This is a genomic window from Kitasatospora sp. NPDC051170, assembly GCF_044455705.1.
Classification (GTDB): domain Bacteria; phylum Actinomycetota; class Actinomycetes; order Streptomycetales; family Streptomycetaceae; genus Kitasatospora.
This window is the reverse complement of sequence record NZ_JBITFA010000008.1, coordinates 110,959-168,629: the sequence shown is the minus strand read 5'-3', so window position 1 is coordinate 168,629 and position 57,671 is coordinate 110,959. Positions and strand designations below refer to the sequence as shown.

The 57,671-nt window shown below is 73.8% G+C and carries 39 protein-coding genes (2 of these 39 only partly in view); 14 read left to right on the top strand and 25 right to left on the bottom strand.

Annotated elements, in window-relative coordinates; genetic code table 11:
- The 3 genes in view from ACIBCA_RS18715 to ACIBCA_RS18705 are tightly spaced (each overlapping or abutting the next) and all read left to right on the top strand, a layout consistent with a single transcriptional unit that may run on beyond the window.
- Positions 1-2,577, top strand: the 3' portion of a protein-coding gene (locus ACIBCA_RS18715; protein ID WP_396284001.1) for a hypothetical protein. 93 nt of this gene lie to the left of the window's left edge; 2,577 of the gene's 2,670 nt are visible here — the last part of the coding sequence; the start codon falls outside the window, past its left edge; its stop codon occupies positions 2,575-2,577.
- Positions 2,574-3,635: a hypothetical protein gene (locus tag ACIBCA_RS18710; RefSeq protein ID WP_396284000.1), complete on the top strand. Its 1,062-nt coding sequence runs from the start codon at positions 2,574-2,576 to the stop codon at positions 3,633-3,635. The genes ACIBCA_RS18715 and ACIBCA_RS18710 overlap by 4 nt, the downstream gene beginning before the upstream one ends.
- Positions 3,632-6,211 (top strand): hypothetical protein, encoded by a 2,580-nt coding sequence (locus ACIBCA_RS18705; RefSeq protein ID WP_396283999.1) that lies wholly within the window; start codon positions 3,632-3,634, stop codon positions 6,209-6,211. The genes ACIBCA_RS18710 and ACIBCA_RS18705 overlap by 4 nt, the downstream gene beginning before the upstream one ends.
- 7 nt (positions 6,212-6,218) lie before the next feature.
- Here the strand turns inward: ACIBCA_RS18705 and ACIBCA_RS18700 are convergent, their stop codons facing one another.
- The gene (locus ACIBCA_RS18700) at positions 6,219-7,115 is read right to left on the bottom strand and encodes a hypothetical protein (protein WP_396283998.1); all 897 of its coding nucleotides are present in this window, start codon (positions 7,113-7,115) and stop codon (positions 6,219-6,221) included.
- Positions 7,116-7,119: 4 nt separating this feature from the next.
- Positions 7,120-7,527 carry a hypothetical protein gene (locus ACIBCA_RS18695; protein WP_396283997.1) on the bottom strand — a complete coding sequence of 136 codons (408 nt, stop codon included), beginning with the start codon at positions 7,525-7,527 and terminating at the stop codon, positions 7,120-7,122.
- Positions 7,528-7,585: 58 nt separating this feature from the next.
- Here ACIBCA_RS18695 and ACIBCA_RS18690 point away from each other — a divergent pair, with 58 nt between their 5' ends.
- The 3 genes from ACIBCA_RS18690 (at position 7,586) to ACIBCA_RS18680 (ending at position 18,413) form a co-directional block, all read left to right on the top strand.
- Complete coding sequence (locus ACIBCA_RS18690) at positions 7,586-11,983, top strand: CHAT domain-containing protein (protein WP_396283996.1); 4,398 nt, start codon at positions 7,586-7,588, stop codon at positions 11,981-11,983.
- A gap of 205 nt (positions 11,984-12,188) precedes the next feature.
- Complete coding sequence (gene dnaE, locus ACIBCA_RS18685) at positions 12,189-15,698, top strand: DNA polymerase III subunit alpha (protein ID WP_396284146.1); 3,510 nt, start codon at positions 12,189-12,191, stop codon at positions 15,696-15,698.
- A gap of 195 nt (positions 15,699-15,893) precedes the next feature.
- Entirely contained in the window at positions 15,894-18,413 is a 2,520-nt protein-coding gene (locus ACIBCA_RS18680; protein WP_396283995.1) for a collagenase, read from the top strand.
- A gap of 72 nt (positions 18,414-18,485) precedes the next feature.
- Here the strand turns inward: ACIBCA_RS18680 and ACIBCA_RS18675 are convergent, their stop codons facing one another.
- The 6 genes from ACIBCA_RS18675 to ACIBCA_RS18650 all read right to left on the bottom strand — a co-directional run bounded on the left by ACIBCA_RS18675 (position 18,486) and on the right by ACIBCA_RS18650 (position 26,900).
- On the bottom strand, positions 18,486-19,091 hold the full coding sequence (locus ACIBCA_RS18675) for a hypothetical protein (protein WP_396283994.1): 606 nt from the start codon (positions 19,089-19,091) through the stop codon (positions 18,486-18,488).
- Positions 19,092-19,192: 101 nt separating this feature from the next.
- A complete protein-coding gene (locus ACIBCA_RS18670) occupies positions 19,193-21,382 on the bottom strand; it encodes an RICIN domain-containing protein (protein ID WP_396283993.1) in 2,190 nt (729 codons plus the stop codon).
- A 229-nt stretch (positions 21,383-21,611) separates the two neighbouring features.
- Positions 21,612-22,052, bottom strand: a complete 441-nt coding sequence (locus tag ACIBCA_RS18665) for a DUF5709 domain-containing protein (protein WP_396284145.1) — start codon at positions 22,050-22,052, stop codon at positions 21,612-21,614.
- A 115-nt stretch (positions 22,053-22,167) separates the two neighbouring features.
- Positions 22,168-23,574 (bottom strand): dihydrolipoyl dehydrogenase, encoded by a 1,407-nt coding sequence (lpdA, locus tag ACIBCA_RS18660; RefSeq protein ID WP_396283992.1) that lies wholly within the window; start codon positions 23,572-23,574, stop codon positions 22,168-22,170.
- A gap of 215 nt (positions 23,575-23,789) precedes the next feature.
- The gene (locus ACIBCA_RS18655) at positions 23,790-25,349 is read right to left on the bottom strand and encodes a M28 family metallopeptidase (RefSeq protein WP_396283991.1); all 1,560 of its coding nucleotides are present in this window, start codon (positions 25,347-25,349) and stop codon (positions 23,790-23,792) included.
- A gap of 27 nt (positions 25,350-25,376) precedes the next feature.
- Positions 25,377-26,900 carry an MATE family efflux transporter gene (locus tag ACIBCA_RS18650; protein ID WP_396283990.1) on the bottom strand — a complete coding sequence of 508 codons (1,524 nt, stop codon included), beginning with the start codon at positions 26,898-26,900 and terminating at the stop codon, positions 25,377-25,379.
- 83 nt (positions 26,901-26,983) lie between these two features.
- On the opposite strand from ACIBCA_RS18650, the gene ACIBCA_RS18645 reads away from it, so the two are divergent.
- Entirely contained in the window at positions 26,984-27,520 is a 537-nt protein-coding gene (locus ACIBCA_RS18645; protein WP_396283989.1) for a PadR family transcriptional regulator, read from the top strand.
- 213 nt (positions 27,521-27,733) lie between these two features.
- Positions 27,734-28,606 (top strand): class I SAM-dependent methyltransferase, encoded by an 873-nt coding sequence (locus ACIBCA_RS18640; RefSeq protein ID WP_396283988.1) that lies wholly within the window; start codon positions 27,734-27,736, stop codon positions 28,604-28,606.
- 7 nt (positions 28,607-28,613) lie between these two features.
- Here ACIBCA_RS18640 and ACIBCA_RS18635 read toward each other — a convergent pair whose 3' ends face one another.
- The 7 genes from ACIBCA_RS18635 to ACIBCA_RS18605 form a co-directional block, all read right to left on the bottom strand.
- Positions 28,614-29,141 carry a hypothetical protein gene (locus ACIBCA_RS18635; protein WP_396283987.1) on the bottom strand — a complete coding sequence of 176 codons (528 nt, stop codon included), beginning with the start codon at positions 29,139-29,141 and terminating at the stop codon, positions 28,614-28,616.
- Positions 29,138-29,983 (bottom strand): DUF692 family multinuclear iron-containing protein, encoded by an 846-nt coding sequence (locus ACIBCA_RS18630; RefSeq protein ID WP_396283986.1) that lies wholly within the window; start codon positions 29,981-29,983, stop codon positions 29,138-29,140. Before ACIBCA_RS18630 ends, ACIBCA_RS18635 begins: the two co-directional genes overlap by 4 nt.
- Before the next feature lie 24 nt (positions 29,984-30,007).
- Entirely contained in the window at positions 30,008-30,262 is a 255-nt protein-coding gene (locus ACIBCA_RS18625) for a hypothetical protein (RefSeq protein ID WP_396283985.1), read from the bottom strand.
- 94 nt (positions 30,263-30,356) lie between these two features.
- Positions 30,357-31,199 (bottom strand): hypothetical protein, encoded by an 843-nt coding sequence (locus tag ACIBCA_RS18620; RefSeq protein WP_396283984.1) that lies wholly within the window; start codon positions 31,197-31,199, stop codon positions 30,357-30,359.
- Positions 31,196-32,962, bottom strand: a complete 1,767-nt coding sequence (locus tag ACIBCA_RS18615; RefSeq protein WP_396283983.1) for a GMC family oxidoreductase — start codon at positions 32,960-32,962, stop codon at positions 31,196-31,198. Before ACIBCA_RS18615 ends, ACIBCA_RS18620 begins: the two co-directional genes overlap by 4 nt.
- On the bottom strand, positions 32,959-33,336 hold the full coding sequence (locus ACIBCA_RS18610; protein WP_396283982.1) for a hypothetical protein: 378 nt from the start codon (positions 33,334-33,336) through the stop codon (positions 32,959-32,961). Before ACIBCA_RS18610 ends, ACIBCA_RS18615 begins: the two co-directional genes overlap by 4 nt.
- A 194-nt stretch (positions 33,337-33,530) precedes the next feature.
- The gene (locus ACIBCA_RS18605) at positions 33,531-34,592 is read right to left on the bottom strand and encodes a TIGR03617 family F420-dependent LLM class oxidoreductase (RefSeq protein WP_396283981.1); all 1,062 of its coding nucleotides are present in this window, start codon (positions 34,590-34,592) and stop codon (positions 33,531-33,533) included.
- Between the two features lie 148 nt (positions 34,593-34,740).
- Here ACIBCA_RS18605 and ACIBCA_RS18600 point away from each other — a divergent pair, with 148 nt between their 5' ends.
- Entirely contained in the window at positions 34,741-36,258 is a 1,518-nt protein-coding gene (locus ACIBCA_RS18600; RefSeq protein ID WP_396283980.1) for a carboxylesterase/lipase family protein, read from the top strand.
- A 233-nt stretch (positions 36,259-36,491) separates the two neighbouring features.
- The gene (locus ACIBCA_RS18595; RefSeq protein ID WP_396283979.1) at positions 36,492-38,567 is read left to right on the top strand and encodes a HelD family protein; all 2,076 of its coding nucleotides are present in this window, start codon (positions 36,492-36,494) and stop codon (positions 38,565-38,567) included.
- On the opposite strand, the gene ACIBCA_RS18590 is transcribed toward ACIBCA_RS18595, so the two are convergent.
- From ACIBCA_RS18590 to ACIBCA_RS18580, 3 genes are all read right to left on the bottom strand, one after another.
- Positions 38,507-39,781, bottom strand: a complete 1,275-nt coding sequence (locus ACIBCA_RS18590) for a styrene monooxygenase/indole monooxygenase family protein (protein WP_396283978.1) — start codon at positions 39,779-39,781, stop codon at positions 38,507-38,509. The genes ACIBCA_RS18595 and ACIBCA_RS18590 overlap by 61 nt on opposite strands.
- 137 nt (positions 39,782-39,918) lie before the next feature.
- On the bottom strand, positions 39,919-40,671 hold the full coding sequence (locus tag ACIBCA_RS18585) for a thioesterase II family protein (RefSeq protein ID WP_396283977.1): 753 nt from the start codon (positions 40,669-40,671) through the stop codon (positions 39,919-39,921).
- 80 nt (positions 40,672-40,751) lie between these two features.
- On the bottom strand, positions 40,752-40,982 hold the full coding sequence (locus tag ACIBCA_RS18580) for a hypothetical protein (RefSeq protein ID WP_396283976.1): 231 nt from the start codon (positions 40,980-40,982) through the stop codon (positions 40,752-40,754).
- Between the two features lie 154 nt (positions 40,983-41,136).
- On the opposite strand from ACIBCA_RS18580, the gene ACIBCA_RS18575 reads away from it, so the two are divergent.
- Together ACIBCA_RS18575 and ACIBCA_RS18570 are read left to right on the top strand one after the other, a co-directional pair.
- The gene (locus tag ACIBCA_RS18575; RefSeq protein WP_396283975.1) at positions 41,137-42,708 is read left to right on the top strand and encodes an AMP-binding protein; all 1,572 of its coding nucleotides are present in this window, start codon (positions 41,137-41,139) and stop codon (positions 42,706-42,708) included.
- A 148-nt stretch (positions 42,709-42,856) separates the two neighbouring features.
- Positions 42,857-43,045, top strand: coding sequence for a hypothetical protein (locus tag ACIBCA_RS18570; RefSeq protein ID WP_396283974.1), 189 nt, complete (start codon positions 42,857-42,859; stop codon positions 43,043-43,045).
- A 13-nt stretch (positions 43,046-43,058) separates the two neighbouring features.
- On the opposite strand, the gene ACIBCA_RS18565 is transcribed toward ACIBCA_RS18570, so the two are convergent.
- The 3 genes from ACIBCA_RS18565 to ACIBCA_RS18555 all read right to left on the bottom strand — a co-directional run bounded on the left by ACIBCA_RS18565 (position 43,059) and on the right by ACIBCA_RS18555 (position 50,396).
- Positions 43,059-44,051, bottom strand: coding sequence for an ABC transporter ATP-binding protein (locus ACIBCA_RS18565; protein WP_396283973.1), 993 nt, complete (start codon positions 44,049-44,051; stop codon positions 43,059-43,061).
- A 154-nt stretch (positions 44,052-44,205) separates the two neighbouring features.
- Positions 44,206-47,025: a hypothetical protein gene (locus ACIBCA_RS18560; RefSeq protein ID WP_396283971.1), complete on the bottom strand. Its 2,820-nt coding sequence runs from the start codon at positions 47,023-47,025 to the stop codon at positions 44,206-44,208.
- A complete protein-coding gene (locus ACIBCA_RS18555; RefSeq protein ID WP_396283970.1) occupies positions 47,022-50,396 on the bottom strand; it encodes an FtsX-like permease family protein in 3,375 nt (1,124 codons plus the stop codon). Before ACIBCA_RS18555 ends, ACIBCA_RS18560 begins: the two co-directional genes overlap by 4 nt.
- 405 nt (positions 50,397-50,801) lie before the next feature.
- On the opposite strand from ACIBCA_RS18555, the gene ACIBCA_RS18550 reads away from it, so the two are divergent.
- Entirely contained in the window at positions 50,802-51,527 is a 726-nt protein-coding gene (locus tag ACIBCA_RS18550; protein ID WP_396283969.1) for an ABC transporter ATP-binding protein, read from the top strand.
- A gap of 199 nt (positions 51,528-51,726) precedes the next feature.
- On the opposite strand, the gene ACIBCA_RS18545 is transcribed toward ACIBCA_RS18550, so the two are convergent.
- The 4 genes from ACIBCA_RS18545 to ACIBCA_RS18530 all read right to left on the bottom strand — a co-directional run bounded on the left by ACIBCA_RS18545 (position 51,727) and on the right by ACIBCA_RS18530 (position 57,305).
- Entirely contained in the window at positions 51,727-53,343 is a 1,617-nt protein-coding gene (locus ACIBCA_RS18545) for an alpha/beta hydrolase (RefSeq protein ID WP_396283968.1), read from the bottom strand.
- 265 nt (positions 53,344-53,608) lie between these two features.
- Positions 53,609-54,175, bottom strand: coding sequence for a TetR/AcrR family transcriptional regulator (locus ACIBCA_RS18540; protein ID WP_396283967.1), 567 nt, complete (start codon positions 54,173-54,175; stop codon positions 53,609-53,611).
- 239 nt (positions 54,176-54,414) lie between these two features.
- On the bottom strand, positions 54,415-56,466 hold the full coding sequence (locus ACIBCA_RS18535; protein WP_396283966.1) for a tetratricopeptide repeat protein: 2,052 nt from the start codon (positions 56,464-56,466) through the stop codon (positions 54,415-54,417).
- A 257-nt stretch (positions 56,467-56,723) separates the two neighbouring features.
- Positions 56,724-57,305 (bottom strand): TetR/AcrR family transcriptional regulator, encoded by a 582-nt coding sequence (locus ACIBCA_RS18530; RefSeq protein WP_396284144.1) that lies wholly within the window; start codon positions 57,303-57,305, stop codon positions 56,724-56,726.
- 124 nt (positions 57,306-57,429) lie between these two features.
- Between ACIBCA_RS18530 and ACIBCA_RS18525 the strand changes: the two genes are divergently transcribed.
- Positions 57,430-57,671 carry the start of an FAD-dependent oxidoreductase gene (locus ACIBCA_RS18525; RefSeq protein WP_396283965.1) on the top strand. Its footprint extends 877 nt past the window's final position, so 242 of the gene's 1,119 nt are visible here — the first part of the coding sequence; its start codon is at positions 57,430-57,432; the stop codon falls past the right edge of the window.

Genomic DNA, 57,671 nt, shown 5'->3' with positions numbered 1-57,671 from the left:
CCGCTGACCCCCGCCGGGGTCGCGGCGGCGGTGGAGGCCGCCCGGAGCTGCTGGCGCCGGTACCGGGGCCGTCTCAAGTACCGCCCGGTGATCGAGCAGCTGGAGGTCGACCACCCGGCCCACCGGGAGCTGTTCGACGCGGCGCGCGGCGGCGACCTCGCCCCGCTGCGGGAGGAGCTCGCCGAGCAGGCCGGGCGCGCGGCCGCCGCGCGCCGGCAGCTGTCGGCCGCACTGGGCGAGGCCTCCGACGGCATCGGCATGATCACCCGTGCGACGCTGCGGCAGGCCGGCCTCGCCTACGGGGCCGACGCGGCGCTGCTGCGGGAGGTCCGGCTCGACCTCGGCCTCACGATCGCCGAACCCGACCCGCTGCCCGTCGAGCTGCCGCATCCGGCGTACGCCCGCTGCGGGCGCCACCTCGCCCTCCTGCGGCTGCGCCACCTGTCGGACTTCCTCGACGCGACGGGCCCCGGCGACCGTACCTCCCGGCCCGTCGAGCCCTTCACGGGCCCCGCGCCCACGGAGCAGGAGGTGGCGCAGGCCGCCGGCCGCTGGGGGCGGCTGCCGCACGGCGCCGCGCACACGGCGGCGCAGGCCGTCGCCGCGGCGGCGCGCACCGTGGTCGGCGAGGCGGGCCCGGAAGGGCTGCGCGGCATCCTGCGGTGGGAGCTGGCGCAGCCGCTGCGGGCCCTGCACGCCGCCCGGGCCGGGGCCGCGCGCCTGCTGGCGCACGCGACCGGGGAGCTGTCGGTGGCCCCGGAGGAAGCCCGGCGCCTGGTCTTCGCGGTGCTGCACGAGCAGCCCGCCGACCCGCTGACCGCGCGGCTGCGCGCCCTGGTCGCGGACGGGCTGCTCATGGAGGCCTCCGTCGTGGCCGAGCGGTTCCCGCCCGCCGCCCGGGAACCGGCGGCCGCCGCACTCGCCGCCCGGCTGGACGCGACCGTGCAGGAGGCACGGCGGCTGACCGCCGAGGCGGCGCGCCACGGTGCCTCCGACCCCGATCTGGCCTGGACCCTGCTGGACGAGGCCGAGGCCCTGGTGCGGGACCTGCCCCGGATCGCCGAGGTGCGCCGCTCCCTCCCCACGCGGCCGGTCCCGCTCGTGACGGCGGTGGCGGGCCGCGCCGGTGTGCTGGTCGACTGGGAGCCCTCCCCGTCCACGGCCGGGCCCCCGCACTACGTCCTGGTGCGCAGTCCGCACTGCGCTCCCCGCTCGACGGCGGACGGCGACCGGCCGGCGCTCCCCCGGCCCGGGCTCTCCCTGCTCGACACCGGGGCGCCGGTGAACCTGCCGCTCTACTACGGGGTCGCCGTCCTGCGCGGCTCCGAGCCCGCGGGGCCGCCGTCCCCGCTGACCGTGTGCGGGCCGGTCCGCTACCGGCCGGAGGTCGACGCGGCCGCGCTGACGGCGGCGGACGGAAGCGTGACCGGCGGCTGGCGCCCGCCCGCCGGGGCGGAGGCGGTGCGGGTCACCCGGCATTCGGACGCCGAACCGCGGGGCCGGCGCCTGCGCTCCCGGCGCGACGGCTTCGCCGATCACGGCCTGCCCAACGGCGTGGTGCACCGCTACCTCGTCCAGGCCGTCTACCTCGACGAGGACGGCACGGCCTCGGCCACCGAGGGCGTGTGGCTCTCCGCGACCCCGCTCGCCCGGCCCAGGCCGGTGACCGGCCTGGACATCGCGCCGGTGCCGGAGGACCCGGAGCTGTTCGAGGCCCGCGTCCGGCCCGGCATGGACGACGCGACGGGCGAGGTCCGGCTGTACGCCTTCGAGGAGGAACCGCGCTGGCCCGTCGGCGAGCGCGTCGCCACGGCCGAACTGTCCCGTGACGGCAGCACGCTGAGCGTCCAGCACTTCACCGACGGCGCGCTGCGCTTCCGGCTCCCCCGGCCGAGCGCGGTGGTCCTGGCGGCCACCGTCGCGGGCGATCGGGCGGTGGTCGGGGCCCGCGCGCTGGTGGCCTCCGCACCGCGCCTGCGCGGGGCACGGGCCTCCCGCGGCCCCGGCGAGGCCGTGGTCACCTTCGCCTGGCCACCGGACGGACCGAGCGAGGTCGAGCTGAGCTGGGACGGCCCGGACGGCGTGCGCAGGCGGCGGGTCGTGACCCGGCTCGGCTACGCGCAGCAGGGCGGCGCCCGGCTGCCGGTCCCGGACGGCCCGGCGCTCGACGTCGAGGTGCGGCTGCTCGGCCGCCCGGAGGGCCTGCGCACCGTCGCCGCGCCCGTCCGGCTGACCCTGCCCGCCTGGTTCGGCCTCGACTACACGCTCACCCGCCCGGGCCTGCCCGGGCGGCGCTCCGTGCGCGCCGTGGTCCGCTCGACCACCCCGGTCCGGGTCCCCGGTCTGCTGCTGGTCAGCTCCCCCGGGCCGACCTGGCCGCTGGCGGCCGGGGACGGCGTGACCCTCGCCGAACTCACCGACGTGGACCTCGCCCCGCACCGGCCGGCGGTCCTCACCGCGCCCCTGCCGCGCGGGCACACGGGCTGGGTGCGGTGCTTCGCGGTCGGGGACGGGATCGTGATGACCGACCCCGCGCCGCACCGGCTTCGCCGCGGGCGCGGGGGAGCCGGGCCGTGACCCCGGCCGCGCGGTGGCTCTGCCCGTCCTGCCTGGAGCGGATCGGCCGGGCCGACGTCGGCTACCGGTGCACCTCCGGCGACGCACGCTGCGCCGGGGACCGCCGGCTGAAGGCGGCCGATCCACTGGCACCCCCGGCCGTGTGCGGGACGTGCCGGCGGACGACCGCGCGCCAGTTCTGCCGGCGCTGCAAGAAGCGCCTGCCGAACGGCTACCTGCGCCACCCCGCCCGTACGGTGGCGCTCCTCGGCCCGCCCGGCGCCGGGCGGAGCACCCTGGTCACCGTGCTGCTGCACGAACTGCGGCACCGGCTCGGCGAGGAGCTGGGCCTGGCCCTGGTGGCGGGCGACGACCGGACCGGCGCCGAGGTCGCCCGCCACGAGCGCCGGCTGTACGAGGAGGGCCGGCTGCCCCCGCGCACGGCGCCGCCGGACGGGAGCCCCCCGCTGGTCCACCGGCTGACCCGCGCCGGCGGGCGCCGCGAGCGGGCCCTGACCCTGGTACTGCTCGACGAGTCCGGCCGGAACCCGGTGAACGGACCGACGGGCCTGGGGAACGCGGACGCCGTCATCCTGGTCCTGGACCCGCAGCACCTGGACCCGCAGCGCCTGCCGGGGGCAGGCACCCCGTCCGGCCTGGACCAGGCGCTCGGCCCGGTGCTCGACCGGCTGCTCGACGCCCTGACCCCGCAGGACGGCCGCGTCCGCGTGCCGGTCGCGACCGTCCTGGCCAAGCTGGACCTGCTCACCCCGACCCTCCTGCCCGACTCGGTGCTCCGGCGGCGCCGTGCGCCCGGCGCGCGGTTCGACCCGGTGGACCGGGCCACGGTGGACGCCGAACTGCGGGCCCTGCTGGAGCTCTGGCAGGCGGGTGCGCTCGTCCGGCACCTGGACGACCTGTGCACCGACCACCAGTTGTTCGCCCTCTCCGCGCTCGGCGCCGCGCCGCGCGGGGGCGCGATGCCACCGGAGGGCCCGCTGCCGCACCGGGTCGAGGACCCGCTGCTGTGGCTGCTGCACCGCTTCGGGTTCCTCGACGGCCTGCGGTCGGGGCGGTGAGCGTGCGCAAGCCGCCGCAGTGGATCCGTGGCGCCCTCCGGCACCCGCTGAGGACCGTCCGCAGGACGTTCTGGGCCCTCCTGCCCATCGCGGTACTGCTCGCCCCCGAGGGGCGCAGGATCCTGCTGGTCCTCCTGGTCGCCGCTGTCGTCCTCTGGTTGCAGTTCCGGATCGGCCGCCTGACGGTTCGCCATGCCGTCGCGGTCTGGAAGGCGTTCTTCGACAAGCCCGCCGAACCCCTGTCCGAACAGACGGGCGACGAGCCGGTCCGGCCCGGCTACCTCCGGCAGGCGGGACCGGAGGGGCTTCGGACCGTGTGGCGCGAGCTGTGGCGGCTCTGCGTGCGGGAGCTCACGTGGCCCGCTCCCGACGAGATCGAGGTGGAGGCGCGCAAGAGCCGGTTCCGCTACGTGGCCCTCACGGTCCGATCCGTCGCCCTGGTGGTACGCGTCGCGTCCGTCGTCCTGGGAGTCCCGACCGTCCTGGCGTCCGGAGTGCTCGTGCTCCCCGCACTGCTGGGCCAACTGCTGCTCTGGGCGCTGCTGGCGGCCGGCTCCTGGCTCCTCACCTCGCTCTGTGCGGCACTCGACCTGGCCGCCCGCCGACTGCGCGGCGCCGCCACCGTCTGCCCGCACCCGGCCTGCGGCCGGGCCGTCGCGCTGCCCGCCCGACGCTGCCCCACCTGCGGGGCCGCGCACCGCCGACTCGTGCCCGGCCGCTTCGGGGCCGTACGCCGCACCTGCGTCTGCGGCCACCGACTTCCCGCCGCCACCCTCTTCGGGGCATGGCGCCTCGATGCGCAGTGCCCGCACTGCGCCCGGCCCATGCTCCCGGGAGACGTGCCGATCCGCCTCGTGCTGGCGGCGGGGGCTCCCGACTCCGGGCGCGGCGCCGTCGTCCGCCAGGCGGTCACCCAACTCGCCGATCACCTCCGGCCGTTCGGCGGCGAGGTCGGCGCCGGCCCGAGGGGCACGACCACGGCCCGGCTGTCCGGCCTGCGGGGCGGCCGGCGGTCGCTGGCGCTGCTCGCCCCACCGGAGCGGCTGCTCCTGACGGCGGACGGCTTCGACGCGGTGGAAGGCCTGCACCACGCGCACGGCCTGCTGCTGACCCTCGACGCGCGCCAACTGCCCGGAGTGCGCCGCGCACTGACCGCCTCCGACCGGACGAGGCTCGGCCTGGCCACGGCAGACGGCCCGGACCAGGTCGAGGTGGTCGAACGCGTCCTGCGCGCCGCCGACGGCCTGCCCCCGGGCAGCCGCCCCCGCCGGATCGCGGTGGTGCTGACCGGGACCGCCGCCCTCGACCACACCTCCGTCGGCCCCGTCGTCGGCTCCGGAGAAGCGGCGCCGGAGGCCGCCGTACGGACGTGGCTGGCGACGGCCGGGGCCGGGAACCTGGTCCGCACGCTCGACCACACCTCCGTTCCGGTGCGGTTCCTGACGGAATCCTCCGCCGACGCGTCACCGGACCTGGCCGGGATGCTGCTCTGGACGGCGGGCATCCCGATCGCCGCCGCAGCCCGCCCGCGCCCGGTCCGCCCGGTGCGCCCGGTGCGCCCGGCCCGCAGCCTCCCGAAGGCGGGAAGCGCGATCGGCCCCCGCTACGGCCTGCTCCTCTCCCACTTCGCCGGCCTCGCGGCGTCCTTCGTGTTCCTGTTCATTCCTCTCGTCGCCTCACTGCCGCCGGTGATGCCCCGCACCGAATCGGCCCTTCCTTCGAGCCGCAGCGAACCGCCCCTTCCTTCGAGCCGCGCCGACTCCCACCAGGACCCGCTGACGAAGGCGTACGGGCACGTGTACCTCCCTCCCTCGAAGGCCTTTCCCTCCGCCGACCTCACCCGCGCCCGGTCAGGCGTCTCGTGGCCGGCGTTCTCGGCCGACTACTCGGCCCCGGGAAGTTCTCCGGACGGACCACGGGTCGGTACCGAGGGCCACTGGTCGACCGCCGGCAGCCCGAACGCGGGCAAGCCCGGATCGCCGGACTGGATCGAGCTCGACTTCGGCGTCCGGGTCGAGATCCGGCTGGTCGACGTGGTGGTCGAAGGGACGGACCCCGTGACGGTCCGGGTGCAGGTGCCCGGGGCGGGGGGCGGCTGGGCGGTCCCGGACAACGAACGGGACGACACCTCGGTCGCTCATCTGCACGAGATCTCCGTGCCGGTCACCGCGTCCGCGCTCAGGATCACCGTCGAGGGCGGCAAGGACGGGGTGGACATCGGCGGCCTGGCCGTCTGGTCCCCCGCCCCGCAACGGCTCCGGCTGCACCCCTCCGGAGCCGGACTGGAGGTGAGCACCACCTCGGACACCCCGGTGCCGATCGAGGTGTTCACCCCGGACCTCCCGGCGGGCTGGCGGGCGACGCCGGACGGCGCGCTGCCCCGCCAGACGTCGGCCGCCGCGCCGGCCCGCGCCGCCTGGCGGTTCACCGGCCCCGCGGGCGAACCGCCGCGCCCGGTCCTCTACGCCGTCGGCCTGCCCGACCACGGGATCGGCACCGTCGCCGAGTGCGTCGCGCTCGTCCGGCTGGCGCCGGAGGGACCAGTGGTACAGCCGGTGACCTGCGCGAAGGAATGACGGCCGTTCAGGACGCCTCGGCGCTCTCCGCAGCCGGCTCCCCAGCCGACACCCCAGCCGACTCCCCAGCCGACACCGCCGCCGACCCCCCGGCCTTCTCCCCCGCCTTCTCCCCGGCCGCCTCCGCGACCACCTCCACCGTGCTCGCGAGCACCACGACCGCGTGCCGCAGCCAGCGCCAGGCGGCCAGCCCGAGGACGGCGCCCACCAGCACGCCCGGCCACCACCAGCAGCCGAGCACCAGGAAGGCGAGGCTCCAGGCCATCGCCTCGGCGGCGGCGTCGTAGCCGTCCCGCGCGTCGAGCAGGGCGGTGCGCGAGGCCTCCGGCAGGTCGAGCAGCAGCCGGACCCACGAGTTCTCCACGTCGAGCCCCCGGACCTCGCGCACCCGGTCGGCGGCGGCCCGCAGGCGGTCCCCGCTCCAGGTGGGGGTGGTCGGTGCGGTGGCCGGGGCGGACACGGCACGTGCCTCCAGCCGGGCCGCCCGCATCACCTCCCCCCGGCCGCGCGCCCGCAGGGCGTCGTCGAGCAGCTCGTCCGGCGCCCGCCACCGGGCGACCCTGCGCCGCCGGACCCGCTCGCCCACCGGGGCGAGCCACCACGGGAAGCCGCCGGCGGCCACCGTGCCCAGCAGCTGCGCCACCACCGGGGCGGCGAAGGCCCCGGCGGCCGCCCCGATCGCGTAGAGCAGCCAGACGGCCGTGAGTCTGGCCGACGCGCCCTCGGCCTGGGCGGCGCCGAGGTGATCGGCCAGCCGCTGCACGGCCAGCCGCAGGTCGCCCCCGTGGGCCTGCCCCAGTCCTCCGGCCACGACCGCCAGGGCGACGAACAGCGCGGAGGGGAGGAGGCGTCGGAGGAACCACCGGTCGGGTATCCGGCTCTGGAGCGCCAGGAGCAGTTCCACGGCCTCAGCCCGCCACGTGGCGCATGGGCCGGGCCAGGAGCCGGCACTCCGGCGCGGTCTGGCCGGCCTGACCGTTCTGTCCGAGCTGCCCGCGCTCGGCCCGCTGGACGCGCTCGCAGGCGCCGTTGGGGCAGACCCAGCCGGTCACCGGGGGCGGGGCCTGGAGCCAGTCGTGCGCTCCCATGACGCCGGTGAGGCCGAGGCCGCCGGGAATCCCCGCCTCCTCGGCGAGCCGGTGCAGGTGCCGGACGGCCTCGTACCACTGGGCGCTCCCCGGCTCGCCGGCCCGTACGGTCTCGATCGCCGGGGCCCAGCCTGCGCCGACCTCGGCTTCGAGGTCGGCGAACTCGGCGCACGCGTACGCGACCGCCTCCTGGTACTCCTGCCGCTGCCGGCGTCCCGGTCCGCTCACTGCCGCCCCTCCCGCCAAGGCCTCAACCCTGAGTGATCATCAGAATATGCTGGGCGGCATGTCTGTCGAGGAGTTGGCCGACCGCCTGGCCGCCCGGCTCGCCGAGGCCGAACGTACCAGGGACGCAGGACCGTTGCTGGCGGAAGACGCCGAACTGGACGTGCTCCGCCTGCTGGTGGAGGCCGCGCCCGCCCCGAACACCGTGGTTCCGTACGGGCCGCTGCTGCTGGTCTGCTGGGCGTACTGGTACCGGGCGGCCGCCGGCACGCGCAATCCGGCCGCCGACCGGGACGTGGTGCTGGCCCTCGCCCTGCGCAACGTCCTGCGCCCGCGCCTGCCCGACCCGTCCGTGCTGCCCGCCCTGCCGCCGGGCGCCGAGGAGGCGGAGGTCGACGACCTGGCCCTGCTGTCGGGCTTCGCCTGCCTGATGAGCGCCGCCTGCACGGCACTGGCCACCCGCGCGGTGCGGGACGGCTCTGCGGCCGGGGCCGCGCACCGCTACGACCAGGGCGCCGCCTGGCTGCTCGACGCCCACGCGGTGACGCCGGAGGACCACGAGGGCTTCGGCGACCTGTCGACGGCACTGGTCGCACTGTTCCAGGGCCGCTTCGAGGAGCTCGCCGAACCCGCATCGCTCGCCACCGCGGCACAGTTCGCGGCCAGGGCCTGCGCCGTCGTCCCGGCCGGGCATCCCCGGCAGGGGGCGCTCCGGCCGCTGCTGCTCGACGTGGTCGCCCGGGCCGCCGTGCTGCTCGGCAGGCCGGGCCTCGACGAGCTGGAGGAACGGCTCGCGGGCTGGGACATCCTGCCGCTGCCCGAAACCCTCGGGCAGGTCGAGCGGTTGCGGGCGCTGACGGCCGAGGTCGGGGGCGACCCGGGGGTCCTGGACGCCGCCGCCGGCCTGCTGCTCCACGAGGCCGCCGTGGAGGAGCGCGACCTGCCCGTCCTGGCCTGCGCGGCCGAGCGCCTGCGCGCGGCGCTCGCGGCCCTTCCCCCGGAGGACCCCCGGCGCAGCCTGCTGCGGGCCGGGCTGCGCGACGCGATGACCCGGCTGGGCCGGGACCCGGGCCCACCCGATGTCTCGGACCAGCTCGACACGGCGGTGTCGGAACTCCTCCACCTGGTCACCGAAGGCGGGCAGCAGGCCGGGCCGGTGGCCGAAGTGGCAGACCGGATCCTCTCCCACGCCGGGCAGTTGGCCCGGGAGCGCGGCCTGCCCGACCTGCCCGCCGAGGTGCGGGCCGCGCTCGCCTTCCTGGACTGCACGATCGACGCGAAGGGCCCTGAGGACCTCCCCCGGCAGCGCCTCGCCCGCTACCGCCCGGCCTGGGAGGCCCTGCCGGCGGACCACCCGGCCCGCGTCCTGTACGGCACGATCCTCGCCACGCTCGCCGGCGACTGGGCCGAGACCATGGCCGCGGACTCGCCCCACCTGGCGGCCGAACTGGCGGAACTGGCCGCCGAGACGACCACCCGCGTGCTGGCCGAGGCGCCCGCCGGCTCCACCCCGGCGGACGCGCTGCGGGCCGGACACCCGCTGGAGGCCAGGGTCGCCGCCCTGACCGCGCTCGCGGGCCGCTCCTGGTCGGCGGAGACGGAGGACGCGCTGACCCGCCTCGGGAACGGTACGGTCCGCGCCCTGGCCGGCTACCTCGGTGACGCGGCGGCCACGATGCTCGATCTGCTGGGCGGGGACCTGACCGGCCTCCGGGCCCTTCAGGGCCTGGGCGACCCGGACCCGGGAGAGGAGTCGAGCGTGCCGGCGACCCTCCGGGACCTGCGCACCGTCCTCGAACGGTTCGGCGAGGACGACGGGTTGCGGCGGGCCGGCGGCGAGGTGCTCAGCGCCGTCCTGCGCACCGGCGATCTGCGGGCCCTGGACCCGGACACCCTCGCGGCCGCGACCGAACTGCTGCGGCGGACCCGTGAGCATCCGGACGGCCCCTCCGCGAAGGTCTCCGCGGTCCTGGCCGACCTGCTCACCCTCCAGACCCTGCGGACCAGCGACCGGGCCGCGGTCATCGAGGCCGCGGCCATCAGGGAGGCCGCACCCGCCACCGAGGACGACGACTCCCCGGCCGGACCGCATCTCGCCCTGCGCAACGCCACGGCCGCAGTCATGACGCGGCTCAGCTCCTACATGTACACCCATGACCCGGACCAGCTGGAGCGGGCCAGGAGCGCTGTGCCGGGGCTGCTGGAGCTCGCCGAGCGAGCCGCCGCCGCGGCCGGGGCGGACCCCCGCGAGTACCGGCTCCGGATCGAGAACCTGCACAACCTCCTGGACATCGTGGGCCCCGGCGGCGGGCCCAATCCGGCAGCCCCCGACGAGCTGCTGGAACGCTGCCGCCGCGCCTTCCGGGAGGCCGGGCAGGGCGAACACCGCGTCTTCGCCGGGACGATGCTCATCAGGGAGCTGCTCCAGCGGTGGCTCAAGCAGCAGCAGAACGCCCCGGACGTGGTGGACGAGGTGGAGGCGCTGCTCGACGAGCTGATGCCCGAACTGGACCCGAGCATGGCGACCACCATGCGCATCGTGACGGCGATGCTCCGCCGCCGCTCGGGCGAGACCGTCGACCTCAGCCGCTTCGCGCCACCGCAGCCGGCCACCGGGGCGGCGCCCGGGGCTGCGAACAAGGCTGCGGGCGGGGCTGCGAACGGGCTCATGGCCCGCTACGCGGACCTCCTCGTCTCGAAGGACCCGCTGGAGGCCCAGATCGCGATGCTGCGCACCCCGGACGCCCCCCTCCTCATGCGCGCGCACAGCGGGATCGCCGCCGCCGTCCGCGCGCTCCACACCGCGCCGTCCGGGGTCGACCTCGCGCTCTCCCTCGGCGCCGAGACCGTGGACCTGCTGGAGCGGATCACCGACCGCGGCAGCCCGCAGCAGGCCGCCGAACACGGCCTGCTCACCTTCGACGGCGATGTCCGGCATCTCGCCGCCCTGATCGCGACGCACCTGATGCACGAGCAGCCGGCCGCCGGCCGGACCCGCGCCGTCTCCGGGCCCCTGATCGAGGCGACGGTGGCCCTGCACGAACGCGGCCGCGGCCTGCTGCTGGCCCGCCGGCTCGAATCACGCGTGGACCTCGGCGACCTCACCCGCCTGCACCCGCCGCTCGCCGACCGCTTCCGGGCACTGACCGACCGCCTGGACGCCCCCGACCGCGCCGCCCCCGACCGCGCCGACTCCGACCGCACCGCCCCCGACCGCACGGCCCCCGACCGCGCCGACTCCGGCCGCGCCGTCTCCGACCGGGAACGCCTCGCCGGCTGGCAGGCCTCCACCGAGCTGGACCAGGTCATCGAGGAGATCCGGGCGCAGCCGGGCTTCGCGGACTTCCTCGGCCCCCTGCCACCCGCCCGCCTGCGCGAGCTGGCCGCCGAGGGCCCGATCGTCGTCCTCAACCACGTCCGGAGCTATCACGTCCTCGCCTTCCTCGTGACCCCGCAGGAGGTGTCGGCCCTCCGCCTCGATGTGAGGGCGGAAGAGGTGACCGACGCCGCCGGGCGGCTCGCCGAGGCCATCGGGGCGATCTACGCCCGCGGCGGCCGCCGCCCGCCACCCGCCGAGCTGAAGGCGGCCCGGAACACGGTCGACGAGGTGCTCTCCTGGACCTGGCACGCCCTGGTGGAGCCCGTCCTGACCCACCTGGGCGGCCCCTTCGCCGACCCGGGCCACCACGCCCCCGGCCACCTTCCCCGCCTCTGGTGGGTGCCCACCGGCCCGTTCAACGCCCTCCCCCTGCACGCGGCCCAGTGCCGCCGCCCCGACTGCGCCCGGGGGCGGTGCGGCAGCGCCCTCGACCGCGTCGTCTCCTCGTACGTGCCGGGCTTCCAGACCCTCGCCCACGCCCGCGCCGCCGGGCGCAGGCCCGACACCGCCGCGCAGCGCGCCCTGGTGGTGTCCGAGTCCGACGCCGTGCTGCCCGGAGCGGTGGCCGCCGCCCGGTTCGCGGAGGGCCGGCTGGCCTCGCCCAGGGTGCTGATCGGGAGCCGCGCCACCCGCGAGGCCGTCCTCGACGAGCTGCGCGGCTCGCAGTGGGTGCAGTTCGGCTGCCACGCGCACAGCTCGCCGGAGCAGCCCGCCGGCAGCTGGATCCAGCTGCCGAGCGGGGAGACCCTGTCGGTGGTGGACATCTGCCGGATCCGCCCGGACTCGGCCCGGCTCGCGGTGCTCACCGCCTGCGGCACGGCGCGGGCCTCGCAGCGGCTCGCGGACGAGGCGGTGCACATCTCCAGCGCGTTCCTGCTGGCCGGGTACCCGGAGGCCGTGGGCACCCTGTGGGAGATCGAGAGCACCCGGCTCGAATCCTTCCTGCGCGGCTTCTACGACCGGCTGCTCGCCGACGGCCTGCCGCCGGCCCGTGCGCTCCACCACACGGTGCGGCGCCTGCGGGACGAGGCCCCCGACCGCCCCTACGTCTGGGCGGCGTACATCCACGCGGGGGTGTGAGGCGAGTCCGCCCGGCGGATCCCCGGAGCGGGGTACGTCAGGCTCCCGTCAAACCGGCCCATACCGGGCCCCGCCCGGCGCGTCGCGCTCCCCCGTCCGCTAGCGTGGACGACTTCCCGCCCGAGTCCCGCCCGCCATCTCCGAGGAGCCAAGCGCCGTGTCGTCCGACAGCTTCGCGCATCTGCACGTCCACACCGAGTACTCGATGCTCGACGGGGCGGCGAAGAACGGCAAGCTGTTCGCCGAGGCGGAGAGACAGGGCATGCCCGCCATCGCGATGAGCGACCACGGGAACATGTTCGGCGCGTACGAGTTCTTCCACTCGGCGGCGAAGACCGGGGTGAAGCCGATCATCGGCATCGAGGCGTACGTGGCGCCGGGGTCGCGGTTCCACAAGAAGCAGGTGTTCTGGTCGCCGGGCGGTCAGCGTCCGGCGAGCAGTGACGGTGAGGGCGGCAAGGACGTCTCCGGTGGCGGCCGCTACACCCACATGACGATGTGGGCGCAGAACGCGACCGGTCTGCGGAACCTGTTCAAGCTCTCCTCGCTGGCGTCGATGGAGGGCTACTACATGAAGCCCCGCATGGACCGCGAGCTGATCGCCGCGAACGCGACCGGGATCATCGCCACCACGGGCTGCCCCTCGGGCGAGGTGCAGACCCGGCTGCGGCTGGGCCAGTACGACGAGGCGGTGAAGGCGGCCGGCGCGTACCAGGACATCTTCGGCAAGGAGAACTACTTCCTGGAGCTGATGGACCACGGCCTGTCCATCGAGCAGGACGTCCGCGAGGACCTGCTGCGCCTGGCGAAGCAGCTGAACATCCCCCTGCTGGCCACCAACGACTCGCACTACGTGACCGCCGACCAGGCGGACGCCCACGACAGCCTGCTCTGCGTGGGCGTGGGCAAGAACAAGGACGACCCGAACCGGTTCAAGTTCCAGGGCACCGGCTACTACGTGAAGACCGCCGAGGAGATGCGCGAGCTCTTCCGCGAGCTGCCGGAGGCGTGCGACAACACGCTGGCGATCGCCGAGCGCGTCGAGTCGTACGACGAGGTGTTCACCTACGTCGACCGGATGCCGCAGTTCGACGTGCCGGAGGGCGAGACCCAGGCGTCGTTCCTGCGCAAGAAGATCGAGATCGGCCTCAAGCACCGCTACGGCGACAGCCCCAGCCAGGAGGTGCTGGAGCGCGTCGAGCTGGAGATGGGCGTCATCACCCCGATGGGGTTCGACGCGTACTTCCTCGTGGTCGCCGACATCTGCCAGTACGGGCGCGACAACGGCATCCCCGTCGGCCCGGGCCGTGGTTCGGCGGCGGGCTCGATGGTGTCCTATCTCACCGGCATCACGCAGCTGGACCCGCTGGAGCACGACCTGCTCTTCGAGCGCTTCCTGAACCCCGAGCGCATCAACCCCCCGGACGTCGACATCGACTTCGACGACCGCCAGCGCGACCAGATGGTGCGCTACGTCACCGAGAAGTACGGCGCCGCGTACACGGCCCAGGTGAACACCTTCGGCACCATCAAGGCCAAGGCGGCCGTGAAGGACGCCAACCGCATCCTCGGCTACCCCTTCTCGATGGGCGACCGGATCACCAAGGCGATGCCCCCGGACGTCATGGGCAAGGGCGTGCCGCTGGCCGACCTGTTCAACGAGAAGCACCCCCGCTACAACGAGGGCACCGAGATCCGGGCGCTGTACGAGAACGAGCCGGACGTCAAGAAGATCATCGACACCGGGCTGGGCATCGAGGGCCTGATCCGCGGCACCGGTGTGCACGCCGCCGCGGTCATCCTCTCCTCCACCCCGCTGCTGGAACTGATCCCGCTGCACAAGCGGGACAAGGACGGCACGATCATCACCGGATTCGACTACCCGTCCTGCGAATCCATGGGCCTGATCAAGATGGACTTCCTGGGTCTGCGGAACCTGGGCATCATCGATCACTGCCTCAAGATCGTGAAGGCCAACCGGGGCGTCGACGTGGACATCGAGAAGGTCCCGATCGACGACCCGACCACCTACCAGCTGCTCGCCCGCGGCGACACCCTGGGCGTGTTCCAGCTCGACGGTGGCCCCATGCGCGCCCTGCTGCGGCTGATGAAGCCCACCGAGTTCGCCGACATCTCCGCCGTCTCGGCGCTGTACCGGCCCGGCCCGATGGGCATGAACTCCCACACCAACTACGCGCTGCGCAAGAACGCCCAGCAGGAGATCATCCCGATCCACCCGGAGCTGGAGGAGCCGCTCAAGGACGTCCTCGGCCCCACCTACGGCCTCATCGTCTACCAGGAGCAGGTGCAGCGAGCCGCCCAGGTGCTGGCCGGCTACAGCCTCGGACAGGCCGACCTCCTCCGCCGCGCGATGGGCAAGAAGAAGAAGGAGGTGCTGGAGAAGGAGTTCGTCCCCTTCCACGCCGGGTGCAAGGAGCGCGGCTACTCCGACGAGGCCATCCAGGCGGTGTGGGACGTCCTGGTCCCCTTCGCCGGCTACGCGTTCAACAAGTCGCACTCCGCCGCGTACGGCCTGGTCTCGTACCAGACGGCCTACCTGAAGGCGAACTACCCCGCCGAGTACATGGCCGCCCTGCTCACCTCCGTGGCCGACGACAAGGACAAGATGGCCGTCTACCTGGCCGAGTGCCGGGCGATGGGCATCAAGATCCTCTCGCCGGACGTCAACGAGTCCGTCGTCGACTTCACCGCCGTCGGCAGCGACGTCCGCTTCGGCCTCAAGGCCGTGCGCAACGTCGGCGTGCCGGTGATCGAGTCGATGATCAAGACCCGTGCGGAGAAGGGGAAGTTCTCCTCCTTCCCGGACTTCCTCGACAAGGTCGAGCTGGTGGTCTGCAACAAGCGCACCGTCGACTCCCTGGTGAAGGCCGGCGCCTTCGACTCCCTCAACCACACCCGGCTCTCCCTCAGCACCGTCCACGAGAGCGCCATCGACGCCGTGACGGGCGTCAAGAAGCAGCAGGCGATCGGCCAGGACGACCTGTTCGGCAGCCTCGACGGCGGCTCCGACACCCCGACCATCGGCCTGGACTTCGAGCTGACCGACCGCGAGTGGCCGCGCAAGCAACTCCTCAGCCTGGAACGGGAGATGCTCGGCCTGTACGTCTCCAGCCACCCGCTGGACGGCGCCGAGCACATCCTCTCCCGCAACCGGGACAGCTCCATCGCCGAACTCCTCGGCTCGGGCCGCACCGAGGGCGAGGTCCGCCTGGCGGGCCTGGTCACCAACGTGGACCGGCGCATCAACAAGGCCGGCAACGCCTGGGCGATCATCACCCTCACCGACCGCGACGCCTCGGTCGAGGTGCTGTTCTTCCCCGCCACCTACAACCTGATGTCCGCGCAGATGATCGAGGACAACGTCATCTCGGCGCGCGGCCGCCTCAACGAGCGCGACGGCTCGCTCAGCATCTTCGGCCAGGAGATCACCACCCTGGACATGTCCTCCGCCGAACTCGGCACCAAGCCGCCCGTCCAGATCACCGTCCCCGCCGCCCGCATCACCCCGGAGACGGTGGCCGAACTGAAGCTCGCCCTCCAGGCCCACCCCGGCGACGTCCCGGTCCGCCTGCTGACCACCAACTGGGACAAGGACACCCTCTACGAGCTCGGCTACCTGGTGAACCCCGACAACGGCCTCGCCTCCGACGTCAAAACCCTCCTCGGCAACCGCGCCTGGGCCGGAACGCTCTAACCGCTCTCGCAGTCACACCCGTCGACCCCCGCACCGCAAGCCCGGTACGGGGGTTGATGCTATGGCCGCATGGGGCGGAATGCTATGTCACACCTCATTGATAAGGGCGGTCGGTACATGACACCGTGCCAGACGAGCCCTCCGTTCCCCCCACGCCTCGGGGGCTCGTCCTCCACCCCCCACCTAGGAGTGACGATGCGTCACATATCCAGGCTGTCCCGGGTGATGGCCGTGCTCGCCGCAGCGAGCACCGCCGTCGTCGGGTTCACCGCGGCACCGAGCTTCGCCTCCCCCACGGCGACGGCCGGCCCGCTCGTGAGCCTGAGCGCGCAGCACAGCGCCAGCGCCCCCACCGGCACAGCCCCCACCGGCAGCGCCTTCGGCTCCGGCACCGCCGCGCAGACCCAGGCGGGGCGGCTCGCCCCCGCGCTGCTGCCGCCGCGCTCGCCGCAGTCCGCCGCCCCGCAGGCGCAGACGCCCCAGCTCGCGAAGGCCCTCACCGCGGCCTCCTGCACCCCGGGCGACTTCTCGAGTCGCAGCGGTTCGAGCCTGGTCTCGTTCGTCCAGGGCTCGACCACCGACTGCATCAGCTCGCTGTTCCACCTCACCGGCGGCGACGCCAACGGGGTGTTCAAGCAGAGCCAGATGACGGACGTGGCGAACGGGCTGCGCAGCGCCGCCGCCTCGTACCCGGGCGACAACTCGACCGGCGTCTTCCAGCTGGTCTACTTCCTGCAGGCCGGGTACTTCGTGCAGTACTACCACCCGGCCGACGTCGGCACGTACGACTCCTCGCTCACCTCCGCCGTGCAGGGCGGGCTCGACGCCTTCGTGGCGAGCCCGCACTTCCTGGACGTCACGGACGGCAACGGGCAGGTCGCCGGGCAGGCGATGATCCTCAGCGACAGCGCGAACCTCCAGGCCCGCTACCTGAACACCTACAAGAAGGTGCTCAACGCGTACTCGTCCTCCTGGGACGCGTCCTGGTACATGGTGAACTTCGCGAACAACGTGTACACCCCGATCTTCCGCGGCCACCAGAACGACGACTACGTCGCGGCCGTCACCGCCGACCCGAGCATCATCACCACGCTCGACTCCTTCGCCCTGAACCACAAGGGCATGCTCGGCGGCACCAACTCCTTCCTCGTCTCCAACGCCGGTCTGGAGACGTCCCGTTACATCGAGCACCCGGCGCTGGTGGCCACCGTCAAGCCGCTGATCAAGGGCCTGCTGGACGTCTCCTCGATCACCGGCCCGACCGCCTCGCTGTGGGTCGGCGTCGCCGGCATGGCCGAGTTCTACGACAAGGCGAACTGTTCGTACTACGGCGTCTGCGACCTGCCGGCGAGGCTCAAGGCCGCCGCGCTGCCGATCAACCACACCTGCGACTCCACCCACAGCATCCTCGCGCAGAGCCTGACCGCCGCCGACCTCGCCGCCGTCTGCGCCAGCCTGCAGAACCAGGACCCGTTCTTCCACAACCTGGTCGGCGACAACGGCCCGATCCCCGGGCAGTACGAGAACGCGCTGCAGATGGTGGTGTTCGCCTCCCCGCAGGACTACCGGACGTACGCGGGCGGCATCTACGACATCAGCACCAACAACGGCGGCATGACCCTGATCGGCGACCCGAGCGACCCCAACAACCTGCCGATCTCGATCACCTACCAGAACGGTGACGACGGCTTCACCGCGGGCGTCTGGAACCTCAACCACGAGTACACCCACGCGCTGGACGCCCGCTACGACATGAAGGGCAAGTTCGGCGAGCAGGTCTCGGTGCCGGACGTCTGGTGGATCGAGGGCGTCGCCGAGTACGTCTCGTACAGCTACCGGGGCATCACCGACACCGGCGCGGTCGCCGAGGCGCCCAAGCACACCTACGCGCTCAGCACGCTGTTCCAGAACACCTACGACAACAGCGACACCACCCGCACCTACCCGTGGGGCTACCTGGCCGTCCGGTTCATGGTCGAGAAGCACCCGGACGTCATCCGCACCATGCTCGGCCACTTCCGCACCGGCGACTACACCGGCGGCTACGCGGTCTACAACTCCATCGGCACCGCGTACGACAGCGAGTTCACCACCTGGCTGGACGCCTGCGCCGCCGGCGCCTGCACGGTCGGCAGCGCCCCCACCGCCGCCTTCACCGCCGCCCCCACCGGCCTGACCGCCCAGTTCACCGACCGCTCCACCGTGACCGGCGGCGGCCGGATCGCCTCCTGGGCCTGGAAGTTCGGCGACGGCGCCACCTCCACCGACCAGAGCCCCTCGCACGCCTACACCAGCGCCGGGAGCTACGAGGTCAGCCTCACCGTGACCGACGCCAACGGCAAGACCAACAGCATCACCCAGTCCGTCACCGTCGGCGCCCTCAACGGCTGCGCCGCCCTCGACACCCGCGCCCTGGACAAGAACTGCTCCCGCACCGGACAGTCCGCGACCGTCGGCAACCTGGACTACTACTACATCTACCTGCCCGCCGGCAGCACCACCCTCAAGATCAACAGCACCGGCGGTACCGGCACCGCCTACCTGCTCTACAACCCCGACTCCTGGGCCACCCCGAGCGCCCACACCAACGGCTCCCAGACCTCCGGGACCACCACCCAGAGCCTGACCGTCACCAACACCACGGCGGGCTACCGCTACATCAGCCTCTACGCGCAGACCGACTTCAGCGGCGTGACCATCACCACGCAGTACTGATCCCGCAAAGCACGAAGCGGCGGCGGTCCGGAGCACGACTCCGGACCGCCGCCGCGGTGTCGAGGGGCGACGTCAGCGACGCGACCGGCGCCTGAGGACGAAGCCGACGACGCCGAGCGCGACGACCAGGGCGGCGGCCGTGCCGACGACGGCCCAGGTGGAGGTGTCGTCCTTCTCGGCGGGCACCGCAGGGGCAGCGGGCGTCGCGGAGACGGCGGGCGACACCGAGGACGCCGAGGGCACCGAGGGCACCGGAGACGCAGGCGCAGGAGTAGCCGAGGACGCCGAGGACGCCGGGTCGGTGATCGCGGCCGCCTCGACGTCCAGTTCGCGCTCGCCGTGGCCGAGGGAGGGGAAGGCGCAGTCGACGGTCACCTTCCAGTGCCCGGCCGGCAGGAGCTCCCGGGTGGTGTACGTCCCGGGCCGGCCCTGGACGGCGACCAGGCGCCAGGGCCCGGCCGTACGGCCGTCCGCGGCCGTCGCGGAGAGCGTCCCGGCGAAGCCCTCGGTGACCGGGTCGTGGTCGTTCTCCCAGGTGGCGACGGCGCTCACGTGACCGTTGTCCGCCCCCGAGACCTCCAGGTGGACGGTGTCGCCGTGGGCGCCGGCGGGTGCGGCGGCGGGCAGGACGGCCGCCGTGGCGACGGCGAGGGCGGTGAGCAGCTGGCGGGTTCGCATGACCGGGGGGTTCCTCTGAGCGTCGGGAAGCCGGGCGCGGCCGCCGGGGAGAGGCGGCCGCGCCCGGCACTGTGGTGCGCGGATCCGAGTCGGACCGGGGGTTACGAGGCCTTCACCAGCGACCAGTTCTGGAACGCCCCGCCCTCCGACTGCTGGAGCTCCAGCAGCCAGCCGCCGTAGTACCAGCGGTCGCTGAGCCCGAGGACCAGGTCGCTGCCGTCGGCGGTGAGGGTGAACCCGCCGTTCGCGGCGGTGAGCCGGAACCTCTGCGCCGACGCGCCGGTGCAGGGCTGCTGCGCGACGTACTGCCCGGGCACCGCCGTGCCGCCGAGCTGCAGGCACTTGCCGGAGCGCACGGACTTGATCCGGAGGGCGCCGTCGCCGGCGTCCTCGAACTGCCACTTCTGGTTGGCGTAACCGGTGCGCTGGTAGGCGATGGCCACGCCGCCGTCGTTCAGGGTGCTGCCCCACAGGTCGGCGGCCTGGCCGGTGAGGCCGTTGACCAGGGTGTAGTGGGCGCCGGGCTGCGGGCGCCCGGCGTCGGCGAGGGTCCGGAACTCGGCGTTGCCGCCCGGCTTTCCGACCGTTCCGGAGGCGTCGCGGACGGCGACGGCGACGGTGTAGGCGGTGCCGGGGGTGAGCCGGACGAGGCTGACGGTGGTCGAGCGGACGGTGCCGAGCGTGCGGCCGTTCAGCAGGACGTCGTAGCCGGACGCCCCGGCGGTGGCGTTCCAGCTCAACCGCACGGAGTTCTGGGTGATCTGACTGACCGTCACCGAGGCGTCGGAGCCGCCCCGCGTGGGGGTCGCGGTCGGCGAAGGGGTCGGCGAAGCGGTCGGGGTCCCGGCCGGGGTCGGCGAGGGGGAGCCGGACTTGGTGGGCGTCGCGGTCGGGCTGGGCGTCGGAGTCGGGGTCGGGGTCGGGGTCGGAGTCGGCCCCGTCCCGCCGCCCTTGCCCGCGATGAGGAAGCGGTTGTCGGCGACGTTCCAGTGCGTGGCGAGGTAACTGCCGGGCTGGGGCGCGGTGTTGTAGTAGTCGTCGTGGTTGCAGTCGAGCCGGTCGTCATGGGCACGGTCCGTGCAGACGGTCCGCATCTGCGGGTAGTAGGGGGCGTCCGAGTAGCACATGACGTCCCACTCGTCCGTGCAGTGGCCCGCCTTGCTGGAGTTGGGCGCGCTGTTGTTCACCGCGCCCAGGTTGTGGCCGAGTTCGTGCGCGGCAGTGGAGCCGCCCCAGCAGCCGGAGTCGGTCCGGCCGTACGAGGGGCCGAAGTTGCTGAGGTTGTCCTGCCCCGGGCGCTCGTCGCCGGCGAAGGTGCCGATGCCGCAGTACACCTTGGCGTCGGTGAACATCATGTACTTGCGGTCCTTGCGGTTGAACCCCTGCGCGGCGAGGGCGCGGTTGCTCGCGTTGAAGTCCTGGATCTCGCTGTCGGAGATCTGGACGTTCAACACCGAGGCGCTGCAGTCGGGTTCGGTGACGAAGCGGACGTGGCGCTCGCCGCCGGTCTCCGCGGCGCTGGCGTTGTAGATGACGTCGACGTCGGCGGCCCACTTCTTGAACGAGCCGAGGTACTGGGCGAACCGGTCGTTGCCCGGGGTGTGCACGTACACGGCCTGGACCCGGTTGCCGCCGGAGCCGTCACCCTCGCAGACCAGAGCGGTCCCGGAGCCGCCCGGACCCGAGGAGCCCGCTGAACCGGCAGGGCTTCCGGAGCCGTCCAGCAGCGCCTTCTGCGTGGCGTCGAGGACGGGCACGCCGCCCTTCACCAGGTCGGCCGCCGCCGGCGGACGGGCGTCGGCGGGCGGGGTGAGCGCCGGTGCCTGCGTGGACGCGGCGGCCACCGGCGAGACGTCCTTGCGGATGTCCACGCCCTTGGGCGGCGCGTCCGGGCCGTGGCTGCACTGGCTGCTGCCGCTGACCTCCAGCATGCTGCCGCAGCGGTCGTTGGTTGGCAGGTTCAACCCGGCGTACACGAGGCCGCGTTCGGGCTGGTCCTTGGGTATGGAGGTGGGCCGGGCCGCCTTCTCGTCCCGCTTGGGCGCGGCCGGGCGGGTGCCGCCCTCCGCCGTCCCGGTCTCCCCGGGCCCGCCGTCGTCGGCCGCCCCGACGCCGTCGATCGAGCTGCCGGCCGCCGCGAGCGCGCCGCCGCCGGCCGCCGGGTCCATCGCGGTGCGCAGTCCGAGCGTCCCTGCGACCAGCGCGGCCGTCACGGCGGCGGCGACCAGGATGCTCCTACGGGTGAGCTTGCGGCGCCTGCGCCCGCGAAGCTCCTTGCTCCGATGTCCCATCGGATTCCTCTCCTGTTGCGAGCCCGGACGCCCCGTAGGGGGTTCGGGCCTTCCGACACACAGGAGAGCGATCGGGGAGGCAGGCGATAACGAAAACCTCTTATAAAAAGATTTTGGCGGCCCTCGCGGGGCCGCCAGCAGCCGCACCCGTTCTGCGGGACGGGTGTCAGCCGGTACGCGCCGACTCAGCGCCGGCTCAGCGTCGGCTCAACATCGGCTCAGCGCCGATTCAGTCGATCAGCGCCTCGGGGTCGTCCGTCGTGTGCATCGCCGCCTCCTCCGCCGAGGCTGCGCCTCCGGAGATGCCGACGTCCTCCGCGATCAGGTCGCTGCGGGAGTTGGCGGAGAGGACCAGACGGCCGGTGCGGACCTCCCCGGCCTCGGGGTCGACGGGTTCGCCGTCCGTGCCGTAGCAGTCGCCGATGCCGTCGCCGTCCGGGGCCGAGACCTCGGGGAGTTCCTCGGCGAGGCGCTGGTCGAGGCTCTCGCGCTCGTGCTGCTCGGCGGCGGTGACCCCGTGGCGGCGTACGCCGAGCGGGTGCTCGGGAGGTGCGTAGCCCTCGTCGAGGGCCGAGGCGAGGCCGCGGTCGTCCAGGGTGTCCTCGGGCTCGAGCGGGCCGATGTCGTCCTGCTGCTCGGATCCGTCCGGCTGGTAGACCTGGTCGCCCATCAACGCTTCGTCCGACACGAGACTCCTCCTTGGGGTGCCACCTCCCCAGAATCCCACGCTGCGGCGATCTCCGCAGGACCGCCGGGGAGGAGCGGTGGCACCCCAAGGGGGCGGATCACATGTTGATCATGTGCCCGGCCAGGCCGTGGATGGCCTCCTTGACGGCCTCGCCGAGGGTCGGGTGGGCGTGCACGTTGCGCGCCACCTCGTGCACGGTGAGGTCCCACTGCTGGGCGAGGGTGAGCTCGGGCAGCAGCTCGGTGACCTCGGGGCCGATCAGGTGGGCGCCGAGGAGCTCGCCGTACTTGGCGTCGCTGATGACCTTGACGAAGCCGATCGGGTGGCCCAGGCCGTGGGCCTTGCCGTTGGCGGTGAACGGGAACTTCGCGACCTTGACGTCGTGGCCCAGCTCGCGCGCCTGGGCCTCGGTGTAGCCGAAGGAGGCGATCTGCGGCTGGCAGTAGGTGGCGCGCGGGATCATGGCGAAGTCGACCTCCATGGTCTCCACCCCGCCGATGGTCTCGGCGGCGATCACGGCCATGGTCTCGGCGGCGTGGGCCAGCATGAGCTTCGCGGTGACGTCGCCGATGGCGAAGATGTGCTCGTTGCTGGTGCGGCCGCGGCCGTCCACGGCGATGGCGCCGCGGTCGGTGAGCTTGACGCCGGCGTTCTCCAGGCCGTAGCCGTTGACGCGCGGGGCGAAGCCGATGGCCTGGAGGACCTTGTCGGCCTCCAGCACCTGCTGCTGCCCGTCCTTGGTGACGGTGACGCGCACCTTGGCGTTCGGGTCGCTGTCGTCGATGGACTCGACGCGGGTGGAGGTGAGCACCTCGATGCCGAGCTTGCGGTACTGCTTGGCCAGCTCGGTGGAGACCTCGACGTCCTCCAGCGGCACCACGCGGTCGAGGAACTCGACGATGGTGACCTTCACGCCGTAGTTGTGCAGCACGTACGCGAACTCGACGCCGATCGCGCCGGCGCCCGCGATGATGATGCTCTCCGGCAGCTCCTCGGTGAGGATCTGCTCCTCGTAGGTCACCACGCGCTCGCTCAGCTTGGTGCCGGGCAGCAGGCGGGTGGTGGCGCCGGCGGCGATGACGCAGTGGTCGAAGGTGACGACGTCGAAGCCGCCACCGCTGAGCGCGACCTGCAGGGTGTGGTCGTCGACGAAGGTGCCCCAGCCGTCGTACTCGGTGATGCCGTTCTTCTTCATCAGGTAGTGGACGCCCTTGACGCGGCCGTCCGCGACCGAGCGGCTGCGCTTGAACGCCTCGCCGAAGTCGAAGCTGACCGTGCCCTCGACCTTGATGCCGAAGGTCTTGGCCTCCTTGGTGAAGATGTGCGCCAGCTCGGCGTTGCGCAGCAGGGCCTTGGAGGGGATGCAGCCGACGTTGAGGCAGACGCCGCCCCAGTACTTGGCCTCGATGATCGCGGTCTTCAGGCCCAGCTGCGCCGAACGGACGGCGGCGGTGTAGCCGCCGGGGCCCGCGCCGAGGACGACGACGTCGTAGTGCGTGCTCATGTTGCTGACTCCTCCGAGGGTGTCACGGTGTCGTGATCTCGGTCCCATGGTGTCAGGACCGGGTTCCGCGCACCCACCGGGTCTCGGTGGAGGCGCACCGCGCGGAACCGTACCCCTCCGAACGCGAATTGTCAGGGGTGGCCCCGACCGATGCCCCCGACAGGCGCCCTCGGCAGGTGGGCCCGCCGCCCCGTGACGGCGGGCCCACCCGAGGGTCAGGCGCTCTGCCGGTCCCCGTGCGAGGAACCTGCGGTGACGGCCGCGCGCGGGGCCGGGGCCGGCACGGGCTTGCTCAGGGAGGAGAGGTCCCAGGCGTACGTGCCGACGGCGTGGGCGATCACGGCGATGTTGACCTCGTAGGCGTCCATGTCGAGGTTGTCGATGTCATCGCATGCCTTGTGATAGCACGGGTCGAAGGCCGCGCCCGCCGTGCCGCCGTAACGGGCCGCCAGCTCGGGCGACTTGACGACCTCGGCGCCGGTGTCGGTGCCGCCCGCCGGGATGCCCGCGTCGATGAACGGCCCGTAGTCGGAGCGGCCGTTGAAGGCGGCGGGCTCGTGCGGCAGGCCGAGGCCGTCGAGGTAGCCGGTGATGTCGCGCTCGATCTGCGCCGATCCCTCGGGCCCGGCGCCGCCGCCGGTGCTGCCGGAGCCGTTGTAGACGAACTGGGCGTAGTTCGGGGAGGCGATCATGTCGAAGTTGAGGTAGAGCCGGATCTTCTTCCGGTCCGCCTCAGCAAGGGAGTTGACGTACGCCTCGGAGCCCTTGAGGCCGAACTCCTCGGCGGACCACCAGGCGAAGCGGACCTTGTTCTTGACCGGGTGCACGTTGAGGTTCCGCGCGACCTCGAGGATGCCGGCCGAGCCGGAGCCGTTGTCGTTGATGCCCGGCCCGGCGGGGACGGAGTCGAGGTGGGCGCCGATCATCACGGTGTTGTTCTCGTCGCCGCCCCTGGTCTCGGCGATGACGTTCCAGGTCTTGCGCGCCTCCATGAAGGTACGGATGTCCAGGGTGAGGCGCACGGGCCCGGCGGCGGCCTTCGCGGCCAGGGACTCGCCCGCGGCCTTGGTGATGCCGCCGGTCGGGATCTTCCCGGCGGCGGGATCGCCGAGGGTCCCGTTGAGGTCGCCGTCGGTGTTGTTGTAGATGATCGCGCCGAGGGCGCCGGCGGCCGCCGCGGAAGCCTGTTTGACGGCGAAGCTGCAGCCGCCGCGCTTGATCAGCGCGATCCTGCCGGTGACGGAGCCCGCCGGGTAGTCGGCGGGCGCGCAGCCGGTGGCGGCACCGACCGGGGCGACGCCGAGGTCGGCGGTCAGGCCGCCGTCGGGGCCGCTGACCGAGTACGTCATGGCGATCACCGGCACGGTCTCGGCCTGCGGGGAGACGACCGTCAGGTGCTCGGCGCGCGCCTCGAAGAAGGTGTAGGTGAACTCCTGCCTGGACACCTTGAGCCCGGCGCGGCGGGCCTGCTCGTAGACGTACCGGGCCGACTCGTCGTGGCCCTTGGAGCCCGCCACCCGGGTGCCGCCGTTGCGCTCGGCGATGCGCTGGAGGGCGGCGAGGGTGTCGTGGGCGTCCTCGGCACTGCTGGACTCCACCAGCCGCGCGGCGAGCTTGGCGCCCCTGCGCGCCGGGTCGGGATCGGCGGCGGCGGTTCCGGCGCCGACCAGCAGGAACGGGGTGACCAGCGCGGCGACGGTGAGCGCGGCGGCCGGTCTGCGCCCCGGGGTGGTACGTACGGGTGCGGAGGTCGAACGACGCGTACGCGACTTCAAGGTGGCTCCTTCCGAGGTTCCGTGGAGTCACGATTGGACAGGACGGCAAAGCCCTTGCCAAGACCATCGCGCGTTTCGGTCAACTCCCGTCGGCCCCACCCGCCGCATCCGCCCCGCCCGCCTCACCGAGGCCGCCGGCATGGCCCGTTCAGCGGCGTGCGCGGGCGGGACCACCCGCCCGTCCGGCAGTGTCGTCATGTCCGTCACCCTGCCACACCCGCCGGGCCCATCCGCCCTGCCCCGCCGCTGACCCGGCGTGAGCCGAAAGACACGGCCCAGGGCGAGCACCACCAGCTGCACCACCGCCCCCACGGCCGGGCCGGCCCACACCCCGGCCACGCCGAACGGGCCGGAGAGGGCCGTCGAGGCGCCGAGCTGGGCGCCCAGGCCGACCAGGACGGAGAGCACCACCGGGCGGCCCGCGCCCATGCCCTGGTAGAGGCCGCCGAGGGCGACCACCAGGGCGTACGGGAGCAGGTACGGCGCCGCCGTCCGCAGGAAGAGGACGGACTGGCCGGCCACCTCCTGGTCCCCGATGAACAGGGCCGTGAGCGGTACGGCCCCGGCGGCGGCGAGCAGGGCCGCACAGCCACCCGCCAGCAGCGACGACCGGCGGACGGCCCGGCGCAGGTCGTGCAGGTCCTCGGCGGCGCCCGCGCCGGTGAGGCGGGCGGCCTCGATGGCGGCGGCCTGGCGCAGCGCGTAGAAGGCCATGGTGGCCGCCAGCAGCAGCCGGTAGCCGAGCCCGTACCCGGCGACGGCGGCGACGCCGAAGCCCGCGGTGAGGGCGAGTTGGGCGGTTCCGACGGCCATCCGTGCGGTGAAGTCCAGGCCGAACGGGAGGCCCGCGCGCAGGATCCCGACGGCCGCCGCGCCGGTTCCCGCGCCCGGGGCGGTCGCCCGGGGCCGCAGCCGCAGGGTGACGGCGAGGGCCGCGGCCCGGGAGAGGGCCAGGGCCAGCGCGGCGCCGGGGACGCCGAGGGCGGGGACGGGGCCGGCGCCGAGGATGAGCAGCGGGTCGAGCAGGAGCAGCAGAGCGTTGGAGAGCAGCGCCATCCTCATCGGGGTGCGGGTGTCCCCCGCGCCCTTGAACAGCTCGTCGGCGACGCGCTGGCCGAAGAACAGGCCGAAGGCCGGGAAGGCGACGGCGAAGTAGTCGGCGGCGAGGGCGGCGGCGGGGCCGTCGAGGAAGGCTCCGGCCAGCGGCTCGCGCAGCAGGAAGCCCGGCAGGGAGAGGGCGAGGCCGCCGGCGGCGCAGAGCCGCCAGGCGGCGCGGGCCGTCCGGGCGGCCGCGGCGCCGTCGCCCGCGCCGCGGGCCCGGGCGAGGCTGACGCCCGTACCGGAGGCGACGACCAGGACGAGGCCGAGCAGCAGGTTCTCCACCGTGCCCGCGAGGGTGACGGCGGCGACGGCGGCTCCGCCGAGGCGGACCGTCCAGAACGCGGTGAGCACGGAGGCGAGGACGCCGGAGAGCAGTTCGGCGTAGACGGGCCCGGCGAGGGCGCCGAGGCGTCGCAGGTGTCCGTGGATGTTCCGGGTGTTCTTTCGCATGCCGCCCCCTCGACGAGCCCTGACCTTGCCTCGAAAAGAGATACATCTAATCGATGCACATCGGCAAGAGGTACCATGACGGCGTGCTGACCCTCGCGATCCTCGGCTTCCTCTACGAGCAGCCGCTGCACGGCTACGAGCTGAAGTCCCGCATCACCGGCCTGACCGGCCACGTCCGGCCCGTCAGCGACGGCGCGCTCTACCCCGCCATCACCCGCCTCGAGAAGGCGGGCCTGCTCGTACGGCGCACCGAGCCCGGCAGCGGGGCCGCGCCACGCCACGCCCTGGAACTGACGGCGGCGGGCCGGGAGGAGCTCCGGCGGCGCCTGGCCGATCCCGAGCAGGCCGAGATCACCGACCAGATCCGCTTCTTCGCCCTCGCCGCCTTCCTCCACCACCTCGAGGACCCGGCCGCCCAGGCCGCCGTGCTGCGCCGGCGCCTCGCCTTCCTGGAGGCGCCGAGCAGCTTCTTCTACGACGGCGAGGGCGCGCCCGTCACCGCCGAGCGGGAGCCGAACCCGTTCCGCCGGGGCATGCTGCTGGTCGCCCGCGCCTCCAGCGCGGCCGAGCGCGCCTGGCTGGGCGAGACCATCGGGGAGCTGGAGCGCGCGAGCCGCTGAGGGGGCGGCGCTCGGATGCGCGTCCACGCGCTGGTCCGTCCGTGCGCGCCCTGTCGAACGGCCTGCCGAGCGCGGGAAAATCGTCGGAAGTTCCGCCGCCCCACATCTGGTCCCACCGGGCCCCGGCGTGACTATGATGATCCACCCTCAGCCCCACGGCACCACCGTGGCGCACCCTGCCTTGCCGCGCCCGCCCGCACCCAGGAGGCCGCCGTGACCACCCCCGTAACCGCCTCCGCCCGGCCGGCGCCGCTGACGCGCGACGACATCCCCGGCTGGTTCTTCCGCCTCGACCGGGAGGCGTTCGCCCATCTGCTGTCCACCCAGAGCGCCGCCGGGGTCACCGGCGACCTGCTCGAACTGGGCAGCTACCTGGGCCGCAGCGCCGTCCTGCTCGGCGACCACCTGCGCGAGGGCGAGCGGCTCACGGTCTGCGACCTGTTCGACTCCGACGCGGACGACGACGAGAACGCCGCCGAGATGGCCATGTCCTACCGGCGCACCCTCACCCGCAGCGCCTTCGAGGCCAACTACCTGGCCTTCCACCCCGCCCTGCCCGAGATCGTCCAGGCCCCCACCTCCGTCCTGGCCGACGGCCGCATCCCCGCGGGCAGCTGCCGCTTCGTCCACGTCGACGCCTCCCACCTGTACGAGCACGTCGCCGGGGACATCACCGTCGCCCGGGCGGCCCTGCGCCCGGACGGGCTGATCGCCCTCGACGACTACCGCTCCGAACACACCCCGGGCGTCTCCGCCGCCGTCTGGGAGGCGGTCTTCACCGGGGGCCTGCACCCGGTGCTGCTGACCCCGATGAAGTTCTACGGCACCTGGGGCGACCCGGCCGCCGCCCGTCAGGTCCTGCTGGAGCGCGACTGGCGCGCCGAGGGCTACACCGTCGACGAGGACACCATCGCCGGCGCCCGCGTCCTGCGCCTCAACTACGAGGTGAAGTCCCCCGCCCAGCCCGCCCGGCGCTCCGCCTCCCGCAGCCTCGCCCTCGACCTCCTCCCCCCGGTCGCCACCCGCGCCACCCGACGCGTCCTGCGCACCCTCCGCGACCGCCGCGCGAACGGCCCCGCCGCCTGAGCGGCTGCTATGGCAGGGCCTCCACGCGGAACAGTCCCGGGAGGTCGGCGCTCACCACCGTCCGGTGGGCGCCGCGGATCCTCGCCTCGTCGAGGGGCGTGCCCGTCAACAGGCTCTCCAGCACCGCGTACGGGGCGTGCTGCCAGTGGACGGTGACGGGGGCCGTCGCGGCGCCGGTGCCGATGGCCAGGAGGGCGGCCTCGAACGTGGCGACGGCGGCGAGGAGCGGGTCACCCTCGCGGCCCATGGCGTCGAGGAAGACGGCCGCCTGCCGCTGGTGGTAGGGCGTGGCGTCCGGGCGGTCGGCGAACCGGGCGGCCTCGTCGGCGAAGGTCCCGCGCTTCTTCAGCAGGGCCGCGGTGAGGACGCAGGTCTCCTCGATCGCGAGGCCCCGCCACCACGCCGAGATCTCCCGGAGCACCGGGAGCCGCCCCGAGGATTCGAGGTGACGGAAGTAGGGGTGGTCGTGCCGCGGCTCCTGCTCCCTGGACTTCAGCAGGGTCAGCAGGCCGTCCTGCAGTCCTGCCAGGTTCATCGCACCGCCACCGACGACTCGATCATGTCCCGCACCCGGACCACCTCCGAGGCGATCAGATCCATGCCGAGGACCGGCACCGCCTCGTCCAGCAGTTCGTAGGTGACGGTCTCCAGCCGGGGCGCCCTGCCCGCCACCTCCCGCGCCAGGTGCAGCGTCGACTCCTTCACGGGGCGCGAGTGCACGTCCAGCATCAAGCCCCCGCGCTCGACGCCACCGGCGACGTGGATCTCCCGCACGGCGGTGAGATCGAGTTCGTCGAGGAACTCCTCGATCCCGAAGCCGTTGTTCGCCCGGTCGCATTCCAGGTTGTAGACGTCGAGCAGGAGTCCGCACCCGGTGGCCGCCGTCAGCTCGTTGAGGAACTGCGCCTCCGTGAAGTCGCTGTCGTGGTCCGGGATCAGCCGGACCACGTTCTCCAGCAGGAACGGAACGGCGTACCGCTCCCGGAGGGCCGCGGCGCGCTCCACGACCACTTCGAGCGCCTCTTCCGTGCGGGGCATCGACAGCATGGTGCCGAGGAACTCCCCGCGCACCCGCGTGTAGCCGAGGTGCTCGCTGTGCCAGGCGACGTCCACGGTGTCCATGAGCTGGTCGAGGCACCGGAGGTAGCCCTCCGACCAGCCGTCGTGGGAGCCGATGGACAGCCCGACCCCGTGGACGATGACGGCGGCGTCGCCCGCCACGTCCCTCAACTCGTTCAGGGCGTCGAGCCGGAGGCTTCCCCCGTCGGACCTCTCGTCGACGAAGGTGTCGGGCGTCACCTCGAGGTGGTCCACCAGGGGCAGGAGCCGTTCGAGGCGGTCATGATGACCGGGGGTGTACGTGGTCGCGACACCCACGGCGCCGTTGCTCCCCACTAACCACTAACCCTGAATGTCAACGCCGATGACGTCGTTGTGCTGGATGACTTCCTTGAGCCCGCCCGCGAGTTCGGGGTCGCCGGCGCGCAGGGTCAGATCGATCCCCACCAGGCCGCAGGCCGAACATCCTCCCGGCTTCAACGTGCGGACGAGGTTCTCGACCGTGGTGTGGATCGACTTCACTCCCACCTCCGGCTGGAAGGTGATGGTGACCTGACGTGCCGCCTTCGCGTGGCCCGCACCAGCCTGCTGTCCCATGCGACCGCTCCGATCTGTTCGTGGGGAATCGACCCTCACGAGACGGTAGTGGCCGCCTGTATTCGTGCACAGACTCTGTCCGGGTGAACCACGATCACCCCACGTAGTAGGCCCGGTTGTGGGCCGCGACCGGGGCGGACTGGTAGGTCCAGACGCCGGCGGCGGGCGCGTCGGCGATGAGATGGGCGAGGTCGCGGGCGGACTCCTCGGCGGGGTTGCCGAGGGTGAGGTGGACGCGGTCGGCGGTGCGGTCGTCCAACGCGTAGTAGCGGTAGGGCTGGTAGACGTTGAGGGGGCCGGCGAGGAGGCGGCCCTCCTCGTCGGTGCCGTAGCCGGTGATGGGCGTGTTGTTGACCGGCTCGGGGGTGAGCCCGGTCAGGTTGACGTCGAGGGCGACCAGCTCCTCCTCGTACCGCTGGAGGCCCTCGGACCCGAGGGCGGCGCGGCGGCAGGAGACGGACCAGCGCTCCTGCACGGCGGCCGCGTTGAGCGAGGGCATGGTGGTCTCGAACCAGCCGGGGTGCTTGGGCTCGGCGTAGAGGAGGCGCCCGGCGTCGATGGCGAGCGGGTTGTCGCACAGCACGTGCAGCCGGGCGATGCCGAGGAGCTTGGTCTGCTCCCAACCCCGGGCGTACTGGCCGTAGTCGACGGCCGGGAACCGCTCGCCCGCGAAGGTCGGGTGGGCGATCAGGTTGATCTCCAGCTCCTGGGTGATGCCTCCGCCGTTCGGGTACTGGGCGAAGTAGAGCTGGTAGTTGAGCGACACGCACGCCCCGCCGTCGAACTCGGCGACGCTCAGGCCGGGGTGGCGCTTGTCCATCAGCCGGGCCGCCCGCTGCGGATCGACGAGGTAGTCCACGCCGATGTTGTGCAGCGCCCCGTAGTGGAAGGGCAGGTGGTACGGCTCGGGCACGGGCGGCAGGGGCAGACCGGTCATGAGGACTCCGAAGTGAGGGGTGGGGTGAGGACGGCCGGGCGGTGCAGCTCCTCCAGGTCCCGCCGCATCCGCTCGGCGCTGCGCAGCGCGAGCGCGGCCATGGTGAGCGAGGGGTTGGAGGTGCCGAGGGAGGGCATCGAGCCGCAGCCGACGGCGTACAGGTTGGGGTGGTCCCAGCAGCGCTGCCACTGGTCGACCACCGAGGTGCCGGGCGAGCCGCCCATGACGTGGGTCCCGCCGGCGTGGCCGGCGCCCCGGTAGCCGTAGGCGACGCCCCGGTGTTCGAGGCGGCCGGGCCAGGCGGGGCCGGCGGGGTAGGCGGTGTGGTCCTCGGCGCCGAGGAGGGCGAAGAGCTGGTCGGAGACGGCGCGGGCGGAGACCATGCCCTCGCGCACGTAGTCGTCGAGGTCGTAGTGGACGGCCGGGGCGGGCAGGCCCAGCGGGTCGCGCCGGTGCGGGTCGAGGGTGACGCGGTTGGCCGGGTCGGCGGGCTGTTCCAGCTCGAACTGGAGGGAGAACTGCCGCCCGAGCCGGTCACCGAGCCCGTCACGAAGCCGCTTCCCCCGCAGGCCGGAGCCGATCAGCGCGGCGGCCTCGGTCTCCACCCCGCCGCCGGCCCAGGACCAGCCCCAGTTCCCGATCTCGATCCTGAACGGCGCGCGGTGCTCCCGGGCCGGACCGAAGCGGAACGCCTCCAGGCCGCTGGTGGAGCCGGGCCCCCGGTAGGGGCCGACCGGCCGGGGCATCAGCCCCCAGGTGAGCAGCGCCGGGTGGTCCATGAGGTTGCGCCCGACCTGGTCGCTGCGGTTGGCGAGCCCGGACAGGAGCAGCAGCCGGGCGTTCTCGACGGCGTGCGCGGCGAGGACGACCAGGTCCGCGGCGGCCAGCCGGGCCCGGCCGCGCTCCAGGTACTCGACGCCGGTGGCGCGCCCGGTGGCGGGGTCGGCGAGCACCCGGCTGACGACGGCCTCGGTGCGCAGTTCGACGCCCGCCGCCCAGCGGGCCTGGGTGCGCAGCGGGGTGTACTTGGCGCCGGTCGGGCAGACGGGCACGCAGCTGGCGCTGCCCGCGCACACCGGCTCTCCCGGGGCGGCGTCGGGCCCGTTGCGCGCCTGCGGGGTGCCGGTGACGGCGAGGCGGGCGGGTTCGGCCATGGCGGGGTCCTGGGCGGTGCGGCCGTCGAGGGCCCGGGCGAGCTGCCGGTCGAGGTGGCTGGAGGGGAGGGCCCGCAGGGGGAAGGCGTAGTCGCCGGGGATGGGCAGGCCGACGGCGCTGCGCTGTTCCTCGGCGTCGGCGGCGACACCGAGTTCGCGTTCCGCCGCCCGGTAGTACGGTTCCAGGTCCTCGTAGCCGATCGGCCAGTCGCGGCCGCGCCCGAGGCTGCCGGTGCGGAAGTCCTCGGGGTGCATGCGCGGGGTGAGGCCCGTCCAGAGCAGTCCGGTGCCGCCGTTGGCGCGCAGGTAGCCGCTGGCGTAGGGCAGCGGGCCGTACTGGCGCAGGTGTCCGGTGGCGCGGTAGCCGCCCTCGGGCAGGCCCGTGAGGTCGCCGACGTCGGGTGAGGGCGCGTCGGGGTTGTGCGGGTACGGGGAGGTGGGCGGGCCGCCGCCGTTGGCGCGCAGGGTCTCCGCGGTGCGGGGCGCGTCGGGGGCGGTGCGGCCGGCTTCGAGGACGAGGACGCGGTGGCCGTGGGCGCCGAGGCGTTCGGCGACGAGGGAGCCGGCGAAGCCCGCGCCGACCACGATGACGTCCCAGCGGGTGCTCACCGGCCCTCACCCGCCCGGGGGGCCTCGGCCCAGCTGCCGAAGCCGGGGGCGGCGCTGCCGGGCGGGTCGGCGCGGAAGGTGCGCCAGGCGAGGCCCCGGTCGTGGGCGCGGGCGGAGGTGGGGGCCTCGCCGGGCCAGGCGCCGACGTACCAGAGGTGGACGAGGTCGGCCTCGTCGCGGACGGGGTGGGCGAGGGTGGTGCGGTGGTGTTCGCGGGCCAGGCCCGTGGCGCGCAGTTCGGGGACGTCGAAGCCGGTGAGTTCGGCGCTGACGCGCAGGAACTCGTCGAGGTCGGCCAGTTCGTCGCGTTCGAGGTACCAGTCGGACGCGGCGAGGTCCTCGTCGCCTGCGGTGCGATCGTCGGACACGGACACGCGGGGGACCTCCACGGTCGACGGCGGGGCGGCTGGCCGGAGCATGACATGCCGGGGGGATGTCATGCCCCGGCCGCGTCCGCGATCCTGCCCCGCGCGGCCGACCGCCGGGCCTGGTTGCCCGAATGTGCCCGTTCTTGGTCACCCGTCGATCGATCGGTGCCCCTATGGCGCCGTCCGAAGCCCGCGAACGATCAGCCGAGCGCCCGCACCGCCGCCAGGACGTCCAGACCCAGCTCCGGGTCCGCGCCCTCCGGCAGGTTGACGGAGAGCCGGGTGACCAGCCCCGCGTACCGCCGGTGGATCTCCCGCGCCGCCTCCTCGACCGTCCCGCTGACGGCGAAGGTGTCGAACACCTCGTCATCGATCAGCGCGGCCATCTCCGCCCAGCGCCCCCGCACCGAGTGGGGGTGCAGCTCCTCCTGCAACGCCTCCCAGCCGTGCTGCGCCAGCACCGGCCGGTAGGCGGGGGTGGAGGCGTAGAAGGCGAGCCGCTCCCGGACGGCGGCCCGGTTGGCGGCCAGCTCCTCCTCGGTGCGCCCGGTGGCGGTGAGCACGTTGCCGACGATCTCGAACGGCCGCTCCGTCCACGGCTCCCCCGCCGCCTCGGCCTGCGCCCGGGCCCCGGTCAGGCCGGGCAGGACCTGCTCGGCGAGGTAGGCGGTGGAGGTGAAGGGGTGGCCCAGGAAGCCGTCCGCCACGGCCCCGGCGGTGCGGGTCATCAGCGGGCCGACCCCGGCGAGCAGGATGCGCGGCACCCCGGCCTCGACCGGGTCGGGCGAGAAGACCGGCGTCATCACCGTGTGGGTGTAGAACTCGCCCCGGAAGCGCAGCCGTTCACCCGTCTGCCAGCTGTGCCAGATCGCCCGCACCGCGTGCACGTACTCGCCCATCCGGGCGGCGGGGCGGTCCCAGGGCATCCCGAAGCGCTTCTCGATGTGCGGCTTGACCTGCGAGCCGAGCCCGATCACCGCCCGCCCGCCGGAGGCCGCGTGCAGCCCCCACGCCTGGTAGGCGAGCGTCATCGGGGTGCGGGCGAAGGCCACGGCGATGCCGGTGGCCAGCTCGATGGACTCCGTCCGGTCGGCGGCGCGGGCGAGCTGAAGGAACGGGTCGTAGGCCGTCTCGGCGACCACCAGCCGGTCCATGCCCCGCAGTTCGGCGTGCTCGGCGGCCTCCAGGATGCCCGCCGGGTGCCCGGAGGCGGTGGCGTCGAGGCCCAGGACGGACGGGCTGGTGCGGGCGGGCTGGTCCATGGCGGGGCTCCTGGCTGGGCTGATCCGGTCGCGGGGCGGCCCGGTCGCGGACTGGACGCGGTACCCGGACAGCCTCCCACGCACCCGTCCTCCGCCCCGGCGTGAGGGCCCGTACGGTGGAGCCAGACCCGAGGGAGGGACCGTCACCATGACCGATCTGCCCGAGCAGCCCGTCGTCCGCACCACTGAGGGAGCCGTCCGGGGGCGGCGCGAGCGCGGACTCGCCGTCTTCCGGGGAATCCCGTACGCGCAGCCGCCGGTGGGGGCGCTGCGCTTCGCCGCCCCCGTCCGGCCGGAGCCCTGGGACGGGGTGCGGGAGGCCGCCGAGTTCGGCCCCGTCGTGCCGCAGTCCGGCCCGTTGCAGGCCGAGCCCGCCCCCGACGGCACCGACTGGCTGACCCTCAACGTCTGCACCCCGGACCCGGGCGCGGCGGGACTGCCCGTCCTGGTCTGGGTGCACGGCGGCGGGTACCTGTCGGGCACCTCGGGCGACCCGCTCTACGACCCGACCGCGCTGGTCTCACCCGGGCCGGCCTCGGCCGGGCTGGTCGTGGTGACCGTCAACTACCGCGTGGGCGCCGAGGGTTTCGCCCTGCTGGAGGGCGCCCCGGCCAACCGGGCCTTCCTCGACCAGGAGGCGGCCCTGCACTGGGTGCGGCGCAACATCGACGGCTTCGGCGGCGATCCCGGCCTGGTGACCGTCGCCGGGCAGTCCGCCGGGGCCGGTTCGGTGGCCGCGCTGATGGTGATGCCCTCGGCCGAGGGCCTGTTCCGGCGGGCCGTCGCCCACTCCGTACCCGGCAACTTCGCCACTCCCGCCCTGGCCGCCGAGGTCGCCGCCGCGCTCGCCGAACGCGTCGGCGCGGCCCCCACGGCCGCCGCCCTGGCCGAGGTCGACCCGTGGCGCCTCGCCTCCGCCGTCACCGCCCTCGACTCGGAGCTGCCGAAGCACCTGGACCGCTGGGGCCGGCTCGCCCAGACCGGCATCGCCACCGTCCCGGTCGTCGACGGCGAGGTGCTGCCCGAGATGCCCTGGGCCGCCCTCGCCTGCGGCGCCGCCGAGGGGACCGACCTGCTCGTCGGCCACACCCGCGACGAGTTCCGGCTGTTCACCGTCCTCAGCGGGCGCATGGGCACCTTCACCGAGGAGGAGGCCCGGACGGCCCTTCGCCTCCTCGCCCCGCCGCCCGCCGGCACCGAGGCGTACCGCGCCGCCTACCCGGACGCCAGCTGGGAGGCCCTGCTCGAAGCCGTCGGCTCCGACGCGCTGTTCCGGATGCCCTCCCTGCACCTGGCCGAGGCCAACTCCGCCGCCGGCGGCCGCTCCTACCTGTTCGAACTGGCCCTGCCCGCCGCAGGCCTCGGCGGGGTGCTCGGCGCCTGCCACGGCCTGGACATCCCGCTCGCCTTCGGCACCCTGGACGCCCCGTCCGCCCGCCGGTTCCTCGGCGACCCGCCCCCGGCGGCGGCCGTCGAGGTCTCCCGCCAACTCCGCAGCGCCTGGGTCTCCTTCGCCACCACCGGCGACCCGGGCTGGCCCGCCCACGAGGAGAACGGGCAGCTCACCCGCGTCCTGGACGCCGAAACGCGGACCGCCCGCTACCCGGAGCAGGCGGCCCGCGCGATCTGGCAGGGGCACGCCCCCACCGCGTTCGACCTCGGTTAGGCGCGCAATTGGAAAAAGCAGGGAAAGATATACGGAACGCGGAATTCACAAAACTCCGTTCCGTCACAAAGACACGGTTTCGCGAGGTAAGTCAAGACTTACCTTTCCGGGAACTTCGACCGTATGGTGTGGCTCGAATCGACTCGAATCGACTTGAATCGAAGGAGCCCCTCTTGCCGAAGTCGAAGACGATTGATCCCGCCACGCGAGAGCTTGACGCGGAGCAGGAATACGTGTCCTCCCTCTACGCACTCCTCACCGACCGGCTTTCCGAAGCCCGCGTGAACCGCGCTGACCTGCTGCGGGCCCCGGCCGGCGGCGCGGGTGAGGCGTACGAGAGGGAAATCACCGCCGAACGCCTGGCCAGGGAAATCGGCCGGTTCGAGGGCGCCGAAAAGGGGCTGGTCTTCGGGCGGATCGACCGGGCGGACGGAACGACCCTGCGCATCGGGCGGATCGGACTGCACACGGAGGAGGACGAACTGCCGCTGCTCGTGGATTGGCGCGCGAATGCGGCGCGGCCTTTCTACGAGGCCACGCCGGTCCACCCGATGGGCCTGCGGCGGCGCCGGCACCTGGGCCTCGACGAGCGCACGGTCGTCTCCGTGAGCGACGAGCTGCTGGACGGCAGCGCCCCCGCCGACGGGGACGTACTGGGCGACGGCCCGCTGACCGAGGCCCTCTCCGCCCGGCGCACGGGCCGGATGCAGGCCGCCGTGGCGACGCTGCAGGCCGAGCAGGACGAGGTCGTCCGCTCCGCCCACCGCGGGGTGACGGTGGTGCAGGGCGGGCCCGGCACCGGAAAGACGGTGGTCGCCCTGCACCGGGCGGCCTACGTCCTGTACGCGTTCCCGCGCGCCGCGGAGGAGGGCGTCCTGGTGGTGGGCCCGAACGCCCGGTTCCTCGACTACATCTCCCAGGTCCTCCCCTCCCTCGGGGAGAACGACGTCGTCCTGACGACCTGCCGGGAACTGGCCGGAGCACCCGCCGAGGCGACGGACCCCTTCGACACGGCACGCCTCAAGGGCGCCACCGGCCTCGCCGAAGCCCTGGCCGCCCTGCTGCGCACCCGTCAGGCCCCCGCCGGCGACTTCACCGTGCGGGTCGGGAGAGAGACGGTCCACCTGGCCGCCGAGGAGGTCGCCACCGCGCGCGAGGCCTCCGTGACGGCCGTCCCCGGGCACAACCCCGCGCGCCAGGTGTTCAAGGAGCTCCTGGCCGACGCCGTCACCGACGCGATGCAGCGCGACATGGGCGACATACTCGAACAGATCGACGCCGACACCGAGAAGCTGACGGGCCTCGACCTCGACCGGTTCACCGGAGCCGCCCGGCGCCGCACCGAGGGCGCGGCCGACCCGGGCCCGGCCCACGAACTGGACCTGGACGCCGTCCGCGCCGACCTCCTCGACGACCCCGGCTTCGACCGGGCCGTCGAGGCGCTCTGGCCGAGGCTCGCACCCGGCCGCCTGGTGGAGGCGCTGCTCACCGACGCCGACGCCCTCGCCGAGCACCTGCCCCGGCTGACCGCGCAGGAGCGGTCCCGGCTGCTGCGCGCTCCCGGCGCCCCGTGGACCGAGGCGGACGCCCCGCTGCTGGACGAGGCGGCGGGCCTGGTCGACGGCCCGCCCGAGCGGACGTACGGCCACGTCGTCGTCGACGAGGCGCAGGAGCTGACGGCCATGCAGTGGCGGATGATCGTGCGCCGCTGCCCGTCCAGGTCGATGACCCTGGTGGGCGACTTCGCCCAGGCGGGCCCGGTCGCGACGGCGCGCGACTGGAAGGAGGCGCTGGCCCCGCACCTCGGGCCGCGCTTCAAGCTGCACGACCTGACCGTCAGTTACCGCACCACGCAGGAGATCCTGGAGAGCGTCCGGGGCCTGCTCGCCCGGATCGCCCCGGACCAGCGGCCCACCCGGTCACTGCGCAGCGGCGAGCGCCCCCGCACCGTGACCGCACCGGTGGAGGAGCTGGTCACCGCCGCCCTCGACGAGCTCCGCGCCCAGGGCGCCGCGCACCCGGGCGAACTGCTGGGCGTGGTCTGCGCGGACGCCCGGGCCGTCGAGCTGACGGCCCGGGGCGTCGACCGGCTCGCCCGCGTCGTGCCGGCCTCCGAGGCGCGCGGCCTGGAGTTCGACGGCGTGGTCGTCCTGGACCCGGAGGAGATCGCGGCGGCCCGCCCCGGCGGGGAGAGGGACCTCTACGTGGCGCTGACCCGGGCCACCAAGCGCCTCTGCACGATCGCCGCTCAGCCGCCGTCGGAGGAGCGGGCGAAGGAGCCGGCGGAGGCGCGCACGGAGTCCAGGTAGGCGCTCGTCAGCTCCGGCGTCGCCAGCCAGGCCGCGTGGTCGCTCGGCTCGACGTAGGTGTTCGCGAGCCGCCGTGCCACCTCGTCGTACTCGGCCGCCGCCGCGAACACGCCCTGGAGGTGCTCGGGCATCGTCAGCAGGTCGGCCGTCAACCGCACGCCGTGGCGGGCGTGTTGCTGCCAGAAGCGCTCGGCGGTGCGGCACATCCAGTCGGCGGTGAAGGGCGCGTCGCCGTGCTCGGCGATCGCCCGCCGGTAGGCGTCGGCGGCGCGGGCGGCGCTGTTGGCGCCCTGGCCGGTGATCGGGTCGTTGACGACCACCGCGTCGCCGATGCCCAGCACGTGCACCGCGTCGACGCCCGAGCCGAGTTCGGCGACGGGGCGGCGCACGACCGGGGTGACGGCGCCGGAGAGCCCGGCGCCCGCGTCGGTCGGCTCGGCCTCGGCCCAGAGTTCCGCCTCCCAGGGCAGGTACTCCGCCATCAGCTTGCGCATCCGGGCGAGCTGGACCTCGGGCGCGGGATGGTCGCCGAAGGCGTCGAGCGGCCCGCCCGGCAGGGACTCCCAGAGCAGGATGGCGCAGGGCCCGGACAGCGTGAGGGCCGGTTGCAGGTACAGCTCGCCGAGGCCGGGCAGGGCGTGCATCCGGGCGCGGGGTTCGGTGGCCGGGTCCGGCGAGCCGACGCCGTGGGCGTACAGGCAGGTGAGGTTGCGCTGCGGCCGGTCGAAGGGCGAGCGGCGCCGGTCCCGTTCGAAGACCTCGGCGAGTTCACCGCGCCCGGCCGCGACGATCGTCAGCTCGTGCCGGCGGGCGAGTTCGCGCAGGCCCTCGCGGTCGAGGGAGCGGAAGCGGACGTCGCCGCCGCGCTCGGCGAGCAGCTCCAGCCAGCGGGCCAGCTTGATCCGCTGGTCGACGGACTGCGCGGGCTCGTCGAGGGTCATCGTGAACTCGAGGGCCTTGACGCCGGGCGGCACGCACAGCGCGGAGCGGACGGCGTACACGGACGGCGCCTCGTCCGCCCACAGGTCCAGCCCGGCCGCCGCCTCGATCCGCAGCGCCGGGCCGAACATGGCCTGGGTGGACAGCACGCGCCCGCCGCGCACCTGGTCCGGGGTCCGGTCGGCGACGAGCGTGACGCTGTGCCCGTCCGCGACCAGTCCGAGTGCGAGCTGCAGGCCCGCCTGGCCCGCTCCGACGACGGCGATCCGGCGCACTCGGCCTCCCGATGTCCCCCCGACGGGTCTCCGTTGACAGTCCGTCAGGCTGAGAGCAGCACAGTAGTCGAGCCCGCCGGATACGTCACCGGGGCGGGGAGAGCGGGCCCCGGATCAGCGGTTCAGGTGCCCGAGGATCAGGGGTTGAGGTGCCCGAGGATCAGCGCGGTCACGGCCTCCACCTCGTCCGCCACGTAGAAGTGCCCGCCCGGGAAGACCCGCAGGTCGAAGCCACCGGTGGTGTGCCCGGCCCAGGCGCCCACCTGCTCCAGGGTGGCGTTCGGGTCGGTCTCCCCGACCAGGCCCGTGATCGGCACGGGCACGGTCACGGCCGGCTCGCACCAGTACGTCTCGATGGCGGTGTAGTCGGCCCGCAGCGACGGCAGGATCACCTGGCGCAGCGCGGGGACGGCGAGGATGCGCTCGTCCGTGCCGCCGAGTCCGGCGATCTCCTTGAGCAGGTCGTCGTCCCCGAGCAGGTGCACGGAGGTGTCGCGGGGCAGCGAGGGCGCGCGGCCGGCCGAGACGAACAGGTGGTCGGGCACGGCGATGTCCTGGTCGGCGAAGCGCCTGGCCACCTCGAAGGCGACGGCCGAGCCCATGCTGTGGCCGAAGAAGTAGATCGGGCGGTCGGCCCAGCCCCGCAGCTCCACGGCGAGCTGGTCGGCGAGTTCGGGCACCGAGGAGATGCCGGGCTCGGCGAGCCGGTTCTGCCGGGCCGGGTACTGCACGGCGAGCACGTCGGCGTACGGCGCGAGCGCGTTGGCGTACTCCAGGTAGTAGCTGGCCGAGCCGCCGGCGTGCGGGAAGAACACGATCCGCGCGGGGGCGGAGTCGGAGGGCTTGAACCGGCGGAACCAGGGATTGTCGACGGCGGCACTGCTGGACATGCGGGCGCTGGCCTCTCTTCGAACGGATCCTTGCCGTCCCAGTCTTCCAGTGCCCGCCCGCCGACGGGGTGTTGCGCAGGTCACGCCTCCCGGAGGAGGTCCCGGGCCCGGTCGGCGGCGCTCGCGGGCGCCAGGCCGAGGGCCTCGGCGAGCTCGGCCCGCACCGGCCCGCTCCCGGCGGGGGCGAGCAGCCCGAGCAGCGACCAGAGGCCGGCGGGCATCAGGACCGTGCCCCCGTTCCCGTCGACGGCCTCCCCGGCCCAGCGCGCCCCCAGCGCGTTCGCCGCCCGTACGGCTTCCGCCCTGCTCATCCCGCCCCCTTCGCACCGGTCCCCGCGGGCCCGAGCGCAGGGGGAGCCCGGCCGCGCGGCGAGCGCATTTTCCCGCCGCATCACCGGCAGCCACATCCGCCCCAGTGGGCTACGCTGACGCACCGTCAAAATCGAGCGAGGGCTGGGTCAGGTCATGTCGAACACGGAGCCCACGTACATCGAGCTGGTGCTGGACGGCCTGGCGCAGGACCGGGGCCGGGTGGCCCTGTGGTTCGGCGAGGAGGCGTGGACGGCGCAGAGGTGCCTCGACTCGGTCTTCCGGATGGCCCGGGCGCTGGAACGGACGGGGCTGGGCCACGGGGACGGGGTGACGGTGATCTCCGGGAACCGCCCGGAGGCGCTGTTGGTGCGCCTGGCCGCGAACCTGCTGGGCTGCCGGGTGGCGATGCCCTACCCGCTGGCGCCCCCGCGGCAGTCGGCGGAGCTGGCGGAGTTCGCGGGGACGGCGGCGCTGGTCTTCGACCCCGGCGCCTGCCGGCTCGCCGCCGAGGCGGTCGCCCGGGCCCTGCCCTCCGCGGGCCTGTTCGCGCTGGGGCCCACCGACCTCGGCGCGGACCTGCTGGAGCTGGCGGCCGACTGCTCGGCGGAGCCGCTGGAGCCGCGCTGCGTGCCCGGGGACGTGATGGGCGTGCGGTTCACCGGCGGCACGACCGGGCGGCCGAAGGGCGTGATGAGACGCTTCGGCCGCCCCCCGAGACCGGCTCTGCCCGGCGGCTCGGTGTTCCTGCTCTGCACCCCGCTCTGCCACGGCGGCGGCACCACCGCCGATCTGGCGCTGGCGGCGGGCGGCGCGGTGGTGATGCAGGAGGGCTTCGAGGCGGAGGCGGTGCTGGAGGCGATCGAGCGTTTCCGGGTCTCGCGCACCTTCCTGCCGCCGCACCTGCTCTACCGGCTGCTGGACCACCCGCTGCTGCCCTCGGCGGACACGGGCAGTCTGCGGCTGATCGGCTACACCGGCTGCCTGCCCTCGCCGCGACGGCTGGCGGAGGCGACGCGGCGGCTGGGCCGGGTGCTGCACCAGACGTACAGCCTGACGGAGTGCGGCCCGGTGACCAGGCTCGGCCCGGACGAGCACCTGGACCCGCGGCTGCTGTCGACGGCCGGGCGCGCCTTCCCGGACGTCGAGGTGCGGATCGTGGACGAGGAGGGCGCGCCGCTGCCGCCGGGCGCGGTCGGCTGGATCGAGGCGCGCACCCCGACCGCGATGGCGGGCTACTGGCGCGATCCGGAGCTGACGGAGCGGGTGCTGCGGCGGGGGTGGCTGCGCACCGGGGACCTGGGCTCGCTGGACGCTTCGGGCTATCTGACGGTGGTGGGCCGGGGCGAGGCGATGGCCATCGTCGAGGGGCACAATGTGTTCCCCCGCGATGTGGAGGAGCCGCTGCGCTCCCACCCCGAGGTGCGCGAGGCGGTGATGTTCGCGACCGCCGACCCGGACGGGCTGGAGCGGGTGCACGCCGCCGTGGCCGTCGCGCCCGACTCCCGGGTGACGGTGGAGCAGCTGCACCGCTGGAGCGTCGAGCGCGGGGGCGCACGGCACGCGCCGCACACCCTCCTGCTCCTCCCGGGCATCCCCTTGACGGGCCTGGGCAAGCCGGACCTGGCCGCCCTCCGGGCCCTGCTCCACCCGGCTGACGCACCGAACGCACCGAACGCACCGGCCGGACGGGCCGTCGCCGCCACGGGGGCGCACGAGGCGGTCTGACGCGCCCCACGAGTACGTCGAGCGCCCGCGCGGGCCACCGCTCGTGCGGCAGCCCGAGGGAAGAACCGCCCCCGAACCGCTCGACCGAGCGGACCGGACTGCCGATGAGACCTCTGCGGCCGCACCGTCGTCCCCAGGAGGCCCGACCTTGAGCTGGCTACGCGTCCTCACCGCGCTGGGCATCCTCGCCGTCGCCGCGACCGCCCTGCTCCTGTTCGCCCGCCTCACCCGGGCCGCCACCGGAACCAGCGGGGGCGGGAACGACCGCGCCCCCGACATCCGCACGGATGCCGAGGGCAGCGGCCTCCTCCCCCGCCTCGGCGGGGACCAGGACTGAAGGACCGAAGGACTTAGGAGTGCCCCGCCAGGTCGTCCGACCGCACCTCGATGTGGTCCGCCGCCAGGTCCACGGCGACCCGGTGCTCCATCCCCAGTGCCTCCAGGAACTTGACCGGCAGCTGCACCCGTCCGGTGCGGTCGAGCATCACGTACTCGCGCTCGTTGACCGACTCCTCGCCGTGCTCGTCCGTCACTGTGCGGCGCAGCACCTCGCTGCTGGTCCGCCCGTCCCGGATGGCGACGGTGCGCCGCACCTCGCCGGCCACCATCGGGTCGTGGGTGACGATCACGACGGTCGCGCCCAGCTCCCGGTTGACGGTGCGGAACGACTCGAAGATCACCCCTGCCGTCTCGGAGTCCAGCTCACCGGTGGGCTCGTCGGCGAGCAGCACCGGCGGGTTGTTGGCCATCGCGACCGCGATCGCCACCCGCTGCTGCTGGCCGCCGGACATCTCGGCGGGCCGCCGGTGGGCGAGCTCGCCGATCTCCAGCGCCTCCATCAGCTCCGCCGCCCGTGCGGCCTGCCGGTTGGCGCTGCCGGCCCCGCCGCGGCGCCCGCGCAGCTGCATGGGCAGGGCGATGTTCTCGGCGGCGGTGAGGAAGGGCAGCAGGTTGCGGGCGGTCTGCTGCCAGATGAAGCCGACCACCTCGCGGCGGTAGCGCAGCCGCTCCTTGGCGGACATCTCCAGCAGGTCGCAGCCGGCCACGGTCGCGGTGCCGGCGGTGGGCACGTCGAGCCCGGCGAGGATGGTCAGCAGGGTGGACTTGCCGCTGCCGGAGGCGCCGACCAGGGCGACGAGGTCCCCCTGGTCGATGGTCAGCTCCAGGCCCTGGAGCGCCTGGACCTCGACGCCCTCGGCGCTGAAGATCCGCACCAGCCGGTCGCAGACGATGGCCGCGCCCTCTCCGTACGCCTTGGGCGAGGCGGCGGCGAGGGCCCGCTGCCGGAGCTCCTGCAGGCTGGGGGCCTCGGCGGCCGTCCGCTCCTTCTGGGTGCTTGTCACCGCTCGTCTCCTGTCTCGACTGTCTGTACGGTCTGCTCGGTCTGTACGGTCTGTACGGTCTGCTCGGTCCTGCACATGTCCGTCCGCGTGCCTGTCCACAGGTCCGTCCGCCTGCCCACCCCAACGAGCGGGAGGAGTACGGAGGTTCGCCGCGTCACGGGCTCTCCCCCGCCCGCAGCTCGGTGGCGATCTGGCGCCGCCCGGAGATCGCCGTCTCCAGCACCACCGCGAGGCAGACCACCAGGGCCAGCCCGGCCGTGGGCAGCAGCACGGGTGCCGGCGAGGGCAGCAGCTCGTCGTCCACCCGGGCGCCGACCAGCGCCGACAGGTTGATGGCCGATCCGATCAGCCCGACCGCCGCGAGGGCGACCAACCCGCCGCCGACGGCGGCCGTCAAGGTCTGCGGCAGCGTCTCGGTGATGATCAGCGCCAGGCCCTGCCGGGGCCGCAGGCCCATGGTGCGCAGCCGGGCCAGCAGCGCCGTCCGCTCGGGCGCGGCCCGGACGAGCGTCAGCAGCACGGCGAGCAGGGCGAATCCGCCGCTCGCGAAGGCCGCGTACCAGAACAGCCGGCCGGCGGAGCGCTGGAGCGGGTCGGCGGCGAGGGCCGCCGCCTCCTCCTGACTGCTGTGCACGGTGTAGCCGGGCGGCAGGCCGAAGGCGCCCTTTCCGGCGGCCGCGGCTTCGTCGCTGAGCATCTTGACGTAGCCGGAGATCTTGTTCACGCCGCGTTCCAGCAGCAGGGATCGGACGGCGCCGGGGTCGATGTCGCCGACGGCGAACCACTTGTTCATCTTCTTGAACTCCGCGATCCGCTCCCCGGCGGCGTCGGCGGACACGACCACGAAGGACTGGTCCGGCTGGGCGAGGGCGGGCGTGGCGCTGACGATCCCCGCGGCGGTGGTCCTCAGGTCGGAGCCACCCGGCAGGTGCACCCGCGCGGGGCCGGTGGCCAGCCGCTTGGCCAGGTCGCGGCTGAACAGGGCGGGCACCGGGGTGTCCCGGCCGCCGGGGGCCGCGGCCAGCTTCGCCGGGTCGAACTCGCCGACCCCGAGGGTGCGGGCGATCTCGGCGTACGCCTTCGGTTCGGCCGCGATGAGGACGACCTTGGTGGAGTCGTGGTCGCCGCCGATGAAGGTGGCCTGGGTCTCGACCCAGGCGCCGGTCGCGGCCCGGACGCCGGGCAGTTCGCCGGCGGCCTTGACGAATTCCTCCGGCAGCGTGCCGTAGGTGGGGATGGCGACGGAGGAGTCGCCGCTGCTGGCGATCCGGGCGGCCCGCATCCGGGAGTTGTCGACGGTGTCGAGCACGGTGGCGCCGAACCCGGTGGTGGTGACGGCGATCAGCAGGGCGAGCAGCGGCAGGACGGACGGGCGGCGCCCGGCGGTGCTGCCCCGGGCGGCGCGGGCGAGTCCCAGGAAGCCGACCACGCCGCGGCCGCGCCCGGCGAGGGCGGACAGCCGGCCGACCAGGAACGGCTGGAGGCGGGCCAGCACCATGCCGCCGGTGACGGCGAGCAGCAGCGGGGTGAGCACCAGCAGCGGGTCGATGCCGGCGCCGGGGGCGGCCACGCCGCGGCGGCGGACCTCGGCCACGGCGGCCGCGGTGGCGGCGAGGACGCAGAGTTCGCCGACGAGCCGTCGCCGTCCTGCGGCGGCCCGGGGCTTGGACATGATCATCGAGGCGCGCACCGGGAAGGCCAGCACGGCCAGCAGCGTCGCGACCAGGGCGGTCAGCACCGCGTTGCCCCACCGCGGTGTGGGGAGGAGCACCACCGCGAGCGCGGAGCCGAGCACCGCGGCCGGCACGACCGTCACCGCGCCCTCGCCGAGCAGGCGCAGCAGCACGCCGGTGCGCGAGCCTCCCCGGGCCTGGAGCAGCTTGATCTCGCCGGAGCGCCGGTCCGCGGTGAGCGCGGCGGCCAGGCAGAGCACCACGGCGGCGACGCCCGCGACCCCGGCCGGGCCGATCGCGCCCAGCGGGGCGGCGGCCTGGTAGCGGACGGTGGCCCGGGTGAACACCTCCGGCAGCATCGAGTTGACGTGCATCTCGGGCCGGTTGGTCAGGGCGGGCAGGGCGGAGGCGCCGCGCCCGGCGATGAAGGAGTTGACGATGTCGCGGGTGTGGTCGAGCTGGTCGACGCGCAGGGCGCCGGTCTCGATCGGCACCCGCCAGAAGTTCTGCCCGACGGAGCCCCAGTTGGACAGGGCGCCCAGGCTCTCGCCGCCGACGAAGCCGGTGGTCCTCCAGTGCAGGGTGTCCGGCCCACCGGCCAGGCAGGCGCGGGAGGGGCAGCCGAGGTCCTCCCAGAAGGGGTCCTGGCTGTCGTTGACGCGGTAGAGGCCGACCACGGACGTGCGCACCGGGCCGACGCCGTCCTCGCCGTTGTCGAGGACGTCGCCGAGCTTGATGCCGATGGCCTCGGCGGCCTTCTCGCTGATGGCGATCGGCAGCGGCGCGCCCCCGGCGGTGACGCCCGGCCAGGTCCCGGCGGTCAGGGTCACCTTGTCGCGCAGGCCGTGGACGTAGAGGAGGTCGAGCATCGGCGGGGTGCTGTCGGAGAGGCGGGTGAGGCCCCGGTTGAACAGACCGTGGTCGCGCTTGACCCGGGTGCCGTACACCTCGCCGACCGGACTGAGCGGAATCTGACGTCCGATCTCGCGGGTCAGCCGGTCCCGGGCGGTGTCCAGTTGCCCGGCCGTGTCGTCGGAGAGGGTGGCTCCCGTCGCGGAGAAGCTGGTCGCGTTGACGCCCAGGTTGTGGGTGAACTCGCGCAGGGCGGCGTCCGCGCCCCGGTCCGACAGCCGCGGGAACGCGGCCGCGAGGAAGGCGGTGACCAGGGCGAGGGCCGCCATGAGCAGCGCGGCGAGCGGGGTGGCGCGCAGCCGGGTGCGGACCCAGGGTGCGGGCCGGGCCGCCGGGGTGGCGGGGGTGGGAACGGGTTCGGGCACGGTGGTGCCGGCCTTGGTGGTCACATCTCCTCCACGTGGCGCAGCCGGGCGGCCACGTCTCGACGGCGGCGTCCGATCAGGAAGGCCGACAGCAGCGGGACGACGGCGATCGCGGCCGTGAGCAGCAGTGCCCGTCCGATCGGCAGTTCGACCAGCGCGGGGGGCGTGGGCCGGACGGCGGCGGAGGTGAGCACCACGTACGGGACGATCAGGTGGACGAGCAGGGCGCCGAGGGCGAGGCCGACCACTCCCCCGAGGCCGACGAGCAGGGCCTGTTCGGCGGCGACGGTCCGGGCGAGCACGCGGCGCGGCGCGCCGAGGGCGAGCAGCAGGGCGTTGTCCCGGGAGCGTTCGCGGGCCGAGCCGGCCACGGCGGCGGCGAAGCCGATGGCGGCGAGCACGGCGGTGACGATGGAGATCACCAGCAGGGCGCTCTGCGGGGCGGCGCCGACCGGGTCCTCGAGGAGGGCGTCGGCGCTCTCCTGGTAGAGGTGCAGGTCCTGGGCGCCGGGGGCGCCGCGCAGGGCGGCGGCGGCCTCGGCCGGGGCCCGGTCGCCCGGTCCGGCGGCGGGCAGCCACCACTCGGTGCGGTTGGGCAGGTCGCGGCCCTGGCCGGCGAGCAGGTTGGCGGCGGTGGCGAGGTCGACGACGAGGGTGCTGCGGCCCGCGACAGGCACGGCGTCGATCTCGGCAGTGACCTTGACCCGCAGGACGACTCCGGCGAACGGCACCTGGACGGTGTCGCCGACCTTGGCGCCGATGACGCGCAGGTAGTCGTGGGTGGCGACGCCGGGGATGGCCGCCGGGGCCGCCGGGCCGCCGGGGGTGAGGGTGGCGCGCAGGGACTCCCCGGCGAACCCGTTGGAGTTGCGGTAGCGCAGGGTGAACAGTCGGTCGGCGCCCAGGGGTTCGGTGCCGAGCGTGGCGGCGGGGCCGCCGTTGGCGTTGCCCATGACGCGCACGGGCGGGGAGTTCACACTCCAGCCGAAGCCGTCCGGGACGGGCACGGCGGTGGCGGGGCCGTCCGCGCTGTCGGAGACGGCGATCCGGTGGACGGTGACCTCGCCCTCGGCCCGGTCGCCGAAGGCGACGCTGATTCCGGCCAGGGTCAGCGGCGCGGAGACGGCGCCCCTGGGGGCGTCGACGGCGGCGCCCAGGTCGATCGAGGTGTGGACGTCCCCGGTCAGCGGCAGCTGGGGGAAGGGGACCTTGTGGATGAGGCCGAAGCGGTCGCGCAGCAGCACCCGGATCTCGGGGTGGACGGTGGAGGCGCCGAACACGGTCCGCTGCTTGATGTCGGTCTGAACGGTCTGGTTGACGGTCAGGTCGGCATCGATCCGCAGCGGCTTGCCGGGCAACGGGATTCCGGCGGCGTTCCCGGTGGGGGCGTTCGCGGCGAGCGGGGGGAAGAGCTCGCCGGCGGTGTGCCCGCCGAGCAGGTCCTCGCGGACGGGGATGCGCTCGGCGAGGGCCTTGGTGTCCACGGCGAGCAGCTTGCCGGTGCCGCTGGGCAGGGCCTGGTCCTCCAGGACGGCCGGGACGATCCGGTCGCCGCCGGGCAGGGCGCCGTAGCGGCCGCCCTGACCGATCACGGCACTCTGCGAGCCGCTGATGCGCAGGCCCCCGAGGGTGTCGAAGGCGGCCTGGTCGCGCTGGGAGGTGGTCCAGGTGGCGCCCTGGCCGATGGCGAGGACGCCGGTGGCGACGGCCATCACCAGCAGCAGGACGGGTCCGGTGGCGCGGGCGGGGCGGCGGGCGAGCTGCCAGCCGACCATCGCGGGCCCGAGCCCCCGGCCGCGGGCGGCGACCCGGGCGCCGAGCCGGGCGGCGAAGGGCAGCAGCCGCAGCACCACCAGGGTGCCGGCGCACAGGGCCAGGGTCGGGGTGGCGACGAGCAGCAGGTCCACACCGAGGGCGCCCGAGGAGTCGACGGACATCCCGCTGCCGTACTGGCTGAGCTGCTGGTAGGCGAGCACGGCCAGGGCGAGGACGGCGAGGTCGCCGCCGTTGCGGGCGATGCCGGAGACGACGGCCTGGCGGCGGCCCGCGCGGCGGCGCAGGGCGGCTCCGGCCCCGCGCATCAGGCTGGGGACGGTGGCCAGGGCGATGCAGGCGAGGGCGCAGATCAGGGCGACGGGCCAGAGCGTCCAGCTGAGGCCCGTGTCGAGGTCGAGCTGGCGGCCGGTGCCGAGCCCGGCGAGGGCCCGTACCAGCAGCGGCGTCAGCAGCGGTGCCACGAGGGCCGCGGGGACGGCGAGCAGCACGGCCTCGATGGCGGTGAAGGCACCGAGCCGGGCGCCGGAGGCGCCTCGGGCGGCGAGCAGTTCGTTCTCCGCCTCCTGCCGGGTCGCGATCAGGTGGACGACCAGGAGCAGCGCGGCGGCGGCGAGGACGGCCAGTTGGAGGGCGCCGATCAGCAGGGTGGACCGGGCGACCATCATGCTGGAGGACAACTCCCGCATGATGACCGGCAGTTCGGTGGTGGCGTTGAGGGAGGCGTCGGCGCGCAGCTGGTCGCCGAGACCCCGGGTGCGCTCGCCGATGGCCTCGGCGGTGGACTGGTCGATGCCCGAGAGGTTCGCGTCGAGCAGCCAGCCCCGGCTGCTCTGGATCAGTCCGGCGGCGGTGAAGGCGCTCTGGTCGACCATCATCGGGCCGTAGGTGGTGAAGCTGGAGACCTGGATCTCTCGGCCGCCGACCGGGTCCATCCGCCAGTACGGGTCGGCCGGGTCCTGGGCCCGGTAGACGCCGGTGACGCGGACGGCCAGCTCGGCGCCGCCGAGCCGGTCGACGAGGCGGACCTCGGCGGGCAGGGACTGGGCGGTCAGGCCGAGCCGCTCGAGCATCGTCTTCGGGACGGCGACCTGCGGGGCCGTGCCGGCGACGGGCGCGGTGGTGGCCTCGGGCCAGGCTCCGCCGACCAGGTTCACCCGGGAGCGGTCGAGGTCGGCGAGGACGGTCAGGTCGGGCTGGGCGGCGGGGCCCGTGGCGGGGAGCGCGGAGGCGCCGGCCGTTCCCGCTTCGCCCGAAGTGCCGCTCGCGGCGGCGCCGTTGCCGCTTGCTCCGCTGTTGACCGCCGCGCTGGGCAGGGCGTACGAGCGGCTGCGCAGCATCGTCCGGGTGGTGACCGGCAGGCCGTCGAAGAGCTTGCCGCTGTAGTCGGCGATCGCCTTCTCGTCCTTGGCCCGGGCGTCGAGCCCGTGCTCCCCGGTCACCACGACGGTGGTGCGGGCGTGGCCGGGGCCCTGCAGCGCCTGGCGCAGGCCGGCTTCGCCGACGCTGGCGTTGAACGCCACGAGCGCCGTGAGCACGGCCGTGGTGATCAGCACCGCGAGCAGGACGGCGCCGGCCAGCGGCAGTCGCCCGCGCAGTCGGCGCACGACGAAGCCGAGCATGTGATTCCTCCCCCGCTTACGTCCCCGGTTTCGTCCCGGGCTCGTTCACATTCCAATTCGGGCACAATGCGGCCCGCACTGGACACTCTTCGAGCACATCAAGTGCAGAGATCACCGGCTATCGGTCGCCGGATAGCGGACGACTCTGTCAGATTCGATCCGCGAACGGAAGGGACTTGCGCGAATCGAGTAAGTAATGAGCAAATTCCTTGCATTGGAAGCCGTCCCACCGCGGGGTCGCCTCCGATATGCCATGCACACTACACACAGACCCGGAAGCCACGGCCCCCACGCCCCCGCCGGAAACGGAATCCGACGATTCCGAAACTTCCACGGAAACGCGTGAACCGACCCCACCACCCCGGCCGTGGAACCGGTCAGAGACGTTTCACAGGGGGACGCCACATGACGCAGCACCAGGCCGACGACGCCACCGGAACGCCGATGGTGACCGTGACCGACCTGCGCCGCAGCTTCGGCACCGGCGAGCGGACCGTACACGCCCTGCGCGGCGTCTCCTTCGCCATCGGCCGCGGTGAACTCACCGCGCTCAAGGGCCGCTCCGGCTCGGGCAAGACCACCCTGCTCAACCTCGTCGGCGGCCTCGACGCCCCGACGGAGGGCACCATCACCCTCGACGGCGTCGACCTCGGCGGCCTCGACGAGGACGGCCGGCTGGCCATGCGCCGCGAGCGGATCGGCTTCGTCTTCCAGTCCTTCGGGCTGATCCCGATGCTCACCGCCGCCGAGAACGTCGGCGTCCCGATGCGGCTGCGCAAGGTCTCCCCCGCCGAACGCGAGGAGCGCGCCCACACCCTGCTCGCCCTGGTCGGCCTCGCCGACCACGCCAACCAGCGCCCCGGCGAGCTCTCCGGCGGCCAGCAGCAGCGCGTGGCCATCGCCCGGGCGCTCGCCAACGAGCCCGCCCTGATCATCGCGGACGAGCCCACCGGCCAGCTGGACTCCGAGACCGGCCGCTCCATCATGGAACTGCTGCGCGCGGTGGTGGAGAGCGAGGGCGTCACCGTCCTGGTCGCCACCCACGACCCGACGCTGATGGGCCTCGCCGACCGGGTGATCGAACTGCGTGACGGGCGACTGCTGGAGGCGACCGCGGAACAGGCCGCCTGAATTCGCCTGAATTACTCCTGGTCCCGGTCCCGGTCGTCGTCGCGACCGGGACCGATTCCGTTCCCGCCGATTCCGTGCCCACCGATTCGTCGGCGAACTCCGAGAAGGAACTCTCCTCTCCCCAAAAACGCGGATGTGGTGGCCGGCAACGTCGCCGGCCACCACATCCCTATCCGTTCTCAGGTCATCACACCGGCCATCACACCGCCGGGAAGATCTCCAGGTCCGGCTTGAGCAGCTGACCCGGCTGCGGCGCGGTGCCATCCACCAGGTAGCGGGTGACGAGGCCGTTCAGGGCCTTGCTGCGGCCGACCGCGCAGTGCTCGATCGAGTCGACGCTGACCAGCACCGCGTTGCCCAGCTGCTGCTGCATCCGCTCGGCGAACTTGTACTGCGTCGCCGGGTCGTACAGGTTGCCGACGACCATCACGGTGTTGGAGGTGTTCCGGTTCCACGGACCCTTGAAGCGCTCGGCGTCACGGGCCGGGGCCGGCCAGCTGGCGCAGGCCGGGGCGTCGAACGCCTGGTAGCGGCCGAAGGTCGGCGACTCCTTCTCCCACGCCTTGGCGGCGTTGGCGAAGACGCGGTCGTTCGACGGGTACGGCTTGTCCTGGCAGTTGACGCCCATGTACGAGTCGTCGGCGGTGTACTCGGAGTCCACGGGGGCCTCGCGCAGCGCGTGCTTCAGCGGCACGGCCAGCAGGTCCTCGTCCGGGTCCGCGGCGGTGGCCTTGGGCGCGAGCAGCGCGGCCGGGGCCGGCTTCATCGCCCGGTAGGACGCCTGCAGCGACTTGGCCAGCGGGGCCAGCTTGGCCTGCGAGTACAGCGCCCCGGCGACCTCGCTGGTGAAGCTGCTCAGCGTGACCTGCTGGCCGCTGGGCAGGGTCACCGGGCTGGTGCGCAGGTGGTCGCGCAGCTCGTCGAACTTGGCACGGGTGTCGCCGTCGCCGAAGGCGCAGCGCGGGGCGCCGGCGGTCTGACAGCGCTTGAGGAACTCGGCCAGCGCCAGCTCGAAGCCGCCCGCGCGCTGGCGGTCGTACTCCAGGCCGTTGTGCAGGCGCAGGTTGGGGTCGACGTTGCCGTCGACGATGATCGCGCGCACCTTGTTCGGGTACATGTTGGCGTACGTCGCGCCGATGAGCGTGCCGTACGAGAACCCGGCGAAGGTCAGCTGGGAGTCGCCGACGGCGCGGCGCATCCGGTCGAGGTCGCGGACCACGTTGATGGTCGACATGTGCTCGATCAGCGGGCCGGCGTTCTTGCTGCAGGCGTCCGTGTAGTCCTGATCGGCGTCCAGGGTCTCGTCGATCTCGGCCTTGGTGACCGGGACACCGACCATGCGGTTGTTGACCGCGTCGGCGTCCTCCTGGGTCTTGAAGCACTTGAGCGGGTTGCTCCGGGCCACACCGCGCGGGTCGAAGCCGACCAGGTCGAACTTCGCCTGCACCTCGGCGCCGAAACGGGTGGTGGTCGCCCACATGTAGCCACTGCCACCCGGACCGCCGGGGTTGAGGAACAGCGAGCCGATGCGCTTGGACGGGTCGCTCGCCCGGTGCCGCAGCATGGCGATGCCGATCTTCGCACCGTTCGGGTCGTCGTAGTCGAGCGGGACCTGGTAAGTGGCGCAGTCGTAGACACCTGGGTCCGGCTTGCTCGGGTCCGGGTTGCACGGGGTCCAGGCGACGGGGTCGACCTTCGCCTCGGCCACCGTGCCCGGCACCTGGTCGATCGGCGCAGCGGACGCGGCGACGGCGGTGCCGGTGACGAGGGCGAGCGCGCACGTGACGGCGCCGGCCAGCGTGGATATGCGGGTCAAGGAACCTCCTCCGTAGGAAAGGGCGGCCCAAGCCTGTCAGTCTGAGAACTCCGTGTGAAGACCCTCAAAGCACCGTAAATGTTCCGGGCGTCTTCCATTTGGAGGCCGGAATATTCTGTGAATAAACTGACTTGACACTTCGTTGACTTGACGGATCGCCGGATCGCCGGATCGGCGCTCGGCCCACGGTCGCCCCTCCCCGGGGGTCGAGCCCCCTCGACTCCGTCAGCCGGCCAGCGACTGCGCGGCGCCTAGGATCCCGTCCTCAGCGCGGGGCTCCCGTCCTCAGGGCGGCGGCCACCAGCCCCTCGATCTCCTCCACCCGCACCCCGCCCCCGCCCACCAAGCGGTCGAAGACCAGCCCGTCGACGCAGGCCAGCAGCGTGGTCGTACGCGCCTCCGGATCGGGCACGCCCTGGTCCGCCAGAAACACCCGCACGGCGGCGCGGCCCGCGTTCTCCCGGGGCACGAGAATCTCCCGCAACTCCGGGTCCCTGACGCTCTCCACCGCACACGCGTACCGGGCCAGCGAGCGGCGGCGCCCCTCACCGGTGAGCCGCCGCTCGGTCAACTCCGCGATCCCGTGGACGAGTTCGGCGGGCGAGCCGATCGAGACCCGCTCCCCCGCCGCCTGCAGCTCGCCCTGGTCCAGCTCCACCAGGCGCCGCACCAGCGCCGTCAGCAACGCCTGCCTGGTCCGCAGATAGGCCGAGGTCGTCCCCACCGGCAGCCCCGCCGCCGCATCCACCGCCCGGTGCGTCAGCCCCCGCACCCCGGCATCCGCGAGCACCCCGATCGCGGCATCCGCCAACACCGTCCGCCGATCACTCACCGCGCTTCGGCACCGACCCCTGCCGCGCCCGCGACCGCCCATCCGCGGTCAGCACCCGGACCGCCTCCCGCGAGGTGGTCCGCCCCCACCGACCACTCCCCGCCGCCGACCACTCCCCGCCGCCGACCGATCGCCGCAGCTCAGCCGCAGCCTCCTCAACCAGCGAACTACGGCGTACCGGGCGAACAGTCATGCCCCCGACCCTACCGCCCACCTGCCCGGGGCCCCTGCTTCACCCTTCAGGGGGCGTGCCAACCCCGGAGCACCTCCGCAGCGTCCTGGGTGTGGGGGTGGTCGTTGCCGAGCACGCGCTCGCTCTCGGCGAGGACCCCCTCCAGAAGCTCGATCGCCTCACCGGTGCGCCCCACCTCCCAGTAGGAGACCGCGAGGTTGGCGCGGGCGGTGAGGGTATCGGGATGGCTGTCTCCGAGCACACGCTCGCGGTCGACGACGACCCTTTCCTCGATGACGATCGCCTGATCGGTGCGCCCCACCTGCCAGTAGGAGTAGGCGAGGGCGGAGAGGGAGGTCAGGGTATCGGGATGACCGTCACCGAGCACGTGCTCACGATCGACGATGACCCGTTCCAGGAGATCGATCGCCTCGCCGCTGCGCCCCGCCTGCCCGTAGGAGACCGCGAGGTTGTTGCGAGCGCTCAAAGTATCGGGATGACGATCGCCGAGCAGACGTTCGCTCTCTTCGAGGACCCTCTCCAACAGCTCGATCGCGTTTCCGGTGCGCCCCGCCTGCTCGTAGGAAGCCGCAAGGTTGTTGCGAGCGTTCAGGGTGTCGGGATGAGCATCGCCTAGCACGCGCTCACGATCGGCGACGACCCGCTCCTCGATGACGATCGCCTCATCGGTGCGCCCTGCCCTCCAGTAGCAGAAGGCGAGTTGGGCGCGGGCGGTCAGGGTGTCGCGGTGATCATCGTCGAGCAAGCGCTCGGCGTCGGCTGCGAGGCCGTGCCAACGGGCGATGGCAGTGCGGAACAGGCCGGCGCTCATCAGGCTGGTGCCGGAGGCGAACAGGACCACGTGGCCGCCGGTCCGCCAGAGCAGGTCGCCTCCCCGTTCTTCGAGGGCATCGGTGTTGGCCCGAAGGACGGCGGTCAGGCCGGGCGCGGTGTATTCGAACTCGGGCCAGATGCCCAGCAGGGCATCGGCTGCGGCGCGGACGGTGGCGGGAGTCTCGGTGTCGGGCGTGGTTTCCCGTGCGGCGCGGGCGGTCAGGGCGTGCAGGCGCACCGCGCGGTCACCGTCGCGGGTCTCGTGGGTGAGGAGACCGTAGTGGTGGAGCAGGCGCACGGCGGCACGGGCCTCGTCGGGGGTGACGGGGGCGGCGTTGGACCGGGTGCGGTGGGCCGTGAGGTAGTAGGTGACGGCAGGGGTGGCCCAGAGCTGCTCGGGGTGGCCGGCGGGGTCGAGGTACGCGGCGAGGCGGATCGCGGGAGCGGCGAGGCCGATCGGCGTGCGCAGTTGGGCGGCGTCGAGGGCCAGGAGCAGGGAGGCGGTGACCTGGCGGCCGTAGCCGTCGGTGTCGGCGCCCGTCGGCAGCAGGGTCGCCAGGCTTGAGGCGCTGCGGGTGAACAGACCGAGGTAGTGGGTACAGCCCACCCCTTCATTGATCATGTAGGCAGCGGCGTGGGAGAGGGCCAGCGGCAGCCGGCCGAGCGCCTCGATGAGGTCCTCGGCACTCTGGTCGAGGAGGTGGGCGGCGTCGGCTGCGGTCAGGCGCTCACGCAGGTAGCCGAGTGCCTCCTCCTCGGAGTACGTACCGATCTCGACGACGGCCCGCCCGCCGCCGGAGACCAGGGCGTCCCGGCGTCGCGTGGTGGCCAGCACCCGCCCGCCTCCGCCCGGCCCCGACGACGGGCGGGGCCACCAGGGCCCGGCTCCCTCAAGGTCGTTGAGGTCGTCCAGGACCACCAGCCAGCTCCGGTCGGTGACGGCGAGCCAGTCCAGGAACGCGGCCGCGTCGCGCTCCGCGTCCTGCCCGTCCGCACCGGGCACCTCGGCCTTCGCCGCCGCCTGCGCGTAGGCGGCGATGATCTGCGCGGTCTCGGCGGCGTTCACCCAGACCGACACGTCCACGCCTTCCGCGTGCGCCTGTTGGGCGTACGAGGCGGCGAGCTGGGACTTTCCGACCCCGCCGCCCCCGGACAGCACCTGCGTGAGCACCACGGTCGTGTGCTGCTCCCGCTCCCGGTCGATCAGCTCCCGCAGGTCCTCGCGAGGCTGGAACGCGGTGGCCGTCGGCGGTACCGCGCCGACCCGCACCGGGGGCTGCGCCAATTCTTCTCGCGCAGGCGGCTGTTGATTGATCGTCAGATTGATGTCGCGCCCGGCGCCGAGCGATCCCTCGCCCGACGCACGGACCTGGACAGTGGACGGCTGCCGTTCCTCGCGCCGGCCACGCCAGGGCCGGAACGACGGGGTCACGGCCGATTCCCGTTCAGGCCGACGTCGTCACCCACAGCACTCACCACTCCACCCCACCAGCCGTCCGCTCGACCCGACCCGCAGCGTACTGCCGGCATCGCAGGCCGGTGTCAGTTTCCCGGAGGGGAGGCCGCCCAGCCGTGTTCGAGCAGCGCGAAGACCTCCTCGGCGGCCCGGCGCGGTTCGGCGTGCCCCAGGATCAGGCCGCGGGACTCCAGCGCGAATCGGGCCAACGCGGCGCAGCTGACGTCGTCCTCGGGCGCACCGACATCCTCGGCGATGGCCCTGGCCAGGGCCGTTTCGTAGCGCGTCCACATCCGCTGGGCGTAGTCCCGCAGCACGGGGGTCTCCTGCACCATGCGCGCGAAGTCGGCGAACCGTGGATCGGCGGCGTGGACGGCGAGTTGGGTCTGGCTCAGCAGCAGGTGCTCGCGCAGCGCCTGCGGGATCGACCGCCCCGGGGGCCGCTCGCGCACGGCCGCGACGAGGGCCGCCTCCAGATCGTCGTCCTGGTCGAAGACCAGCGCCTCCTTGCCCGAGAAGTGCTTGAACAGGGTCGTCACCGAGACGTCCGCGGCGTCGGCGACGTCCTTGACACCCACCTGGTCGTAGCCGCGTTCGAGGAAGAGCTCGAGTGCGGCGTCGGCCAGGGCCTGCCGGGTCTGGGCCTTCTTGCGCTCACGGCGCCCCATCGCTTCGGTCACTCGCCCACAGTACCTCGAACTGCACTCACTACGAAAGTTGAGTCGTTGCACTTATTTAGCGACTGTGCTTTCGTTGTGCCCAGCTAGCCACCGACCCCCGAGGAGCAATCCCATGAACCCCCCTGCCCATGCCCCCCGCATCGCGATCGTCGGCGCCGGCCTCGGCGGCCTCACCTGCGCCCGGGTCCTCCAGCGCCACGGCCGCACCGTCACCGTCACCGTCTTCGAACGCGAGGAATCCGCCGACGCCCGCCCCCAGGGCGGCACCCTCGACCTGCACGCCGACACCGGCCAGGCCGCCCTCGCAGCGGCGGGGCTCCTCGACCGGTTCCACGACCTCGCCCGCCCCGAGGG

Excerpts from the sequence above, each read along its gene's own strand:
- ACIBCA_RS18690 (WP_396283996.1), top strand. The coding sequence starts at position 7,586 with ATGTCTGTCGAGGAGTTGGCCGACCGCCTGGCCGCCCGGCTCGCCGAG.
- dnaE (WP_396284146.1), top strand. The coding sequence starts at position 12,189 with ATGCTCGACGGGGCGGCGAAGAACGGCAAGCTGTTCGCCGAGGCGGAG.
- ACIBCA_RS18680 (WP_396283995.1), top strand. The coding sequence starts at position 15,894 with ATGCGTCACATATCCAGGCTGTCCCGGGTGATGGCCGTGCTCGCCGCA.
- ACIBCA_RS18675 (WP_396283994.1), bottom strand. The coding sequence starts at position 19,091 with ATGCGAACCCGCCAGCTGCTCACCGCCCTCGCCGTCGCCACGGCGGCC.
- ACIBCA_RS18670 (WP_396283993.1), bottom strand. The coding sequence starts at position 21,382 with ATGGGACATCGGAGCAAGGAGCTTCGCGGGCGCAGGCGCCGCAAGCTC.
- ACIBCA_RS18665 (WP_396284145.1), bottom strand. The coding sequence starts at position 22,052 with ATGGGCGACCAGGTCTACCAGCCGGACGGATCCGAGCAGCAGGACGAC.
- lpdA (WP_396283992.1), bottom strand. The coding sequence starts at position 23,574 with ATGAGCACGCACTACGACGTCGTCGTCCTCGGCGCGGGCCCCGGCGGC.
- ACIBCA_RS18650 (WP_396283990.1), bottom strand. The coding sequence starts at position 26,900 with ATGCGAAAGAACACCCGGAACATCCACGGACACCTGCGACGCCTCGGC.
- ACIBCA_RS18635 (WP_396283987.1), bottom strand. The coding sequence starts at position 29,141 with ATGAACCTGGCAGGACTGCAGGACGGCCTGCTGACCCTGCTGAAGTCC.
- ACIBCA_RS18625 (WP_396283985.1), bottom strand. The coding sequence starts at position 30,262 with ATGGGACAGCAGGCTGGTGCGGGCCACGCGAAGGCGGCACGTCAGGTC.
- ACIBCA_RS18620 (WP_396283984.1), bottom strand. The coding sequence starts at position 31,199 with ATGACCGGTCTGCCCCTGCCGCCCGTGCCCGAGCCGTACCACCTGCCC.
- ACIBCA_RS18605 (WP_396283981.1), bottom strand. The coding sequence starts at position 34,592 with ATGGACCAGCCCGCCCGCACCAGCCCGTCCGTCCTGGGCCTCGACGCC.
- ACIBCA_RS18600 (WP_396283980.1), top strand. The coding sequence starts at position 34,741 with ATGACCGATCTGCCCGAGCAGCCCGTCGTCCGCACCACTGAGGGAGCC.
- ACIBCA_RS18585 (WP_396283977.1), bottom strand. The coding sequence starts at position 40,671 with ATGTCCAGCAGTGCCGCCGTCGACAATCCCTGGTTCCGCCGGTTCAAG.
- ACIBCA_RS18580 (WP_396283976.1), bottom strand. The coding sequence starts at position 40,982 with ATGAGCAGGGCGGAAGCCGTACGGGCGGCGAACGCGCTGGGGGCGCGC.
- ACIBCA_RS18575 (WP_396283975.1), top strand. The coding sequence starts at position 41,137 with ATGTCGAACACGGAGCCCACGTACATCGAGCTGGTGCTGGACGGCCTG.
- ACIBCA_RS18555 (WP_396283970.1), bottom strand. The coding sequence starts at position 50,396 with ATGCTCGGCTTCGTCGTGCGCCGACTGCGCGGGCGACTGCCGCTGGCC.
- ACIBCA_RS18550 (WP_396283969.1), top strand. The coding sequence starts at position 50,802 with ATGACGCAGCACCAGGCCGACGACGCCACCGGAACGCCGATGGTGACC.
- ACIBCA_RS18530 (WP_396284144.1), bottom strand. The coding sequence starts at position 57,305 with ATGGGGCGCCGTGAGCGCAAGAAGGCCCAGACCCGGCAGGCCCTGGCC.